General features: G+C 45.4%; 67 protein-coding genes (1 of these 67 cut by a window edge). 15 read left to right on the top strand and 52 right to left on the bottom strand.

What is annotated here, in order from left to right:
* The 6 genes from AM506_RS06525 to AM506_RS06505 form a co-directional block, all read right to left on the bottom strand.
* Positions 1-968, bottom strand: the 5' portion of a protein-coding gene (locus AM506_RS06525) for an ATP-binding protein (RefSeq protein WP_060671687.1). It extends 763 nt beyond the left edge of the window; 968 of the gene's 1731 nt are visible here — the first part of the coding sequence; its start codon is at positions 966-968; the stop codon falls past the left edge of the window.
* A 527-nt stretch (positions 969-1495) separates the two neighbouring features.
* On the bottom strand, positions 1496-1774 hold the full coding sequence (locus tag AM506_RS06520; RefSeq protein WP_060671686.1) for a YesK family protein: 279 nt from the start codon (positions 1772-1774) through the stop codon (positions 1496-1498).
* A 14-nt stretch (positions 1775-1788) separates the two neighbouring features.
* Positions 1789-1953, bottom strand: a complete 165-nt coding sequence (locus tag AM506_RS22695; protein WP_160316853.1) for a hypothetical protein — start codon at positions 1951-1953, stop codon at positions 1789-1791.
* A complete protein-coding gene (locus AM506_RS06515; RefSeq protein WP_060671685.1) occupies positions 1954-2214 on the bottom strand; it encodes a SunI/YnzG family protein in 261 nt (86 codons plus the stop codon).
* A gap of 67 nt (positions 2215-2281) precedes the next feature.
* Positions 2282-2698 carry an HIT family protein gene (locus AM506_RS06510; protein ID WP_060671684.1) on the bottom strand — a complete coding sequence of 139 codons (417 nt, stop codon included), beginning with the start codon at positions 2696-2698 and terminating at the stop codon, positions 2282-2284.
* 28 nt (positions 2699-2726) lie between these two features.
* On the bottom strand, positions 2727-3056 hold the full coding sequence (locus AM506_RS06505) for an HIT domain-containing protein (protein WP_060671852.1): 330 nt from the start codon (positions 3054-3056) through the stop codon (positions 2727-2729).
* 244 nt (positions 3057-3300) lie between these two features.
* On the opposite strand from AM506_RS06505, the gene AM506_RS06500 reads away from it, so the two are divergent.
* Genes AM506_RS06500 through AM506_RS06490 form a run of 3 tightly spaced genes read left to right on the top strand, consistent with a single transcriptional unit; the run spans position 3301 to position 7084 of the window.
* Positions 3301-5400: a BglG family transcription antiterminator gene (locus tag AM506_RS06500; RefSeq protein ID WP_060671683.1), complete on the top strand. Its 2100-nt coding sequence runs from the start codon at positions 3301-3303 to the stop codon at positions 5398-5400.
* 19 nt (positions 5401-5419) lie between these two features.
* Positions 5420-5686, top strand: a complete 267-nt coding sequence (locus AM506_RS06495; protein WP_060671682.1) for a PTS sugar transporter subunit IIB — start codon at positions 5420-5422, stop codon at positions 5684-5686.
* 30 nt (positions 5687-5716) lie between these two features.
* The gene (locus AM506_RS06490; protein ID WP_060671681.1) at positions 5717-7084 is read left to right on the top strand and encodes a PTS ascorbate transporter subunit IIC; all 1368 of its coding nucleotides are present in this window, start codon (positions 5717-5719) and stop codon (positions 7082-7084) included.
* Between the two features lie 73 nt (positions 7085-7157).
* Here AM506_RS06490 and AM506_RS06485 read toward each other — a convergent pair whose 3' ends face one another.
* Together AM506_RS06485 and AM506_RS06480 are read right to left on the bottom strand one after the other, a co-directional pair.
* Positions 7158-8156, bottom strand: coding sequence for an ABC transporter permease (locus tag AM506_RS06485; RefSeq protein WP_060671680.1), 999 nt, complete (start codon positions 8154-8156; stop codon positions 7158-7160).
* A complete protein-coding gene (locus tag AM506_RS06480) occupies positions 8149-9075 on the bottom strand; it encodes an ABC transporter ATP-binding protein (protein ID WP_440480344.1) in 927 nt (308 codons plus the stop codon). Before AM506_RS06480 ends, AM506_RS06485 begins: the two co-directional genes overlap by 8 nt.
* A 106-nt stretch (positions 9076-9181) precedes the next feature.
* On the opposite strand from AM506_RS06480, the gene AM506_RS06475 reads away from it, so the two are divergent.
* Complete coding sequence (locus AM506_RS06475) at positions 9182-9952, top strand: SGNH/GDSL hydrolase family protein (RefSeq protein ID WP_060671679.1); 771 nt, start codon at positions 9182-9184, stop codon at positions 9950-9952.
* Between the two features lie 142 nt (positions 9953-10094).
* Here the strand turns inward: AM506_RS06475 and AM506_RS06470 are convergent, their stop codons facing one another.
* The 9 genes from AM506_RS06470 to AM506_RS06435 all read right to left on the bottom strand — a co-directional run bounded on the left by AM506_RS06470 (position 10095) and on the right by AM506_RS06435 (position 14695).
* The gene (locus tag AM506_RS06470; RefSeq protein WP_060671678.1) at positions 10095-10835 is read right to left on the bottom strand and encodes a phosphotransferase family protein; all 741 of its coding nucleotides are present in this window, start codon (positions 10833-10835) and stop codon (positions 10095-10097) included.
* Between the two features lie 104 nt (positions 10836-10939).
* The gene (locus tag AM506_RS06465) at positions 10940-11191 is read right to left on the bottom strand and encodes a hypothetical protein (protein ID WP_060671677.1); all 252 of its coding nucleotides are present in this window, start codon (positions 11189-11191) and stop codon (positions 10940-10942) included.
* A gap of 85 nt (positions 11192-11276) precedes the next feature.
* Entirely contained in the window at positions 11277-11549 is a 273-nt protein-coding gene (locus tag AM506_RS06460; protein ID WP_060671676.1) for a YesK family protein, read from the bottom strand.
* A 34-nt stretch (positions 11550-11583) separates the two neighbouring features.
* Positions 11584-11709 (bottom strand): hypothetical protein, encoded by a 126-nt coding sequence (locus AM506_RS23285; protein ID WP_268788379.1) that lies wholly within the window; start codon positions 11707-11709, stop codon positions 11584-11586.
* Positions 11706-11891 (bottom strand): hypothetical protein, encoded by a 186-nt coding sequence (locus AM506_RS06455; protein WP_060671675.1) that lies wholly within the window; start codon positions 11889-11891, stop codon positions 11706-11708. Before AM506_RS06455 ends, AM506_RS23285 begins: the two co-directional genes overlap by 4 nt.
* A 218-nt stretch (positions 11892-12109) precedes the next feature.
* Positions 12110-12394 (bottom strand): type II toxin-antitoxin system RelE/ParE family toxin, encoded by a 285-nt coding sequence (locus AM506_RS06450; RefSeq protein ID WP_060671674.1) that lies wholly within the window; start codon positions 12392-12394, stop codon positions 12110-12112.
* A complete protein-coding gene (locus tag AM506_RS06445; RefSeq protein ID WP_060671673.1) occupies positions 12391-12657 on the bottom strand; it encodes a hypothetical protein in 267 nt (88 codons plus the stop codon). Before AM506_RS06445 ends, AM506_RS06450 begins: the two co-directional genes overlap by 4 nt.
* A gap of 288 nt (positions 12658-12945) precedes the next feature.
* Positions 12946-13389: a GyrI-like domain-containing protein gene (locus AM506_RS06440; RefSeq protein WP_060671672.1), complete on the bottom strand. Its 444-nt coding sequence runs from the start codon at positions 13387-13389 to the stop codon at positions 12946-12948.
* A 103-nt stretch (positions 13390-13492) separates the two neighbouring features.
* Positions 13493-14695, bottom strand: coding sequence for an MFS transporter (locus tag AM506_RS06435; protein WP_235576055.1), 1203 nt, complete (start codon positions 14693-14695; stop codon positions 13493-13495).
* A 401-nt stretch (positions 14696-15096) separates the two neighbouring features.
* Between AM506_RS06435 and AM506_RS22960 the strand changes: the two genes are divergently transcribed.
* Entirely contained in the window at positions 15097-15237 is a 141-nt protein-coding gene (locus AM506_RS22960; RefSeq protein ID WP_200908422.1) for a hypothetical protein, read from the top strand.
* A gap of 113 nt (positions 15238-15350) precedes the next feature.
* The gene (locus AM506_RS06430) at positions 15351-15716 is read left to right on the top strand and encodes a hypothetical protein (protein WP_060671671.1); all 366 of its coding nucleotides are present in this window, start codon (positions 15351-15353) and stop codon (positions 15714-15716) included.
* A 186-nt stretch (positions 15717-15902) separates the two neighbouring features.
* Here AM506_RS06430 and AM506_RS06425 read toward each other — a convergent pair whose 3' ends face one another.
* The 4 genes from AM506_RS06425 to AM506_RS06415 all read right to left on the bottom strand — a co-directional run bounded on the left by AM506_RS06425 (position 15903) and on the right by AM506_RS06415 (position 19516).
* Positions 15903-16274, bottom strand: a complete 372-nt coding sequence (locus AM506_RS06425) for a hypothetical protein (protein ID WP_060671670.1) — start codon at positions 16272-16274, stop codon at positions 15903-15905.
* Positions 16271-16402, bottom strand: coding sequence for a hypothetical protein (locus AM506_RS23280; protein ID WP_268788378.1), 132 nt, complete (start codon positions 16400-16402; stop codon positions 16271-16273). Before AM506_RS23280 ends, AM506_RS06425 begins: the two co-directional genes overlap by 4 nt.
* A 161-nt stretch (positions 16403-16563) precedes the next feature.
* The gene (locus tag AM506_RS06420) at positions 16564-18636 is read right to left on the bottom strand and encodes a hypothetical protein (protein ID WP_060671669.1); all 2073 of its coding nucleotides are present in this window, start codon (positions 18634-18636) and stop codon (positions 16564-16566) included.
* Between the two features lie 226 nt (positions 18637-18862).
* A complete protein-coding gene (locus AM506_RS06415) occupies positions 18863-19516 on the bottom strand; it encodes a hypothetical protein (protein WP_060671668.1) in 654 nt (217 codons plus the stop codon).
* 391 nt (positions 19517-19907) lie between these two features.
* On the opposite strand from AM506_RS06415, the gene AM506_RS06410 reads away from it, so the two are divergent.
* Complete coding sequence (locus tag AM506_RS06410; RefSeq protein WP_060671667.1) at positions 19908-20096, top strand: hypothetical protein; 189 nt, start codon at positions 19908-19910, stop codon at positions 20094-20096.
* A gap of 42 nt (positions 20097-20138) precedes the next feature.
* Here AM506_RS06410 and AM506_RS06405 read toward each other — a convergent pair whose 3' ends face one another.
* The 8 genes from AM506_RS06405 to AM506_RS06365 form a co-directional block, all read right to left on the bottom strand.
* Positions 20139-20777: a hypothetical protein gene (locus AM506_RS06405; protein ID WP_060671666.1), complete on the bottom strand. Its 639-nt coding sequence runs from the start codon at positions 20775-20777 to the stop codon at positions 20139-20141.
* On the bottom strand, positions 20770-21309 hold the full coding sequence (locus tag AM506_RS06400) for a sigma-70 family RNA polymerase sigma factor (protein ID WP_060671665.1): 540 nt from the start codon (positions 21307-21309) through the stop codon (positions 20770-20772). Before AM506_RS06400 ends, AM506_RS06405 begins: the two co-directional genes overlap by 8 nt.
* A 282-nt stretch (positions 21310-21591) precedes the next feature.
* A complete protein-coding gene (locus AM506_RS06395) occupies positions 21592-22362 on the bottom strand; it encodes an HAAS domain-containing protein (protein ID WP_060671664.1) in 771 nt (256 codons plus the stop codon).
* 2 nt (positions 22363-22364) lie between these two features.
* A complete protein-coding gene (locus AM506_RS06390) occupies positions 22365-22688 on the bottom strand; it encodes a PadR family transcriptional regulator (RefSeq protein WP_060671663.1) in 324 nt (107 codons plus the stop codon).
* 477 nt (positions 22689-23165) lie between these two features.
* Complete coding sequence (locus AM506_RS06380) at positions 23166-23573, bottom strand: YbaN family protein (RefSeq protein ID WP_235576054.1); 408 nt, start codon at positions 23571-23573, stop codon at positions 23166-23168.
* A 121-nt stretch (positions 23574-23694) separates the two neighbouring features.
* Positions 23695-24630, bottom strand: a complete 936-nt coding sequence (locus tag AM506_RS06375; RefSeq protein ID WP_060671661.1) for an alpha/beta hydrolase family protein — start codon at positions 24628-24630, stop codon at positions 23695-23697.
* Between the two features lie 49 nt (positions 24631-24679).
* On the bottom strand, positions 24680-25690 hold the full coding sequence (locus AM506_RS06370) for an ABC transporter permease (RefSeq protein ID WP_060671660.1): 1011 nt from the start codon (positions 25688-25690) through the stop codon (positions 24680-24682).
* Positions 25687-26553: an ABC transporter permease subunit gene (locus AM506_RS06365; protein ID WP_060671659.1), complete on the bottom strand. Its 867-nt coding sequence runs from the start codon at positions 26551-26553 to the stop codon at positions 25687-25689. Before AM506_RS06365 ends, AM506_RS06370 begins: the two co-directional genes overlap by 4 nt.
* Positions 26554-26942: 389 nt before the next feature.
* Between AM506_RS06365 and AM506_RS06360 the strand changes: the two genes are divergently transcribed.
* Positions 26943-28115: a YhgE/Pip domain-containing protein gene (locus AM506_RS06360; RefSeq protein WP_060671848.1), complete on the top strand. Its 1173-nt coding sequence runs from the start codon at positions 26943-26945 to the stop codon at positions 28113-28115.
* Between the two features lie 53 nt (positions 28116-28168).
* On the opposite strand, the gene AM506_RS06355 is transcribed toward AM506_RS06360, so the two are convergent.
* The 3 genes from AM506_RS06355 to AM506_RS06345 are packed head-to-tail and all read right to left on the bottom strand — an operon-like array spanning position 28169 to position 29253.
* A complete protein-coding gene (locus AM506_RS06355) occupies positions 28169-28738 on the bottom strand; it encodes a manganese catalase family protein (protein WP_060671658.1) in 570 nt (189 codons plus the stop codon).
* Between the two features lie 27 nt (positions 28739-28765).
* Positions 28766-29026: a spore coat protein CotJB gene (locus AM506_RS06350; protein ID WP_060671657.1), complete on the bottom strand. Its 261-nt coding sequence runs from the start codon at positions 29024-29026 to the stop codon at positions 28766-28768.
* On the bottom strand, positions 29026-29253 hold the full coding sequence (locus AM506_RS06345) for a spore coat associated protein CotJA (RefSeq protein ID WP_060671656.1): 228 nt from the start codon (positions 29251-29253) through the stop codon (positions 29026-29028). The genes AM506_RS06350 and AM506_RS06345 overlap by 1 nt, the downstream gene beginning before the upstream one ends.
* 142 nt (positions 29254-29395) lie before the next feature.
* Between AM506_RS06345 and AM506_RS06340 the strand changes: the two genes are divergently transcribed.
* Positions 29396-30100, top strand: coding sequence for a YetF domain-containing protein (locus tag AM506_RS06340; RefSeq protein ID WP_060671655.1), 705 nt, complete (start codon positions 29396-29398; stop codon positions 30098-30100).
* A gap of 154 nt (positions 30101-30254) precedes the next feature.
* The gene (locus tag AM506_RS06335; RefSeq protein ID WP_060671847.1) at positions 30255-30770 is read left to right on the top strand and encodes a DUF3231 family protein; all 516 of its coding nucleotides are present in this window, start codon (positions 30255-30257) and stop codon (positions 30768-30770) included.
* A 91-nt stretch (positions 30771-30861) separates the two neighbouring features.
* On the opposite strand, the gene AM506_RS06330 is transcribed toward AM506_RS06335, so the two are convergent.
* The 8 genes from AM506_RS06330 to AM506_RS06300 form a co-directional block, all read right to left on the bottom strand.
* Positions 30862-31995: a zinc-dependent alcohol dehydrogenase gene (locus tag AM506_RS06330; RefSeq protein WP_060671654.1), complete on the bottom strand. Its 1134-nt coding sequence runs from the start codon at positions 31993-31995 to the stop codon at positions 30862-30864.
* A gap of 12 nt (positions 31996-32007) precedes the next feature.
* Positions 32008-32631 carry a DUF421 domain-containing protein gene (locus AM506_RS06325; protein ID WP_060671846.1) on the bottom strand — a complete coding sequence of 208 codons (624 nt, stop codon included), beginning with the start codon at positions 32629-32631 and terminating at the stop codon, positions 32008-32010.
* A 102-nt stretch (positions 32632-32733) separates the two neighbouring features.
* Positions 32734-33573: an MBL fold metallo-hydrolase gene (locus AM506_RS06320; RefSeq protein WP_060671653.1), complete on the bottom strand. Its 840-nt coding sequence runs from the start codon at positions 33571-33573 to the stop codon at positions 32734-32736.
* On the bottom strand, positions 33570-34763 hold the full coding sequence (locus AM506_RS06315) for an MFS transporter (RefSeq protein WP_060671652.1): 1194 nt from the start codon (positions 34761-34763) through the stop codon (positions 33570-33572). The genes AM506_RS06320 and AM506_RS06315 overlap by 4 nt, the downstream gene beginning before the upstream one ends.
* A gap of 231 nt (positions 34764-34994) precedes the next feature.
* Complete coding sequence (locus tag AM506_RS06310; RefSeq protein ID WP_060671651.1) at positions 34995-35384, bottom strand: VOC family protein; 390 nt, start codon at positions 35382-35384, stop codon at positions 34995-34997.
* Between the two features lie 373 nt (positions 35385-35757).
* Positions 35758-35922 carry a hypothetical protein gene (locus AM506_RS22690; RefSeq protein WP_160316852.1) on the bottom strand — a complete coding sequence of 55 codons (165 nt, stop codon included), beginning with the start codon at positions 35920-35922 and terminating at the stop codon, positions 35758-35760.
* 54 nt (positions 35923-35976) lie between these two features.
* Entirely contained in the window at positions 35977-36189 is a 213-nt protein-coding gene (locus tag AM506_RS06305; RefSeq protein ID WP_152968539.1) for a hypothetical protein, read from the bottom strand.
* Positions 36190-36373: 184 nt separating this feature from the next.
* Positions 36374-37693, bottom strand: coding sequence for a sensor histidine kinase (locus tag AM506_RS06300; protein WP_060671649.1), 1320 nt, complete (start codon positions 37691-37693; stop codon positions 36374-36376).
* A 173-nt stretch (positions 37694-37866) separates the two neighbouring features.
* Here AM506_RS06300 and AM506_RS06295 point away from each other — a divergent pair, with 173 nt between their 5' ends.
* Positions 37867-38574, top strand: a complete 708-nt coding sequence (locus AM506_RS06295) for a DUF421 domain-containing protein (protein ID WP_060671648.1) — start codon at positions 37867-37869, stop codon at positions 38572-38574.
* A 54-nt stretch (positions 38575-38628) separates the two neighbouring features.
* Positions 38629-38829, top strand: a complete 201-nt coding sequence (locus tag AM506_RS06290; protein WP_060671647.1) for a hypothetical protein — start codon at positions 38629-38631, stop codon at positions 38827-38829.
* Positions 38830-38893: 64 nt separating this feature from the next.
* Here the strand turns inward: AM506_RS06290 and AM506_RS06285 are convergent, their stop codons facing one another.
* From AM506_RS06285 to AM506_RS06265, 5 genes are all read right to left on the bottom strand, one after another.
* Positions 38894-40297: a HAMP domain-containing sensor histidine kinase gene (locus tag AM506_RS06285; protein WP_060671646.1), complete on the bottom strand. Its 1404-nt coding sequence runs from the start codon at positions 40295-40297 to the stop codon at positions 38894-38896.
* Complete coding sequence (locus AM506_RS06280) at positions 40287-40994, bottom strand: response regulator transcription factor (RefSeq protein ID WP_060671645.1); 708 nt, start codon at positions 40992-40994, stop codon at positions 40287-40289. The genes AM506_RS06285 and AM506_RS06280 overlap by 11 nt, the downstream gene beginning before the upstream one ends.
* A 150-nt stretch (positions 40995-41144) precedes the next feature.
* The gene (locus AM506_RS06275; RefSeq protein WP_060671644.1) at positions 41145-41999 is read right to left on the bottom strand and encodes a hypothetical protein; all 855 of its coding nucleotides are present in this window, start codon (positions 41997-41999) and stop codon (positions 41145-41147) included.
* A 96-nt stretch (positions 42000-42095) separates the two neighbouring features.
* A complete protein-coding gene (locus AM506_RS06270; protein ID WP_060671643.1) occupies positions 42096-42983 on the bottom strand; it encodes a peptidylprolyl isomerase in 888 nt (295 codons plus the stop codon).
* 246 nt (positions 42984-43229) lie between these two features.
* Positions 43230-44501: a S1C family serine protease gene (locus tag AM506_RS06265; protein ID WP_082386259.1), complete on the bottom strand. Its 1272-nt coding sequence runs from the start codon at positions 44499-44501 to the stop codon at positions 43230-43232.
* Positions 44502-44722: 221 nt separating this feature from the next.
* On the opposite strand from AM506_RS06265, the gene AM506_RS06260 reads away from it, so the two are divergent.
* A complete protein-coding gene (locus AM506_RS06260) occupies positions 44723-46822 on the top strand; it encodes a peptidoglycan D,D-transpeptidase FtsI family protein (RefSeq protein WP_060671642.1) in 2100 nt (699 codons plus the stop codon).
* A gap of 87 nt (positions 46823-46909) precedes the next feature.
* Here AM506_RS06260 and AM506_RS23385 read toward each other — a convergent pair whose 3' ends face one another.
* Positions 46910-48622 carry a phosphotransferase gene (locus AM506_RS23385; RefSeq protein WP_082386258.1) on the bottom strand — a complete coding sequence of 571 codons (1713 nt, stop codon included), beginning with the start codon at positions 48620-48622 and terminating at the stop codon, positions 46910-46912.
* A gap of 242 nt (positions 48623-48864) precedes the next feature.
* Here AM506_RS23385 and AM506_RS06250 point away from each other — a divergent pair, with 242 nt between their 5' ends.
* Both AM506_RS06250 and AM506_RS06245 read left to right on the top strand, forming a co-directional pair.
* Positions 48865-49485 (top strand): lysozyme inhibitor LprI family protein, encoded by a 621-nt coding sequence (locus tag AM506_RS06250; protein WP_060671641.1) that lies wholly within the window; start codon positions 48865-48867, stop codon positions 49483-49485.
* A complete protein-coding gene (locus AM506_RS06245) occupies positions 49482-49700 on the top strand; it encodes a hypothetical protein (protein ID WP_060671640.1) in 219 nt (72 codons plus the stop codon). The genes AM506_RS06250 and AM506_RS06245 overlap by 4 nt, the downstream gene beginning before the upstream one ends.
* 129 nt (positions 49701-49829) lie before the next feature.
* Here the strand turns inward: AM506_RS06245 and AM506_RS23090 are convergent, their stop codons facing one another.
* From AM506_RS23090 to AM506_RS06220, 6 genes are all read right to left on the bottom strand, one after another.
* Positions 49830-49952: a DUF421 domain-containing protein gene (locus AM506_RS23090; protein ID WP_235576053.1), complete on the bottom strand. Its 123-nt coding sequence runs from the start codon at positions 49950-49952 to the stop codon at positions 49830-49832.
* 70 nt (positions 49953-50022) lie between these two features.
* Complete coding sequence (locus tag AM506_RS06240; RefSeq protein WP_060671639.1) at positions 50023-51150, bottom strand: Ger(x)C family spore germination protein; 1128 nt, start codon at positions 51148-51150, stop codon at positions 50023-50025.
* On the bottom strand, positions 51147-52259 hold the full coding sequence (locus AM506_RS06235; protein WP_060671638.1) for a GerAB/ArcD/ProY family transporter: 1113 nt from the start codon (positions 52257-52259) through the stop codon (positions 51147-51149). The genes AM506_RS06240 and AM506_RS06235 overlap by 4 nt, the downstream gene beginning before the upstream one ends.
* Positions 52260-52279: 20 nt before the next feature.
* Complete coding sequence (locus AM506_RS06230; RefSeq protein WP_060671637.1) at positions 52280-53785, bottom strand: spore germination protein; 1506 nt, start codon at positions 53783-53785, stop codon at positions 52280-52282.
* 599 nt (positions 53786-54384) lie between these two features.
* Positions 54385-55626 (bottom strand): ATP-binding protein, encoded by a 1242-nt coding sequence (locus AM506_RS06225; protein ID WP_060671636.1) that lies wholly within the window; start codon positions 55624-55626, stop codon positions 54385-54387.
* Between the two features lie 147 nt (positions 55627-55773).
* The gene (locus AM506_RS06220) at positions 55774-56439 is read right to left on the bottom strand and encodes an STAS domain-containing protein (protein ID WP_082386256.1); all 666 of its coding nucleotides are present in this window, start codon (positions 56437-56439) and stop codon (positions 55774-55776) included.
* Between the last annotated feature and the right edge of the window lie 184 nt (positions 56440-56623).

Here is a 56623-nt window from a genome sequence, read left to right as displayed (position 1 = left end):
GTCGTGGTGCCCCATTGGATATAATGGACTTCCCCGTTGATGCGAGTCAGTTTCTGCAATTCACCTCGAGTGATTTTCAGCTGATATGTCTTGAGGAAAGTGGAAAATTTCATGCCCATCATCTGTTCACCGGAGATCAACAATAGAGCGCAGATCGAATGATTGATCTTCACGATCCGATTCTCTTTATCCAACACAACCAAGTAGTTCGGATTGATATTCATGATCTCTTCCAGCAGATTGCTTTGTTTCACAAGATTGTCATTCGCCACATTCAGCAGTTCCGATTGCATTTGGAAGAAGCCGAGAAACAGGAGAATGGCGACAAGGATGGAATTGAAGCTTGAGAAATATAAAGGCAGCACACCAAAACCGCTGATGACCCCATTTAAGAACACGAAGAATGAACCAAACACAAGCTTTGAATAAAAAAGACGGAAAAAGGCGTCATGCAGCTTTAATGTAAGTCCAAGAAGGAAAAACGTATGAACAAACACTAATATTACATTGATGATAAAAGTAGAATTAAGCATCCCGTACACGGGAATGAAATGAGAAGGGGCAAACGTTGTTTCAGGGACGACTGTATACGAGGTGACTCCGATCGTGGTGAAATTAATCCCATATACAATGAGACTGAATCCACCGAGGAACATGAGAGCACCTTTATTAAAGAACACATGATATTTTCTAAGTTCATCATGTCTTTCAACAAGATAGTACGCGAAATAATACATGACCGGCATGATCAGAATCGGTCCGATCCGGAAAATCCTGAACGCATGATCGATCAATTCTGGAGAAAAATAGTCATTGGCATATAAAAAAGCAATATCAATCTGCCATAAACATAATAGGAATAAAAATAAGGATAACGCTTTGCTTAAGGTGGATTTTGAATAGAATAATAGTGATCCTGAAATGATGACAGGAATGAATGAAATGGCGACTAACAGAACAAACTCCATTAACCTCTCCCCTTTTGCGATGATCATACAGCTGTTGAATCCCTTGTGAGGTGATCACGTTATGCTTCTCCAGACGTTTTTTGCCGCGGAAGATGCCAAGGGATGCTTTCTTATCTATATCGGATTCCGAAGGATCTTTTGAAGCGTCCCTAAAATTCCTTTTGCTTCAATACCGCCGGAAGAAGGCGCTTCCATTATTCACACGCAGGTATATTGAACCCGCATCTTCTATTTTACTGAAAAACGAAAGAAAACTATATATATTTACCTAGTTAATAAACGTTATTTTATGGAAAATTAGGTTTAACTTTGGTAAATTCATATAAAAATCCCGCTTCCTTGTAGAGAAGCGGGATCGTTTGGACGTGGTCGAGATTTTTCTTCAAACGGCTTATATTATAGGACTCGGAATGATAACTCTCGTAATCGGGATTTCCTTTGGTCAATTCGGACTCATTTCTTCCTGTCTCTCAGAAACGATGCAGCAACGGCCGCGATAACATCACCAATCACCGTCAATAGTGCAATCATCTACCCCACCCTTGTCTTTTTTTAATGAACGGGCTGATCGCGGTTCCGATCGATAGACCAAGAAACGCAGCAATGGCATAGAAACCGATTGCCATCCCGTCCCAGCCGCCGACTTTGAATATACTGAATAGAATGGTTCCGAGACAGACACAGCCCAATAGTGCAGACAAACTGAATACGATGTGATTACGGGTATACCTGGCCAACACCACAATAATGCAAGCTGAAATGAAAAAAAGCACGATGATTGGCAGCCACCCCTCTAACATTAACATGTTTACACCCCCTATTAAGCCACTCTGTTAAACCACCAAAAGAAAAAGAGAATCACGGCCACGATAAACCCAAGTAGGGCAACCACATGTTTTCTTTCCGTTTTTTTCTTACCGGAGTGAGCAGCAGCGATACCGCCGACCAAGGGTAAGGAAATGGCGAGCCACATCCAGAAACCCATCTAACTCGCTTCCATGAATGAGAGGATCTTGTCTTTCAATCCACCATTGCTTGTAAAAAGAATATACGCTTCAGAACGGGTCTTGATGACGATTCTGTCTGTGTGCCCATAAGGAAATCCGATTCGGATGGCCTTATGATCTTCACCACCACATGTATCATCCATCGTTACATCTTTGATTTCTGAAAGAGGGATATCTATTTGACTTAACTGCCATTTGATTCGCAGGTTCTCATTGTTCCTTGATACCTTTACTTCCATTCTGATCACTCCTATCTATATCAATATCTACGGGATAAGAATACAGAAAGTTTCAAATTTCTTCCTATTAGGAATTTGACGTCTCTTTCTTCCTTTTGTTTTCAGGTTGCTTTAACCAGTAACGAACTCCTTTTCCAGCCAGCGGTTCATCATTGTATCTGGGAATGACGTGCAGGTGGGCATGGAAAATGAACTGATTGGACACCTCTCCGACATTCCATCCAAGGGTATAGCCGTCTGGTGAATACATTTCATCTATGCATGCCTTTGCCTTTTGCAACAGTTCGTATGTATCGTTCCACTCTTTCTCCGTCAACTCGAATGCATTTGCGTGATGACTTTTCGGTACAATCACACCGGATCCTTCCAGTACGTCCTGGTGCTTGTTATGCTGCAGGAAATAGCAGGATTCGTTTTCAAATATGATGTTTTGGTCTTTGTCCTTTGCAGGATGGCAGAATGGACAGGTTTTTTGATCCGTCATGAGTATTCTCCTTTCTTACTATCGGTAATTATCGCAACGCCTTACCCGAGACAATATGCCAGTGCAGATGCTTGGAATCCTGGTAGTCTCCCATATTTGTGACGACTTTACACGCCCCATGCTCACTTGTAACCATTCGTGCTACCTTTTTAATGACGCCTAATAGTTCAATCAATAATGCGTCATCTTCTTCTTCAAGTGTAAGGAGTGAAGAAATATGTTTTTTAGGAATCGCTACGATATGGACAGGATAAAAGGGCCTCGTGTGATGGTAGGCGAGGACATTGTCTGTTTCAAGTACCTTATTCACTTCTGTTTTTCCACTTAATACCTCGTCGCAATAAAAATCATTCGTCATGGTTTTACCTCCCGGATACATTTTCTCTTCCAATTATTTCAAACCTCCCTCCCTTTGACAATCTAAAATCCCCATAAGGATGCCCCGTTGACCCAACTGTTCATTTTTGCAAAAACACCCCATACAAACTCTACACAGTGAAACCCCTTTCATTATTGATTAAATGCCCCTATACTAGACTCATAAGATGATCATCTAATAAACAAGAATATAAATATGCAAAATTAATTAGAGGAGGATCCTCATGGTATTGGATAAAAGACGTGCACACTTATTATCCATCATTCAACATTCGCCCGACCCGGTCCCGACGAAGGAACTTGTTGCCAGGATGAACTTGTCCCAACGGACGATTTATTACGATCTTGATCAGATCAACAGCTGGCTGAGGACGGAAGGGTTGGAACCGATTGAAAGTCAGCATGGGAAGGGGTTGTTTTTGCCCCCTGATTCGAAATCGAAGTTGATGGTTTCCAAGGATCAGAGTTTCGAAGATTGGCAGTATCAGTTATCGAAAGAAGAGCGCGAAGTCCTCATTAAAGCATCCATCCTGTTGGAAGAACAAGATGCCTCGATGCAGCGGTTCATGGATTTGACGAGCATGAGCCGGGGGACGATCGCGAAGGTGATTAAAGATATCAAGCAGGAATTTCACGAAGCAGGTTTGCACTTGTACTATAAAAAAGGATCTGGCTACAGGTTGAAAGGCCCCGAGGAGGCAAAGCGAACGATGCTTTCCACGATCCTCGCCACGATCTTCTCGCACCACGATTGGCAGAATGTCCGGAATGAGGTTCACAAGATGATTCAGCCTGAAGCCGATACGTGGTCCCAGGAAACCGAGCAAAGACGTCTGGTGAGGGAAATTCTTTATGAAGCGGAAAAGGAATTGGGATTGACGCTGACAGATGAAATGGTCGAGATTCTGTCCCTTCAGATCTTGATGATCATGAAGCGGATTGAACTGCACAGGTACATTTCAGTGCCTGACGCGGAAAAAGAAGTCTTGAAGCAGACAGAAGCCTACAGGGCAGCCCTTCATATCACCAATAAGCTTGACGTCACGTTCCCGGATGATGAGGTTTGCTTCATTACGATGAACCTGCTCGGATCGAAAGTTCAGCAGGATGATTTCACCCGCTATACGGAACAGGAAATGTCAGGGCTTAAGGAAGTCGTTCAACGGATGATCCATGATTTTCAGGCTTACTCCTGCATCGTATTCGATGACAAACAGGGTCTGGAGGAAAACCTGATTTCCCATATTAAACCTACGTATTACCGGCTCAAGTACGGGATCTCGATTGCGAATGACCTGTCTGACAGCATTCAAACGACGTATCCGGATATCTTTCATCTGACGAAGCGGGTCATGAAGCACCTGGAACTGTACGTCGGAAAATCGGTACCCGATGAAGAAGCAGCCTATATCACCCTGCATTTCGGTGGGTGGTTGACGAAAGAGCAGAAGAAGGTCGAGACGAAGTTCAAAGCCCTCATCGTATGTGAAAACGGGATCGGGACTTCGAACATGCTCAGGACACAGCTCGAGAATCTGATTGCCGGGCTCAATGTCATCACCACTCTTTCCATGCGGGAGTATCGAACAAACGAGTACGAAGCGGATATTATCTTTTCCACGAATTATATAAAAGAAAAAGACATTCCCGTCATCCATGTGCCCGCCATACTGACGAATTCAGAAAAGGAACGGGTCATGCAGCGGATGAATGAGCTTTTCGATTCGAAGCCGACTGAAAAGAACCGGACTGATCTTCTGATGGATGTGATCAAGCGCCACGCAACTGTCCATGAAGAAGACGTTTTGAAAAAAGAACTGGTCCAGCTTTTAGAACAAACTACTCCCACGTTAAAGGAGCTCAGAAAGCCTATGCTTAATGAATTACTGACAAAACAGACAATACAGCTGAAAGATCGTGTCACGAGCTGGGAGGAAGCCATCAAGGTGGCGAGTGAGCCCCTCGTCGACCAGCAATTGATTCGACCGGACTATGTGGAAGCGATGATCACGAACGTGAAGGAACTCGGTCCTTACATCGTCATCGCCCCGAATATCGCCATCCCCCACGCACGACCGGAGACTGGCGTCGAACAGCTGGGGATGAGCTTCCTGGGACTCAAAGAACCGGTTTATTTTTCCGAAAAAGAAAAGCATCGCGCCCAGCTCATCATCGTGCTCGCGGCGATCGATAATCAAACGCACTTGAAAGCACTCGCACAGCTTACCGAATTATTATCAAATGAAGGCAATGTAGAAAAGTTGATCGCAGCAAAGGATCAAGAAACCGTCATTGAATTAATCAACCAAACAGTAGAAGTATAAATTTGAGGAGGAAATGAAAATGAAAAAAGTATTAGTGGTATGTGGAAACGGATTAGGAAGCAGCATGATCGTAGAGATGAACGTAAAAGCGGCACTGAAGGATATGGGGAAAGAAGCAGAGGTTTCTCACACAGATCTGACAACAGCCAAGACAGAACAAGCGGACCTTTTCCTGGGCTCTGAAGATATCGTCGAAAGTCTGGAAGACGGCCGTAAGAATGTTGTGAAGTTAAGAAACCTGATGGATAAGAACGAACTGCGTGCTGCATTGGAACAAAATATCTAGACCATTTTTAAAAAAGAAGGAGCGATATAAATGATAGATATCATAATGAAGGATATACTCGGTACACCAGCGATCCTTGTCGGTCTATTCGCCTTAATCGGGCTCCTCATCCAGCGCAAGAATTCAGGGGATGTCGTGTCCGGAACACTGAAAACGGTCATGGGCTTCGTCATCCTCGGAGCGGGTGCGAATGTACTCGTCCAGTCCCTTGGGCAATTCAGCAGCATGTTCAATCACGCCTTCGAAGTCGACGGCGTGATCCCGAACAACGAAGCGATCGTAGCTCTTGCACAGGAAAGCTTTGGAACAGAAACAGCGATGATTATGCTGTTCGGTATGGTTGTCAATATTCTTATTGCACGATTCAGTCCTTTTAAATACATCTTCTTAACCGGACATCATACCATGTTCATGGCCTGCATGATCGCGGTCATCCTGACGACCGGCGGATTTACGGGAGTACCGCTGATCGTTCTTGGTTCGATCATCCTTGGAGCGCTGATGGTTTTGTCTCCTGCGATGCTTCAGCCATTCACAAGGAAAGTCACCGGGTCTGATGACTTTGCCGTCGGGCACTTCGGATCGATCGGTTACCTTGTTTCCGCAATGGTCGGGAAAGCAGTAGGAAAAGGTAGCAAATCAACCGAGGAAATCAAAGTGCCGAAATCACTCGGATTCCTTCGCGACACATCCGTTTCCGTTTCACTGACAATGGTTATCCTATTCTTCGTCGTAGCAGGCGCAGCAGGTCCAGCTTTCGTCGAAGGAGAATTAAGCGGCGGGCAGAACTTCCTGGTATTCGCCTTTATGCAAGGGATCACTTTCGCCGTCGGTGTGTACATCATTTTAGCAGGGGTACGCATGCTGCTTGGTGAAATCGTACCTGCCTTCAAAGGGATCGCGGACAAAGTCGTCCCGAATGCCAAACCGGCACTTGATTGCCCGGCCATCTTCCCTTTCGCCGGGAACGCCGTCATCATCGGATTTCTATTCAGCTTCATCGCCGGACTTGTGAGCATGCTCTTCCTTCCTTTACTCGGATTGAAGGTCATCGTTCCGGGACTCGTCCCTCACTTCTTCACCGGGGCAGCAGCCGGAGTATTCGGAAATGCAACCGGCGGACGCCGCGGTGCCGTCATCGGTTCCATGGCGAACGGGGTCATGATCAGCTTCCTGCCGGCCCTCTTGTTACCGGTGTTAAGCTCACTCGGATTCCAGGGCACAACCTTTGGTGATGCAGACTTCGGTTTAGTCGGCATCGTGCTTGGTAACCTTGTCAAACTGATCGAATCCAATATGATGGTATTTGTTTCGATCATTGTAATTCTAGCCATCCTGTTCTTCATCAGCTTTAAGTCGAAAGGGACTGGGGAGAAGGAAGAAACGGAAGTAGCATAAGATGAAAGTAGCCACCCTCTATGTTTGTTGGGGGTGGCTACTTTTTTTGTTTGATCTTCCATTACAAACATACTTAATACATATCCTTCTGAGTAAAATTCCAAAACGCAATGATAAGGCAAGCGACTGTCCATACTCCAAGTACGGTTAATGAAAACGGCAGTGACATCCCTTCGATTGGTGGAGCTTGACCTTCTAAGTAATTGATCAAGTCAAAATTCAAGTTCACCAAATACTTAGAGCTCGTCCAGCTTGAACCGACAGTAGATAAGAGGGTGCCTGCAATCAACACCGCCATCATCGCCCCGATACCAGTTGCTGTATTTTTCACTAGCACTGAAATCATCAGGCTTATGGTTGCAACAGTCGCTGTAACGACCCATGCAAGACCCGATGACATCAGTAAATATTCCCACATCGGGAGGGTATGGATATAGGTCGTCGAAAATTCACCTGATGGAGAAGCTTGAAAGCCCGTCAGAATTGGTGCCGTCCAGCCGTCATATCCGAGGACAATGCCTGAAATCCCATAGCAGACAATCACCGTAGCCGCAATCAGCATCGATGTATACAGCAAAACCGTCAGCCATTTGGCCATCAGGATCTTCCAACGTTTTATCGGTCGGGATAATAATGTCTTGATGGTCCCATCATTGTATTCCCCACTCACAACATCAGCCATAATGATAATGATGAGTAAAGGCAGGACCAGTGTGAGTCCCTCCGAGAAAAAAATGCGGATGAAGGTAGGTGCTCCAGGATAGTTCGGATTGATATTGTTGTCCAAGTAGTATTGCTTTTGCTTCAAATCCAATTCAAGGAATTGTCTGGCCTCATCCTGGATCCCACTGGATGCGAGCCGATTTTGCCGATCGACTATCTCCTGTTGCAGCTCCACCCGCCAGTCCAGCGTACCCTGCTTTTCAATCTTCTCTTGTATCTCCCGGTATTGTGCATATGTAAACATAGAGACTAAAATGATTAATATAGCGATGACAACCGCAAAGCGTTTTTTAGAAGCAATCTTCATGACTTCATTATGAATCAGACCAATCATATTTGGATTAGACAATATGATCGCCCCCTGTCAAACGAATAAATAAGTCCTCCAATGTCTGGACCTTCCTTTCAATTGTCCATACCTCAATTCCCGCCTTTAGTAAAGATTCATTCAGGATCGACGTTTTGCTTTCATCCATAAGAGTATGGATCGTATGATCATCGTACAGTTCTGCAGATTGGACATAGGGAGATGCTTTAAAGAGATCAAGTGCATGAAAAGCATCATTGACTCTCCAGTCCACACCCGATGACAATGCATCCACTAAATCACTTACCTTGCCTACCTTCACGATTCTCCCACGGCTCATAATAGCCACTCGATTGGCAAGCATTTCAATTTCACTCAATATATGACTGGATACGAGAACGGAAAGACCCGTTTCATCGACCAGCTTCCTGATAAATGTACGAAGATCCTTTATTCCCATTGGATCCAACCCGTTCGTAGGTTCATCCAAGATAAGCACATCCGGCCGGCCTAACAATGCTTGTGCAATCCCTAGCCTCTGACGCATCCCAAGTGAATAGGTCTGTACCTGGTCATCAATTCGTGCAGTCAAATCAACGAGATCAATGACCTCTTGTATTCGTTCTCTATTTACCTCAGGCAGCATCCGTGCAAATAGTTGCAAATTTTCCCGACCGCTCAAATACTTATATAACTCTGGATTTTCTACGATGGAACCCAGGCGCTGCATCGCTTGTACAAATTGCTTTCTCACATCAAAATCACAGATTTTAATGACTCCTGATGTCGGCTTGATCAGGCCGACGAGCATCCGAATCGTAGTCGTTTTCCCAGCACCATTGGGACCAAGGAATCCAAATACTTCTCCTGGATATATTTCAAATGATATATTATCAATAATCGTCTTTTTCCCTATTACTTTCGTTACATTTTTCAATTGAACTGTTGGCTTTATGCTCATATCATCACCCTACATCTATTCTAACCAACTTTTTTCTCAATTGCTCTTTTAAATACTCAGCATGAGTAAAAGTTGGTACAATCATAATAGAAGGAGAGAATAAAGAATGAAAAAATGGATGTGGCAACTATTTATCACCCTTTCCCTTGCGCTGACCGTCCTATTTGGATATGGATTTGTAAGAGCCTATTCGGATATCGCCAACCCTCCCCAAGAGAAGATATCAGCAGAATCAGAAGAAGCTCCCGCTACCCCCGGGGAAACGTATATTGCACTTGGCGACTCATTGACAAGGGGGGTAGGATCTTCAAAAGGAGAAGGTTTTGTCCCGCTGGTTGGAAATTCACTTAAAGAAACCAATACGGTGGAGCGGTACCAAAACTTAGGGATTCGGGGTGCCAGGATTGAAGATTTACTGGCCCAGTTAGAACAAAAGGATGTCAGGCGATCTCTTAAGGACGCCAAAATCATTTCCATCACGATTGGGGGAAATAACCTCTTTAATTCTGGTGAGATTTTAAACAATTATTCAGAAGCTACCGCCCTTGGCATTCTGAAAACCGAAATTCCTAACTTGGAAAAAACCTTTGAAACCATTCGTGACATAAATGAGGATGCCGTCATCCTCTATATGGGACTATATAATCCCTTTAAGGAATTACCGGACGGGGATTCCTTTGATACTGTCATCCAAAAATGGAATGAATCTGCCCGCACATTAGGCTTGAAATACGATGTTCAAGTGGTGGACACCTTCAATTTGGTAACGGATTCCAAACGCGACCTTTCAAGTGACAACTTCCATCCAAATGATGATACTTATCAGCAAATAGCTGATAGCCTATCCCTTGTGATTGAAAAAAACATTATAGAATAATCCAAAAAGAGGTGAATCCATCGTCTACTTGAAGTAGGGTTTAGGAGTCACCTTTTTTTCATTTGCTTGTCTTTCAAACGCTAGTCTATCTAAAAGCCATGGGGACAGGTACCGTGGCTCTTTCCTGACCCTAGGTTCTTTCTCAAATCTGATGCACAATCTCCAAAAGCCGCTTTGGATCTTCGGAAGAAACCTCCTCTGACAATCTGGCCGCAGCAATGATGGGCGCCCATTGAAATACTTCTTCTTTAGACAAACCACTTTTCTCACAATAAAGCCGCATATACATATCAGCCAGTTCCTTTGATACCTGGGAATACAGGAGATAGGTACGATACACGTCAGCCCGTCTATCCCCTGCACTGGAATCAACCCAGTCGATGATGGTGACGTTATTCTCTGACAGAATTAAGTTATATAAATGAAAATCACCGTGACAGAGTCTGTCTTCAAAGGTCATGGAATCCAGGTTCTTCATTAAAACGGACTTTAGTCCATGATCCAATTCGGATGCAGATTCTATTTGGCGACGCAGCTTTTCGGACATGGGTTCAATGGAATGAGCTTTGATTTGATGAATGCCTAGTTGAATGTCCACTGACATAGCCATATAATACTCCGCTCGTTTCATGTTGTCAGTCAGAAAATCCCCGATTGGCTTCCCTTCTATGTGTTCCATGATGATGACCTGTTTTCCATCTATGTTTGTGACATCATAGATTTCGGGGACAGGCAGCCCGCAAGAATGGGCATACTGTTGCTTTTTTGCTTCTTTCATGGACTCACCGTCTGGTAAGGAATCGTTAAAGACTTTGTATATCTTATTTTCATAGAGATAGATGTTGGCTGTGTTTCCGGTTGCTGTTGGGGTTCCCAGGTACATTGACTTTCTTCCTCCTAGTGTTCATTTATTACAACATGGATGCATTTCTATACAACAAAAGAACTTCTCTTCGCAAGAAGTTCTTTACGTTTAGCTTGTGGCCACTAAGGCTTATTCCAAAAAAACGTCGTCACCACAAATGGAAGAAGCAGACCGACCACTAATATGAGGCCATTTCCATACAGACCAATCTTTCTCAGGATTGTTTTTTCTCCGAACAAGCCTGCCACAAAACCTACGACTGCCGTGATGACCGCAGGGAGTAAGAATGTGTCTTTCCCTAAAAGGGCTAAAAAATAGAATACTAGACCGATGAGAAAAATAATAAAAGACCCCGTACTGAATACTTTTTTCAAATGAACCCCTCCTCTTCCTTAACCTACATATGTTAGATCTCTTAAAATCATTCTTGATCCAGCCAAATCATTACATATTGGCTGATTATCCAGACCTCCACACCATATTCAATACAAAAGAACAAACCAACCCTGACACCGCTGCCACCAGTCCGTTCAATCCAATTGCAGTCAAGCCCATACCACCCCATCCTCCAACGGCCAGACTCATGATCCAGCATGCGGCTGATAAAATAGCCAGTGCGAAGAAAAACTTCACATTAAAATAAGCCGGAATCCCACCATACTTCTGCAAAGCCTGTAAAATGCATGCAACAACGGCCCCTAAGACGATCATCGTTAACACGTCAATTGACATGATGAATGCCTCCCCCTTCATTTTCAGTTTTTATTCATCCAACCTCTAGCATAGTCCATCCGACTGCCTCTACCTGTGTCAGAATGACAGAAACCGGAACGCCTATCCTCTTTAAATCTTCTACAATATGTTCTTTAGTGACGAGTCTTCCTTCTTTCATGGCTTTTTCACCCTTTTTCTTGGTTTCACCTGATGCGACACCATGAAATAACTGCTGACGCCAAGTATCATCCCACCACAGACACTTAATAACACACCCAGGCTTGCAATATATGTAGATAAATAGATTCCCAGCATAAAGAGGAGTAACCCTGTTATGAATAAGAAAGTATCTGTTTTCATGATTGGTTCCTCCAAACACCCTTATTAATTCCAATTATTTCAAAAAAGGTGGCATTTCACAATCATTTTTTGCATAATTTTACCTATACTTAAACCACTGTGACGGTTCTGTTGCTACCAACGACGCAAGAGCCCTACTTTTGCTTTGTTTTTATATATATAAAAAGACCCCACTGAATAATGGGATCTGTATATTGCACGTCTCTTATAAAATTCTTCTATTTATTTTCACCTGGAAATAAAACGGCAATAATTAGTACTTCATTGTCTACCTGTTTAAAATAAAATTGAAACTTCTTTATTACAATTCGGGATATCCCTTTATATTTTCCAGCCTCCTCTTTATAACTCTTCCCAAGTACAGGGTTTTTCAATAAATCTTCAGTCTCTAATACGACTTGAGAAATAAAATCAAGTGTTTCAAACGGGGTAAATCTTTCACTTCTAAATGCTTTAAGCTTTTCTCTTACAATGGGCGTCCATACAACATAGCGGGACCTCACATGAAATCCTTCTCTGATAGTGATTTCAAAAGATCTGAAGTTGAAATCCCCAGCCCTTGTTTGTACTGTTCTTCACTCTCTTGAATCATACGTTCCAAATCTGGATTTTTTTTAATATCTTCGGAAATCGATTGTTCACCCTCCTCTTGTAAAACAAGAGTAAACTTCCCCTTGCCCGGGATTGAAAATTGAACAACAGAGTTTTCACTATTCATGTTATCAATACATTTCATAAGGTCTTCTGAAGAATTAATCTTTCCCATACAATCACCCCAGTTTAAACTTTTCTTATATATATATATTACCATATACCTGGTATCCAAAGAAGCTGCTTACCCTCTTAACTAATAGCACAATAGGGGTTTAAGTCCCTTTAATATTGCTAAGGATCCATTCTTGTATATCCTCCCTTTCTGGCTCCATCCCAGCTTCGTTCAACTTTACCTAAGCCTCTTCCTCAATGGGATTTTTAAAATTTACAATGTTCCGTCAAACCTGCCATGAAACTCATCCTATGTCCTATATCAAACTAGTAGCAAAAGAAGCTTTTCTTAAGCTCCTTCAATCGGCAAATAAACCACCACTTCTTCCCCGCCGTCCTCCATGGGATGATACGTTTCCACGATGTATGCTTCCGTTTTCCGTTGGTATCCCTGATCATCCATCCAATTCATTAAATCTTTATGTAGATTCTCGATATCGTGTCCTTTCCCCATTGCATATTCTTCGTTCAATTCAAGATACGTCATCCCGTCAGGAACACTGGTGAGGGGGTCGTTCACTATCACCCCAACATAATAAATTCCTTCAACATGATCTCTATCCCTTTTCGGCTCATAAATGGCGACTTCGGGACCCGTTACCGCTTGGAGTTCATCTATCTTTTCCATGATTCGCTGTGCAAGACTCGGCACTTCCGTACTAAAATCGGCAAAATTACCCTTCCCTTTTAACCCTACAATTCTAAACGTTTCTTCCCTTTTTTCACCAGTCACATCCATCTCCCCCTTTTGTTCTATTAGTCAAATTTTAACACATTTTTCCTTTTTTATAATATGAAAATAAGCTCCCCACTTAAAAAAGTGAGAAGCGTTTCTCTTAGGTCCGTTCCTTCATTTTCACCCTCTGACCAACCAGATATCCACCCGCAAGCGTAAAGAAAATCACGAGCAGCCAGGCGAATCCGTCGGTGAAACCCGTCCTTTCTATGGCATAGCCGAAGAGCGGAAAGCTGATCATGATGACAAAGCTCTCCATCAAGCCGATCAAAGAAAGGAAAGTCGACCGTATATTGCTTTTCAAAAAGCTCTGCACGAACGAGCTGAAGATCGGTTCGAACAGACTCAACAGCTGGGCAAGGATCAAGAATGACAGTAGAATCGCCCAGTCCGTCGCAAAGATGAATAACACGAAAAAGAGTAGAAAAATACCCAATCCATAATAGAGGATATTGAAGAATTTGAATCGTTCCTCCACCTTATACGCAATTTTCGCCATCACGACGCCAAGAAGTCCTTCGATGGTGAACACGGCTCCCACAACAATCGACGAATAGCCCAGTTCCACGAAGTATTCCTGACCGTAGAATACCATGATTACCATGACCGCACTCGCCAGGATGAATAGGACAACCGGTGCGTGAATGACCCCGTTATTTCTCCACACATTGACCCCCAACCTGAATTGATGGACCCACTGATTGTACCAGCGTCCGCTGATTTCTTCGGTCTTCTCCCGCTCTGGTTCTTTCATGAACAGAAGAGGAATGACCGCCAGGACGTGGGTGACGATGGTGGAACCATATACCCATTCCCAGCTCACTTCCGCCATAAATCCCCCGAGGAATTTGGCAAGGCTGAGTGACAACAGGGAAATCGCCGTCATACTTCCGATGACCCGCGTGTAATCCTTTTCCCGCTTCTCATTTTTCAGCGTGTCATAGGCAAAAGCCTGCTCGGCTCCCGAATGAAGGGTGACCATGAGGCCCATGGACAGAAACGCCAGGGTGAACATGGAGAAGTTGCCGCTCAAGAGCATGAACAATCCGTAAAGGAGACTGAACAGATTCCCGATCACCAGGCTGACCTTCCTTCCGTACAAATCGGCAATCATCCCTGTCGGAACCTCGAATAACACGATGGCCAAATGGAGCAGTGCCTCCAACACCCCAATCTCACCCAAGGTCATCCCCTTATCACCAAGATAGATGACCCACAGCGCCCGGTCGAAAAACAGTTGGGCAAAAAAGAGATAAAAGTATAGTAAATAGATATTGTTTTTTGTTTTTAATATTTTCATCATTTTGATTCGTCCTCTCATTAAAAAGCGCAGGCGGCCTCCAGCTGCTGAATACTTAGTCACTGACCTCGATCCGCTAACCGTCATCGCTAAATAAAATCAAAAGAGCCACAGGGAATCATTCCCCATGGCTCTCGCTATACTAGGAAATCATACACAGGTTCACTATGAAAATCAGCTAAAAAAGGACAGACGTGTCCCGAGGACGGCTGAAATTCCAATAATAGACATCATTAATAAACGATATTTTTTGATGTCTACAGTGAATGTATGCATGATATTCCCTCCTTTATATATAAGATTCTACTTTATTATAGCTCTCTCCCTTTTTCTGTACAAGGAAACATTTTTCATATCCCGAGATAGCACCGCTCATACTAATAGCTAAGGGAGGTGATCTGTTTATGAAAAAGCCAAATCAAAGGAATATGAAATCCACGATATCAGGGACGGACCCACAACAGGTGAAAAAGCAAATTCAAAAAGACGTAGCTGCAGGGCAAGGTGCCATGACTTCCCGGGAAGCGGGAGCTATGCGAGATTAGTGATGCAAAGGGGGGCGGTTCTCATCGTCCCCTTTTTTCCTCCAAAAAGGAAATGATTCAAGGTAGAATGTCCCATTCAGATGTTTTATAATAATGGGAAGGAGGTGAGAAAAATGGAAAAGCAAATACTAGAAATATTGTTGGATTTACGTGGTGAAATGAAAGAAGTGCGCAGTGACATGATGGAATTTCGAAGTGAGCTGATGACGACTCAAGCTGATGTTCGCAGCATCCGTTCTGATTTGAAACAGACTCAAGCGGACGTGAGTGGTATTCGTTCTGATCTGAAACAGACCCAAGTGGACGTGAAAAATATCAAAGCAACCGTTGGCCGGATTGAAGCATCACAAACCGAAGATGTACTTGCTTTATTAAAAGTGACGAAGCAAACCGTAGATTCCGAATTCCACTATGTGAATGCGAAAACGACTGATATCGATAAGCGGGTATTTAACCTTGAGAATCGGGTGGAACGGTAACATGTTGCAGCATGAATTCTCTCATTCACCCAGCCCCTCACATTTTTTCTTCGTCTCTCGTTGCTACTAGGCTCTCCCCGAAACCGTTATCCGATTAAAGATGATCTCTTTTCCACTTATATGACTTTTCTGCCCAATGAAATAGCGATACGAATAAAAATATGAAGAAACAGATGAGTATATTTTCTATCCACCTGATGTGTCCGTTATTGATACTGTATTACTCCGAATCGAATCCGCCTGGTTGGCAAGTCTTCTTGCTTCATCAAGATTTCCACTTTCGGCTGCAGGCACCACGCCATCCAAGAATAAATCATTCATTGCTTTATCCAATTGAATGACCTGTTCAAAAATGGTCATATCCTCTTTTGAATCAATTTTCGACCTGACGTCCTCTTCGAATGTATTAAACTTCTCTCTTCTTTCGGTGTATTCATCCACGTATTGCGACTTTCCTTCTGCTATGTATTGAGTGATGCGAATGCTCTTGGATCTCGTGATCGATCCCATCTCCGTCACATCAATGGCAAGATCACTTCTTCTCTGAAGGTCTTTCACATCATTTCCCACTTTATACAGTAAGCCTGTGACAACGACAGTCGCATCCCAAATAAAAGAAACACAAATGTAAGGGTCAATCCATACTTTTTACCGATCTTCAAATTCCTGAAATTCATTTTTTTCATCTGCTTCTCTCCTCTGACTTCTCCACCATTTGCTAAATGACGACAAATTTCTACATACGAAACTATAATACCGTTACTTAAGAACTAATTGTGGATTCTTTCAAACAAAAAAGCAACGGGAATCATTCCGTTGCTTTTGGTTATATTTTTATCAAAGGTCTTTAACAACCCGTTATAAACGACTGCGGACTTCCGGATGCTGTAAATGGAACAAGTGTCTCGAAAGTGGTAGTTGTGACATCGGTGGCAAAGATTTCAAAGGTGATCTGACCGGTGACATTGTTGAGGGTCGCCCTGATTCTAGCCTCGAATGTCTCAGTAGGACCATTGTTGATCCGGCCGTTGATCATTCCTTCCACGATGGCCACCGTAAAGTTATTCTCGCAGGCAATCATCGTTCTTCTGCCCTGGGTGAATTGGAAGTTATCCCCGTTATTGGCATTGAAGGCGAAGTTAAAGTTATCCACGGCAGGGTTACAAGGTCCTCCTTTAGTGGCACCACATTCGTTGATGGTCACATTCAACGTTCCGGTATAATCTAGAACATGACCGAATTGGGTCACTCTGATTTGGGCACCAGGCTGCGCTCCTCCTTGTGTATCGAGCTTGAATTTACACGGACATGCGGGTGGCGCCGGACAATTGATGCGGACGCTGAACGGTCCTGCACTGATTGGTATACCATCAACCGTCGCTCTCGCTTTCACGGTAACGGTCTCCATAGTCCCCGCAACCCCCATGATCGTCGCCGTATAATGGCCATCCACACCCGTAATAGCCGGGTTGGGATCGATAAAAACGTTGTTATTTGATTGGACGATATCGAAGAAGACCGTCACTTTCGGAATCGGTGTCATTGTATTACAGACCACTCGTCCCATGATGGTCCCCGAACATTCGATGGTAGGAGGTACGATCAGATTCATGGCCGGATTTGGACAGTCGACACATCCTGCACGCAAAAAATGGGTTTTAGAGACAGCGATGCCGTTCACCGTTGCACTTGCCGTATAAGGCACTCCTTCTGTTATCGGGGTCGGGAATGGCACGGTTGCCACACTGGTATATTCTCCGTTGATATTCGTTGTCACGACAGAGGGCTGAAATGTAAGGAGCGGGCTGCTTAAGGTCACTTGCACGCCCGGTATCGGTGCTCCATCACACAGGACACGTCCGGTAATAGTGGCTCTACAGCTGATCGGGCCGGGGTCGTCTAATAGAATGACAGGATTTTGACACGGAGGACAGCTGACTTCGACGGAATTGGTGTCGGAAACAATGATACCGTTTACCTCTGCCCTTGCTGTATATGTGGTCACCTGATCAGAGGTACCGGGTGGAACACTGACTCTGCTTGAAAACTCACCGTTGGCGTTTGTGATGGCTATCGTTGACGCGAAAATAAGGAGCGGACTGCTTAACCTCACTTGCACGCCCGGTACCGGCCTTCCATCACATAGGACGCGACCTGTCACCAAACCGCTACAAACGATTGGCTCCAGGTCATTCAGGATGATGACTGGATTTTGACACGGCAGACACTCAACCGTTACCGACTGTGTCTCTGATGTTACCGGATGTCCGCCGACTATGGCCGATGCCGTCACGGTAATCGTTGAATCGATTCCGAGGAATGGCACCAATGTTGCCGTATAGGTTCCGTCTGCACTAGTAACCGCGGGGTTCGGCGCAATCGTCACTTTAGTTGAATGATTTTCGATCTCAAATGAGATTGGTTCGTCTGGGACAGGCACCCCGTCACAGATCAGTCGTCCTGAAATTTGAGTTCCTTGACATCCCACCGGACCCCGGATCGGATTCAACGTGAGTACAGGATTTTCACATCGAATACACTCAACCCTTACAATAATCGAATCACTTACGGTTTCATCTGATACAGTAGCTGTTGCCGTAATCCGGACGTCAGGTGTAATCGGTGTTCCACGGGGGACCGTCGCTGTAGTTGTAAACTCACCCCGATTGTTGGTGACCGGAGTCGGATCGCTGAACATCAATTCTGGAAAGGTGGAAGATAGGGTTACTTGTACCCCCTCTACTGGGGAATGATCACATAATACTCTTCCCCTAACGGTCGCTTCGCAACTGATGACCCCCAATACCTCCAGCTGGATGACAGGAGTATTACAATTGTGAGGTGGGAATAAATCCGGACATCCTTTTGGGGGAAGCTGGATTTGACACGAAACTGTTTCTTTTTTATTTCTCTTTTTCACTTTCCATGACCTTCCTTCCTATAAGCTATCAGAATAGTTTATGCGCACAAATATAGTTCGTTCGCGTATTATAGGAAGTTGGGGGAAATTGATTGTTTAACCTAGTGGGGTATGAGATGCTGGTCAAATTTTGACTGAAGAAACAATGACTGCCAAAGGTTCAATATAAATCTAGCAAAAGTAGAGAAATCTCCGCTATCAAACTCCCTTGCCATTTCATTTTCCCTTATAAAACCCGTTCCCTCTCCCCATCAGAAATCTTGAAGTGAACATTGGTAGAGCCTCCCCCATCCACATGATAAGGGACATCGGATACGTCGAGTAACTCTTTGAAATCAATCATTTTTTCAGTATTGGCTTCCACCGTGATTCTATAAGGACCGCCCTCATTCATCAGGGATGTCCTGCGGTGATCCTCATACGGAATATATGAATCCAGAAATTCGATGTCGAATGTCACCGGATCACCACTATGGTTGGTAATTTGCAGATGACATTCCCCGTTTAATTCGTCCTCACTGTCACTCTCGAAATCACACGTCCCCTCACCATCATACGAAATGGCTGAAATGCCACTCGCTAGCGTTTCCTGGTAAACGGAAACAAGACCAAGAGGCAATAGTGAATAGGCGATTAACACGAGAATCACCGTTCGAAAATGGTATTTAGAAATTCCCTTTACGAGTAAAATCATCGCAAAGATAAAAAAGATTGAACCAACGATTGCGAGCATATTGTATCCGTCCTGGTCGCTGATTGGAAAGGACATGAACGTACTGCGCTCAAAAATCATTTTATTGTTGGGATACGGAAAATAGAGAGACCTACAGATCATGAGGATCACGCCTGAGGCAATGAGGAATTTTTTATTTCTTATCATGGATTCAACTTCCTTTTGTAAAAAATCTCTTTATGACACTGCCAATTATTTCAAAGAAAGGAGTTTTATACAATCCTTTCCTTCATTCCTATTCGTGCGGAATTCACTCCCTTTCTAGCGGAATTAGGAATAATCATGCCGGTTTCAGATTTATCGTGCGGGAACGGTACTAATAGAATCGAGCAGGATTATCACTATTCATGCCAGCTTGTCGAATATTCTTTATTTAATATTAAAATATTTATATATCGACCGGATTACACAAGCTATCCCGATCTTTACCAGTGATTTCCCCATCCCATACCTTTATAAAAAGAAAATCCACTTAGACGTTTTATAGTATGATAGTCATAGATTAATGGTATTCACTAACAAAAGGAGTTGGTCTAAGATGAATGACGGAACGAAAGTCATTGAAGACGGCGGTGGCCAAGGTGGCGTCACCTGGAAAGAAGCTTCCCGGAGTACTTCGGGCAGTTACACAATTGTCTTATATATAAGCGCGAATGGCGGGAGTCAGTGGAAAAGGGTCACATATGACAGCAGCGGAAAAATCGTGAAAGTGGTCTACGGTAACTAACAGTAAAAGGATGATGGCGCAGGCAACCATCATCCTTTTTCCTTAACGGAAAGACTCCGCCATCTGTATCATGTCGTGTTTAGTGAGAGTGATACCGGACCGTGCGGGCATGTATTTCATTTCATATATCGCCTCGCCTTCCGTCCATATCAGCGTACTTATCTTTAAAGGACCATCTGTTTCAGAATAGCTTCCTTTAGAAGAACCGACTTTTACCGGTTCCTCTGACAAGGTCAGATCGGTCCCCGGTTCAAGGAGTTGAAAAGACATCCTGATCGTCTGCTTTTCCGGACCCATGAGAGTGACGATTTGTGCATTTCCGTAAGGGCCTTCCTTCGCTTCCGTGATGACATTTTCCACTTTGAATGGAACTTTAGTGATGAATTTGAACTCTTTTCCCAGAAATTCTGGACGGTCGCTTGCTTCATATAATGGAGCGCTCGCATTGTTCCCGATGATGCCAAGCTGTGTTCCGCCGAAGTACACAAAGATCGAGAGGCATGCAGCGAAAAATAGGAATGACAGGACAGGGGCAATAACCGGCTTTTTCAAGATGGAAAACGACTTGGATGGCTTAGAATGGACTTCATTCAGGATATTCTCTCTCATCTTTTCGGTAAAACCCCGCCCTTTGAACGTTTCTTCTTTCATCAATCCACGTAAAGATTTCAGTTCATCCATTCTTAAACACCTCGCTTCGTTTGATCGTGGAACCGAGCAGGGCCTTACCTCTTGTCAGCCGGGTTTTCACTGTATTCGTGTTGATGTCGAGACTCTCACCGATTTCGGCAAGCTTCATTTCTTCAAAATAATAGAGGAAAATAACTTCCCGATATTTTACGGGAAGGTCCAGGACGTTTTGAATCAGCTCAGAATTCTGCTCATTTTTGATCACGGTCTGTTCCGGCGCTCCCATCTTTCCCTTCACCATATCGTTGATCTTATTGGAAATACTGATCATTCGCGTATCCCATCTTCTTAAAAAATCCTTGCAATGGTTGATGGCGACAGAGATGATCCATGTCTTGAGGGAAGAATCTTCCCTGAACGTATCCATTTTTTGATAAAACTTGATGAATATCTCCTGCGTGAGATCTTCTGCTTGGCTATGTTCTTTTACATAGGAAAAGACCACATAATAGACGTCATTTCCGTATTTCGTCATCGCTTCCTCAAGTAGTCGGTCTTTCTCGTATTTCGTCAGCTGTTCCATAATTCACCTGCTTTGTATGTACATTAATGAGACGCATCTCAAATAGAAAAAGTTTTATTTTTACAGTTTTATCCATAAACAAAGCCTGTCGGATCTCCTCCGACAGGCTTTCATCAGGCAGTTCTCGCTTTCATTATGACAAAACATGTCAGATCAGACAATCCTTTCTTTTATTTGCCGACTTAGTCAATCATCAAACTGGAGAAAAGTACGGAGAGCCGACTATTCTTTATTCTGAACATCAAAAAAGGACGCTGCCAGAGGAACGTCCCAACTACTTTATTACATCACTGGCCGTGACTGCTTTTCCTTCTTTTTCTCCTTCAATATAAGAAGGACAACGTAACCTCCCACAAAAACGGGAAGAGAAACGCCGGTTAGTATCAGCTTTGTTTCTTCCGAAAAGGAACTTTGTTGAATGAGAAGTTCCGGTCCATTCAGAAGGATCGCAAGGATGATCATTATCCAGGTTTTTGACCATATAGATACACCGATAATGACCGCGATGGCAAGAATCAGTGCACATATCCTCCCAATTCCCCCTATTAGTATGGTAGGTGCCTCAACGGTCTGGCCTAGAAATAACAGCCCCGTAAAAAACAAGATGGGAATTCCTCCAAGGATGGAAAATAACGCCCACTCTCTTGCTTTTGACACCGGATGGCTTGAAACATATTTAAAAATCGCTGCGGTACAGAATAAAAAACCAATCATGACGAGCGGATAACCGATCAATACAAATAACGAATAGGTCAGGTCGCCGCTTAAGGCATCTCCCAATACGATAAAGGAGAAAGCGCCCATTAATACCATTACGATATACTTGAAGATACTTCTGTAGTCGATGGGCATTTCTGCGGAAATTTGATTCATGTACTGCCGGGGTGTCAAACCGGTTACCTCTGCTACGCTCTTTCCCCTTTTCTCCGTTTCAACCAAGTGGTCCTCCAGTTCCCCCACAATCTCATCGACTTCTTGTTCATTCTTCCCGCTTGAAATCAAATAGATTCTCAGATTCCCCAGAAAGTCTTCGCTCTCTTTCGATAATGACATGCTCACTCCTCCTCCAGTAATTGATTCACACTCACAGAGACTTCTCTCCACCTTTGTTTAAATTCCTCCAACTCTTTTTTTCCTTTTGGAGTGATATAGTAATATTTCCGTTTCGGCCCGCCGGAAGGCATTTCTTTCTGACAGGCTGTCACGAGCCCTTCTTTTTTCATTCGGAGGAGCAACGGATAAATGCTACCTTCTTTGACCATTTTGAAACCTTTGGCCGCAAGCTTCTCCATCATTTCATATCCATACACTTCACCTTTTGAAATGATCGAAAGCAGGCACCCCTCCAGGATCCCCTTCAATAACTGACTGGATGACACCCTAGTTCCCCCTCTCCAACAACCCAACTACATTGCAAAGCAATATAGTACACTAAAAAAATACATATCTAGACTATATTGCAATACAATATAGATATATCTTAGCAGATACTGGAAACCAGTTCAACCCCTATTTGAGGGACGGACCTTCCCCTTCAGCGTTCCTTTTTTCTGATAGACATGTATATTACTTCATGCAATATATATCTTACATCATGCCTGATTTTCGATTAATCTATATTTCGCAACAAAAAAAGACTCGTCTCATCGACGGGCCTTTATGGCATCCTGATAAAATACTTCTCCATTTCTCTTTCAGAAATGATCATTCTCCTTGAGAAATCCTGCGTTCGTACCACATATTCCTTGATGCCGATATATTCGGATTCAACGACCAAATAGAAACAGGAGCCCTTTTTGACTCCTCTGAAATCACGTTTTAATTGATATCTTTTCATTTTGACTAAAGCCTGTAGATTACTGGCTTTCCTCCACCTGATACGACTCCGGCTGGAGCGTCTTGATTTTTTTTATAAAGTAATAGTGTTTATAGAATGCGAGTCCGATAAGCATGATCCGGACAGCAAGGATGTCGACATACAGGACGGAAAGCAGGATAAAGAAGTCTGCCGTCAGATTGATCCTGATTTTTTCTTTCAGGGTCATGCCCTTTTTTTCGAGAAAGGAGACGACGTATTTTTTGTATATATACGTGTTTTTAAACCAGGCGTCAACCCGTTTTGAGCTCTTGGAAAAGAAGTAAACCGCCAGCAGATAAAACGGGCCACCCGGCAGAACAGGCAGGACTGTGCCGGCAATCCCGCACACCAAGGCAATGAACCCGAGCAGCATGAACAGGATGCTCTTCATCTTTTTCAATGTCATGATCCATCTCCCCTACCCTCAACCGTTTTCCTTCATTGTACTATAAATATAGCAGAAAGGTGGGTGTGGCGGGTTAGGAGATTATTGTTAATCCACTCATCCGCTGCCATTCACCTCTCCATCAAAACTGCTCATCAAACCATGCCGAATTGATCTTAATCAACTCTTCCTGCTTATTCATGAGAGCGTGGTCCCCATCCGGAATGAGTTCAAATGTCGTATTGTCATTCTCTTTTTTTAATCCATCATAGAAACTCTTGACCGGATGCCAATCGATATGACGATCCGCGTCCCCTTGTACGATCAGGACCGGCACATTTATCTTTTTCACATCAATGGATTCTTCTTTCGTTTGTTTTAAGCTCTTGTCATAGTCCCCATATGCGTCTTGAAACATTTCCAGAAAACCGATGTCTTTATCCGGATTCTCCAACAGCCAAGGGTAGACCGGATCCAGGCCGACATACGGGCTTACGGCCACCACATCGGCAACATCATCCCGGATCGTGGCCAGTTTCAGTCCGACTCCCCCACCTAGTGATGTCCCCATTACAAACACCTTCCCCATACTTTTTCGCTTCTCGTTCTTCTCGAGATACGCCATTAAGGCATCGATTGCATGACTCGTGTCAAGTGTCGCTCCATTTAAACCGGGAACGGTCCCACCGCTTTCCCCGTATCCTCTGTATAATGGCACGAGGCTGATCAAACCCGGGGATGCAGAGTAGAGAAGCATGCTCTCATCGAAGCTCACCCCCATTATATCTGATACATGGGACAAATCTTTTGATGCTGGAAAACCGCCGTGCAGAACAAGATTTATATTAAACGAGCCTGATTTCTTCGGTAAGGACACATATGCTACGGCTTCTTCCCCTTCGCTCTTGTAGGTCATCTTATAGGACTCCAAGGTTGGATTCAGACCCTCCACTTGTATCGAATCAAATGCTACGACTTCATTCGTATTATCTTTTACAACCGTATTCTCCTTTTCAGCTGAACAAGAGGTCAAAATAAGACATAGGATTAGCGGGATTAGAGCGTTCGTCCTCTTCATTTCATTCCCCCTGGTGCGGTAAATTTGTTTGATGTATTATATGAATCATTCACATCTCCCGATCGACCAATCTAAAGTCACTCTCCATCAAAGCACCGTTCTCCTTACGTTCAGACTTATCCTTTTTAACCGAACCACCCTTCACCTCATCCTCCTCCAGCAATCCCTCCAGTCCCCTCGCAATCCCCGTCAAGGACAGGATCGTCAGGGCGAAGAAAAACATTGGAATCATGAAGATCCACCAGGCGTTGGTCAATTCGACAAAGCTCATGGACATGATGCTTGCCCATTCCTGAACGAATGGTTGCGGCGGCGGGCACATGGGGCCGTAGCACACATCGGTTCCACCGAAGTACAGATCGAAGAATCCGAGGTGGGCTATGATGAGAAGCACCTGGATCATGATCTTCGGGAAAATGATAAAGAGCCGGGGCTTCAAGTGTGGAAGCACATGTTTTTTGAACAAGAAAGTCTTACTTCCGCCAAGGACCCGGGCGCACGTCACGAACTCTTTGTCGAGAATCTGCCGGGTCTCATTGGAGAGGAGAATCGCCGTTGTCGGGGCCGTGATCACGGCCAGGGCAATGGACTGCCAAATGACCCGCTCGGTGAAACTCGTCTCAAATCCTTGCATGGGTTCCCATAGTAGGGGATAGAGCATATTGTAGGCGATAATCGATTGCGGGATGAAATAAAAGGACGTGAAAATCGATTGTGTCCACTTTTTCCCACGGGATTTCGTAAATCCTCCCAGTACCCCGATGACGAATGAAAGGATGAAACTGAGGAGGGAGATTCCGATCGCTGCCCCAATGGTATACTGGGCACCCTCCAATACTTTGTAAAACAGGTGGTCCCCTTCCCGGTCCGTCCCGAACGGAAAGTCGGCTGAAGGGGGAAACGGCGCATCCCCGATGATATTGGCCTCATCATCATAGAGGATATATGTATTGGGGATTTTGGCATCGGTCAGATTAAAGACCATACTCCATCCGACGAGCACGACGATGAACACTAAACAGATGCTAATCATGACATGATGCCGATTCCACTTTCTCATAGACTCATCTCCCTGCCTATTTTTTTCGAGATCACGAACTGCATGAATTTCAACAGAAGATAGAGCGGAACGAATAGCATGATCGACGTAATCGCGAAAATCGCAGGCGTGTTATAAGAAAATAGAAACGACGTGACCCCGAACACATTGAAAAGATATTCCAAGATTAATAGATTCGAGAGCATCATCCAGATGATCTGCTTGCCGTGATAGGTTAAACTGACGAGCACATTCCGCATCATATGGATAAACATGATCCGGAATCTGCCGAGTCCCTTTCCCTTCGCAAGTTCCACATAAGGGAGTCCCTCTTCTTCCTTTAAAAAAGAGACCATCGATCCCAGAAAGAAGAACGTCGGCAGGATCGAGAGCGTAACCGCCGGGAACAGGATGACCTGATTTTCCCCAAGTGATGCGATGTCGACCACGAGAATCCCGGTCTGTTTAAAAAACCAGATCACGAGAATCTGCAGGCTCCCGATGACAAAAATATCAGGAAGCGATGCGAGATAAAACGAGACAGCTTCCACCCCTCTCTGAATCCTTTTCCCGACTGAAAAATAGAGAATCATCAATAAGACTGAACAAGTCAACGCCAACCCAAGCGCAAGGAAAAAGATGCGTGCACTGCTCATGAAAGCCTTCAGGATAATGGGAAAGAGAGGACGTTCGATGTGCGAGACTGGGTTTGTATAGACGAGATGGTGAGGCTCGACTAATTCCCTGCATACCGCCATTAATTCTTGTCCATATGTCACGAGGGAAAGTGCCTGAGTTTTGAACAGGCCGGATGTGGCACTGACGAGAATGATTCCGATGATAATGAGAACGGCTTCCAAGCCGGTTTGTTTGATTTGTTTCATCTTGTACCTCCAGTAATGACTACTGCTAATCATTACCAATATACCAGATTTGAAAATTCTGTCAATTAAAACTAAATAAACCTATACCCCTGAAAATTTTTCAATGGAAATGGACCTTACCAGTCCTCAAATATCATGCCTTCCATGAATCGTGCATGTTTTGACTACCATCGTGCCGGATTATAAATATTCAAGCTGGGTTAAGAATAATCGAGCGGGAGTACTGATAATCATGCGGAAATTCCAATAATCATTCCTCAATGTCGAATTTCCTCTATAAATATAAAAAAAGTGAGTACTCACTTTTTTATTGACATTCAGTAAAAACTGAGTGATATTATTTGTGAGTGATTACTCACTTTTCAAACAAGGAGGTTTATAAAATGAACATTTTCAAAAACAAACTGGTACTCGCATCCCCACTTATCGCATTGGCTATCATCTTTATTTTCTCCCTGACTTTGTTCCCATCTGTTCAGCCTCAGCCAAAGAATCTGCCGATTGCGATTGTGAATGAAGACGAGGGTGTACAGTTACCGGAACAACCAAAGATGAACATGGGCGAAGTCATCGTTGAAAAGATGCAGATGACTTCTGGTGATGAAGCCCCTGCCGTGAAATGGGTGAATGTGAAAAGCAAAGAAGCTGTGCAAAGTGGCCTGGATCATCAGGAATACTATGCAGCCCTCGTCATCCCGAATGATTTCAGTGCGAAGCAGGCTTCACTGCGGACACCGGACCCCGCTTCCCCTGAAGTGGAAATCTACATCAATCAAGGTATGAACACAATGGCTGCCACGGCTGCCGGCCAAATCTTGAATGGTGTCGTGGACAACTTAAACAATACGGTCCGCGAGCAACTGCTCGATGGATTCGGGAAACAGAGCGCAACGCTGACTCCGCAACAAGTTTCAAAGCTTGTGAACCCCATCACCAAATCGGTGACGAACGTCAATGAAATCGGAACACATAGTGCTAACGGAAACTCCCCCGTGTCATTGTTCCAGCCCCTCTGGATGGCAAGCATGGCAAGTGCCGCGGTCATTTATCTCGCTGTCAGCAAACGAACGGCTTCAAGCCGACGAGAAGAGCTTGTGACGAGATTCATGCAGATTCTGACCGGAGCGGTTGTGGCTCTTGTCATCGGATTTGGCTTGACCTGGATCGCCGACGGACTCATAGGATTCCATATTCCCGATTTGTCCGATACCGCCTTGTTCCTGAGTATCACGTCATTCAGCTTTTTCCTGATGATTTCAGCGATCCTTTCTCTGATCGGTCTTAGAGGCATGCCTCTCTTTGTATTAATGTTGTTCTTCGGGGCTCCGCTTCTTGCCATGGCCCCTGAAATGATGTCATCGTTTTACCGTGATTGGTTCTATTCATGGCTGCCGATGAAGTTCATGGTAGAAGGCTTACGTGAATTGTTCTTCTTTGGAAAAGGATTGACGTGGAGTTCTTCCGTATCAACGCTTGTCTGGATTGGCCTTGGGAGTATGCTCGTCATATTGGCAACTGCGTTAAAACCCCATTCTGCGGTCGAAAAGACTGTAGAAGGATAATAAAAAAATGGTCAGGGCTTTTAGCTGCTGACCATTTTTTCATTCAGTCCAAATTAAAAAATCACCTTCCGATCCCGCTCGTCTTTCAATATTTCCACCGCTTCCCGGAAACGTTGGGAATGGATGATTTCCCGTTCCCTTAAGAAACGGAGTCCATCATTCAGGTCAGGGTCATCGCTCATATTGATGATCCACTGATAGGTGGCTCTCGCTTTTTCTTCGGCGGCAATGTCTTCATAGAGGTCTGCGATCGGGTCACCTTTTGCCTGGATGTAGGAAGCGGTGAAGGGGACACCGGCCGCATTTTGGTAAAAGATCGCGCCGTCATGATTCACGTAATGTGGATCGAGACCTGCGTCTTTCATTTGCTGCGGTGTGGCGTCTTTCACGAGTTTATACACCATGGTGGCGATCATTTCTAAATGGGCGAATTCCTCAGTACCGATGTCGGTCAGTAAGCCGATGACCTTATCGGGAATCGTATAACGCTGATTCAAGTATCTCAGTGCTGCCGCGAGCTCTCCGTCGGCGCCGCCGTACTGTTCGATCAGAAATTTGGCCAGCTTCGGATTACACGTACTGACCCGTACAGGATATTGAAGTTTTTTTTCATAAACCCACATAGTGTCTATCCTCTCCTTTATTCCGTTTTAGACCTGCCATGGCCAAGGCGCGTCTTTCCAGTCCCACGGATAGTTTGAATAGCTGTATCCGAACCCGGTCAAGGGACCGAATTCCTTTTCGAATTTCTTTTTGACTTTTTTCCTCATCCGTACATATTCGTTGTACTGCTTGATGGCCTCGTAATCATCAGGGTGTGTATCTAAGTACAAGGTAAGCTCGACGATGACGAAATCAACGGTCTGAAGTTCCTCCATCACCTCGTAATAATGAGCAGGAAGCTGTTTCATCACGAGTCACCGTCCGCATTCAGTTCATAAGGGCTGTAGTATGGATCATAGAACGCTTTCCAGAGCGTCCCTTTCCTCAATGCTTCCCGAGGTGTGAATTGCTCGAGATTGGCAGGCTGAAATCCCATATAGAGATTGGGCGGTGTCGAGTACACCTTCTTCGTGATCGGTGGACAAGGGTCAAAAGGACTGACGTATGGATAATACACTTTATAGTTTGTATGCACGGTATTCCCTCCTGATTTGGCAATATCTTTCTATTGTTATGCAGAAGAGGCTTCACCCATGACTTATGCCATCCGATTTAAATAAATCGTTGGAGATTGCGCATCATACTAAAGAAGCAAAACAATGAAGAGGTGAAGAACATTGACCATTATCGAGCTTTCATTCAGACTCATCCTTTCCTTCGTCCTGCTGCTTGCCCTTACCCGCATTATGGGAAGAAAAGAGATTTCCCAGATGACCTTCTTCAACTTTGTATCAGCCATTGCCATCGGGACATTGGGAGCATCCCTTGCCATAGATTCATCCATAAGTGTACGGAATGGAGTGATTGCGTTGGCGGGGTGGACCATTTTCACGATTGTAATGGGGCTTATCGACCTTAAATCGAAAGCATTCAGGAAAGCGGTTGAGGGTGTGCCCCGGGTTGTCGTCCGAAAAGGGGAAGTGATGGATGCAGAGCTGAGCAAAGTACGACTGGACCTTGATGCTTTGAACGTCCTGTTGAGAAAGAAAAATGTGTTTTCCATCAAAGAAGTGGACTACGCCATCTTTGAAACCGATGGAACCCTGTCTGTCATGAAAAAGGAGAAGCATCAACCTCTCACAAAGGGAGACCAACAGACTTTCACGAGCCTCAGTCCCACCCATCAGGTGGCAATGCCCACCGCTTTGATAGAAGACGGACAAGTAGTGATGAACAGTCTGCGCGAGCTTCAGCTGGATGAAAGTTGGCTGAAGGAACAATTAACCTCACAAGGAATCACTGACATGTCAGATGTGTTCTATGCGGAAATTCAAAAAGACGGAACGCTTGCGGTAGATCGATACAATGATGTCCTGAACTGACTGACAAGATGCCGGACCGATACCAGAAAAAAACGAATCAAATCAATCACCAACTGATTACATACTTTCCTGACTTTTTGAGAAAAATATTCATTGTGCTCGTACAATCGTTTTCGAAAGGTGGCACACTAATATGACGATCAGGAGGATGATGATGGGTATTTTAAGTGGAAATCCACAAGAAGAACCATTGCATTATGGTGAAGTATTTGGAACGTGGAACTATTTATTGACGGCGAAAGCCACCGTGGCTGGGTATCAGATGCAGCTTAATCACGCCGGGGATGATGATCTGAAGAAATTACTGAAAGATAGCATCGAAGGCGGTCAGGAAGAAATCAAGCAAGTCGAGAAACTGTTAAAGGAAAATGGGATCGGACTTCCTCCCACTCCACCAGAGCCTCCACATGCGTGCCTGGATGATATCCCGACTGGTGCCCGGATGCCGGATCCGTCCATTGCAGCAGGAATGTCTGCGAATATCGCCGCAGGATTAGTGGCCTGCAGCGCCATCATGGGTCAAAGCATCCGTGAAGACGTTGCAATGATGTTCGGCCAATTTCATATGCAAAAAGCACAATTGGGTGCGAAAGTCTTAAAAATGAACAAAGAAAAGGGATGGCTGATTCCTCCCCCGCTTCATAAAAACAAAAACGAACATTGTGAGTAATCCATGAAATAGAAAGATTCTCAGGTTGTGACTGTTTTCCAGTCGACCTGAGAATCTTTTTTTATTGGGGGGGGACCAGAGAAATCCCCAATTATGGCTTCAAAATCACCTTGATGCAATCGTCTTCTTTCTCATTAAAGAGATGATACCCTTTTGCTGCCTCTTCAAGCTTAAGTTTATGCGTAATGATGGATGTCGAGTCGATTTCGCCTTTGACGATTTGATCGTAAAGTGGTGCCATATAGGCTCTCGCCGGGGCCTGACCCATTTTCAACGTAATATTCCGGGAGAAGAATGCCCCGAGTGGGAACATATTATAAAGTCCGCCATATACCCCGGTCAGTTGAACCGTTCCACACTTTCTGACTGCTTTGGTCGCAATCTGGATCGGCCCGAGCGTTCCTCCCTGGAGCTTCAACTTCTGTTCCATGAATTCAATGGGAGACTTCTTCCCATCCATCCCGACGCAGTCAATGACCACGTCCGCTCCGCCTTTCGTCAACTCTTTTAATGTTTCTCCCATATCATCGTACTGAGTGAAATCATAGGTTTCTGTATGGTTCATCCTTTTGGAGTGACGCAGGCGGTAATCGAAATAATCCACGGCGATGACCCTCTCTGCCCCTTTTTTCCAGGCAAACTGCTGGGCCATCAATCCGACAGGACCGCATCCGAGGACAATGACCGTATCCCCCTTTTTCACTCCGGCATTCTCCACACTCCAATAGGCAGTCGGAAGTACATCGGATAATAAGAGGAGTTCTTCATCTTCCAGTTCACACCTCTCCGGTACTAAAAACGGGGTGTAGTTCCCGTATGGAACTCGGAGATATTCCGCCTGTCCCCCGGGGTAATTACCGAATTTCTCCGAATACCCAAGCAATCCTCCAGAGTCATAATGAGGGTTCGAATGATCGCATTGACTTTCCAAATGCTGCTCACAATACGGACATGCCCCGCACGCCACGGTGAACGGGATGATCACACGGTCTCCCTTTTTGACCTTCGTCACATCTTTCCCGACTTCCTCCACGATCCCCATCGGTTCATGTCCAATGACATATCCGATCGGGAGCGGGAAATTCCCTTTGTAAAGATGTAAGTCGGATCCACAGATGGCGGTGGATGTAATGCTGACGATGATATCCTCCGAGTCCTGGATCCGCGGGTCCTCCACCTTCTTGACGGCAACAGAATTCTTTCCTTGATACGTGACGGCTTTCATGGTGTTCCTCCTTTATTGAAGATGTTTTGGGGGAGAATTGACGGAAGAATGCTGCTTGATTTCTTGAAAGATATCTTCGCCTCCCCTTTTTTCACTGACCGGTCTTGCGACAGTGGGTGGAACCTGAAGCATATTGATCAGTCTCTGTAACTCTGACTGGAGCTGTGCAAACTCTTTCATCGTGACCGGCTTCGCACTTGGCATCAACTCCACGCCCACTTGTCCATTCGGCTCAAGGGTCGCCCATTTGACATCCGACAGTTGACTGACTCCCTGCTGCCGCAGTTTCATTTCAAGCTGATCCACCGTCATCCGTAACTTTTTAAAGTTCTTCTCGTCGATGACGCCATTTTCCATCAGAATCTTTGACTTTCCAGTGATGAACTGTTCGACTCGATCTGATTTCACCTGAAGGTATTCGATGACGATGAGGGTGAGGACAAGAGTCAACCCGACGCCCATCGTAGTCCAAATATTTTTACCGGCCACAGGCTGAATGAGTAGTGAGCCGATTCCGATCATAATCACCGTCTGAGCAAGCGTCATCTGGGAGATCGACTTTCTCCCGGCGACCCTTAGCAATAAGGTTCCTGCCAGAACAATGAGAATGGCTTTCCAAATCCAATCCAAATCCATTTCAATCCCTTCCTTCGTTAAAAATCCCTCTTCAATTGAAGAGGGAAAAGGTATGTGTCTGTTATTTTTCCCCACTGCTGCAAAATTATCCTGACAATTGAGTCAATGGGGGTTGCGGTTAGCAGGAAGAGCTTCTTCGTCAAAATGGTCAAGCAAGTACCGCAAAGATTCCTCCAGCTCTTTCCCCTCCATCATTTCTCCATGACCTGTGACCGCTATCTTTGGATTCAGATTGGATAAGGTCGTCACCGATTCTCTAGCCGCTCTCCAATCCATCGTGAAATACTTCGGCGGCCCACTGATTTGTTTCTTTTGAAGCATTACCCTGTACAGGGACTCCTGTTTCACTGTCACAAAAGCGTCCCCTGCAATCAATGTCCCATCCGACTCCCGGTACAGAGATACGTGTCCCGGCGTATGTCCCGGTGTATGGATCCATTTCCAACCTTCCATAAAGGGGACCGCGCCATTTGCCGGGAGGACGTGAAGTTTGTCAGAAACATCAATGCCGTGATGTGGATACAATGGGGACAACTCGCTCACCAATCCCCCATCTACCGTCGGGTCCCCTTTTGGATAATCCATTTTTCCATTAAGATACGGAATTTCCAGTTCATGTGCATACACAGGTACATCCCATTCCTCCAACAGTGGCTCAAGCGACCCGACATGATCGAAATGACCATGGGTCAACACAATCGCCATTGGTTTACCGGAATGACCGAACCGTTCTTCTGCCGCCTCCATAATCTTTTCCTTTGAATGAGGCATCCCACAATCAATCATCACCCACTCCCTGCTTCCCGGGACCCCGTAGAAACAGACATTTACGATCTGGTTTGTCCAATAATATAGATCATTTCGTACTTCCTCCCCCTTCCCACTGTTTACACTGTAGAAAGGCAGATGCGAATCGGAAAAATCGCTATCCAAATGCTTCATTTTTTACCTCCTTTTGCAGTTGCACCGGATTTTTCAGGTTTGATAAAAATCAACACAAGCAGAAACATCAATAGACCAAGCACACCCGCTCCAATCAGGCTTACATTCAGGAGGGATTTCATTAATACCGCCATCAACGGCGGACCGGCTGCCACCCCGATGAACCGGGATGAACTATAGAACGAGGAGATCGTTCCCCTCTGTTCTTTCTCGATGTTTTCGGTGATCAACGCGTCCATCGTCGGCAGGAGTGCACCGATCGAGAGACCGAGGAAGCTTGAGACAACCAGGAGAAGAACCAGACGCTGATCCACAAACCCTATTAAGGCGACACTGATGCTCATCAGAATCAAACTCACCGTCATGATCACCTTCATGACCTTCAGCTCACCCTTGATCTTCCTGCCTGTAATAAAGGATGAAATGCACAGAGCAAGTAGCGGGATGGCGAGAACAAAACCTTTTTTCACCCCGTACAGTCCATGGGTTTTCTCCAATGAATCAGATAGGAAAAACAGGACGGCAAACAGGACGAGCATAATGTAGATCCCGACAAGAAAGACAGTAAAGATCCATTTCCCCTCCTGCTTGAAGATCTTTTTCGTACTCTGGATGAAGGCGGAAAGGGCCACGGGTTCTTCCTTCTTCTTAGGAACTTTAATAAAAAAGAGAACAAGAACAATCGAAATGAGACTGAAAACAGAAATAGAGAAGAACGGAAGATACCATAAATACGCAGCAAACAAAGCCCCCAATATGGGACTCAGCACCTTGCCGAATGTATTGGACGTCTCGATCAATCCAAGACAGGAACTCGTCTTTTCATCATCATCCTTATACAGATCACCCACCAGGGGCAAGATGATCGGAGCCGCCCCGGCAGCACCGATCCCCTGAAGGACACGTCCGATAATGATCCAGGTAAAGGGATCGTCCATTTTCCAAGAGGCATAGCCTGCGACCAACCCGCCAATTAAAGCAATCAGCAAGCTCGGCAGAATGACCACCTTCCTGCCGAAGCGATCCGATAAATAGCCAGCCACTGGAATCAGAAAGATCGACGCAATCGAGTAACTTGTAATAATCATACTGGTCTGAAAAGAAGTGATCCCCACTTCTTTTTCAAAAATAGGGAGTACAGGAATCAGCATGGAGTTTCCCAAGGTCATCACCAAAGGAATCGATGCCATGCTCACCACACACCAATTGCTAATCTTCGTTGTGCTTTTGCATTGTTCTTTCAACTAAACCACCCTTTTGGATTGATCTGCTATTTATTCAGTATTTGAATAAGGAGGAAAGAACATTCGCTGAAAAGACTGGCAAATTTGAGATGGAGGGAAAGGAGGAAAATCATCAAGCAAAAAAAGAACCAACAAGAGCTTCCTTTCAGGTAAAGGAAAATGCTCCTGTTGATTCATTTACAACTCTTTTTGATCCACATTCAATTCAATCAGATTCCCATCCGGGTCCGCACAGAAAATCTGGGCAAAGCCGCTTTTGGAATCGGGTTTCTCTAAAATTTCAACATCTTTCTCCTTTAACCATCGAAGCGTCTCATGGTAGTTCTCCACTCTGAGGGCAAAATGTCCTTCGCGGCTGGATAGATGCTTGTCTTTCCGGATCGTCTGAGAAGACGCGTCCGCGATCAAATGAAGCTGCTGACCCTCTATGTCATACCAGGTTCCCGGAAAACCGAAATCCGGACGCGGGATTTCCTTTAAACACAGAACGTCCCCGTAAAACACTTTCGCCCTCTCAAGATCCGTCACATTCAAACTCACATGATGAAGACAACTGTACTTAATCAATTGGCTCACTTCCTTCCACTCGGCTTTCTATTCATTTTACAGAAGAAACGGCAGTTTGGCGAGAGGGACGGACCTCTGTTGATGCAACCAAAAGCCCTATTTCAATGGGTTTCCTCCACAAAAGGATATGAAAAAGGAGGTCCGTCCCTCAACGTACAGACCCTGTTCAGGCTTTTTTAACATCGACTTCTGGGAATCATGCGAGTTTTGTATGTCATCATGCAGGAATTGAAAAAATTATGCTGGATTCAAATTTTTCATGCGGGATATGAGATTATCATGCCACTTTATCCATAATCATGCCGCCGTGTCGAATTTTCTTTATATATCTCCAATTAAAAAATGGTCAGGGCATATAGCCGCTGACCATTCATTAAGACCCTCCTGAATTTTTGTTCACATTGTTATTTTTATCCGCTTCATCCATCTTCATGGCGTGCTCTGTAAGATCAGGAGGCGTCATACCTGACTTTTTCTCAAAATAAATCGCGATGCCTGAGACCAGAACGATCGGGAACAGGATGAATAACCAGATCATGTGTGAGCTCTCCTTTCTATTTCCCATGGCTCATTTCAATAAACTCAACGCTATCTAAAACGCCTCATAACATTCCCTGCAATGCTGCCCATTCATCTGTCGCTCATTCTTCGCTCCGCAATTCGGGCAAGTGACGATCACTGACTGCTGATCAATCCCTTTGCGGTTGTGCATGTATTGACCGAGTGCTTTATTGGCAAGAAAGACCGTCCCCACAACGGCACAACCGATAGCCGCTACGATGATAATCAGGAAAATACCATCCAACACCATTCAACCCTTTCTGAATATCTCTTACTTATCTATACGGTCGGACAAGTAAAAAGTTTCAAGATGAGAGGGACGGACCTCTGAAATTCCTATCAAAACGCCTATACTAATGGGATTCACCTCAAAAATGAGCTGAAAACAGAGGTCCGTCCCTCGCCCTTCAAAAAAACAAGGTCCGTCCCTATCGCAGTGAGGGGCGGACCTTTGTGTGGGCCGGGTTGGGAAGGGTTCCTTCTCCTTCTTCTTTGTAGATGGGGAAGGATAGGATGACGGAGGTTCCTTTGCCGGGTTTGCTTTGGACGTTGATGGTGCCTTTCATGCCTTCTGTGAGTTGGTAGGCGGTCATCATGCCGAGGCCTGTCCCGTTTTTGCCTTTCATGGAGAAGTATGGTTCGCCGAGGCGCATGAGTTGTTCTTTGGTCATGCCGATTCCCGTATCGTTGATGACGATGAACACCCTTTCATTTTCCTGATAGCTGAAAATCCGGAGCGTCCCACCCGTTTCCATTGCTTCGAGACCATTTTTCATGATGTTGATGAGAATCTGCTGGAGCTTGTTGGGATCCCCCTTGATGGAGTGATGATGTAAAATGTTCACCTTCAGGATGATTCCTTTTTTCACCGCCAGAGGCATGATGATTTCCTTGGAACGGTTCATTTCATCCCGGATTTCCACTTCTACCTCAAGTTCAGGGTGCGGACGGGCAAAGTCCAAGTATTGATTGATCACTTCTGTCGCACGGTCGATTTCCCTGACGGCGACCTTCGACAGCTCACTATTCGTGCTGACGTTGGTTGGATCCTCATTAATCAGCTGAAGGAACCCCTTCACCGTGGTGAGCGGATTCCGCACTTCATGACTCATGCTTGCCGCCAGGTGACTGACCACCTGCATCTTCTCGTATTTGATAGCTTCCAGTTGAAGAATATAGATGGTCCGGATAATTTCACACAGATAAAAGACGAAGAACGTCGATCCGCTGAGGACAGCCGAATAAATCAAGAACGTGTGATCATACGTGAAGTGAAAAATAATGGACGGGATCCATAATGAAAGGACCGAGTATCCAAACGCAAAGAGCGTGTACCAGTACACCCTCGTCTTCCACGTTTTCCCCTCCCATCTCGGACGCATATACAGGATCAACAGCGTGAAGAGAACCGCCATGACCAAGGTCACCCATAATCCAGGACCCATCATCGGGGCACGAACCGCGATCATTGTTAGAGCGAGCCATGGCAGGACCCGGTTCCCTCCATAGATTCCCCCGAGGAGAAACGGGATAAAACGCAAGTCATATACAAATCCATCTTCCAAGCGGACACTCAAAGCAAGACTGAATAAGATAAGCAGCGAACTGGCCAAGTAAATCGACAAGGGCTTAATGTGAAGCTTATGTACTTTATTTCGGGAAAGATAATGAAAGCTTATCAGTAAAATGATGATCAATATGGCAAGGAGATTAAGAAGTAGACCGGTCAATAAATCAGAATGATTCATCGGTATGGCTTCCCTACTTTCAGTAATTTTAAAAGATTGAAAAAAATCATACGTTACATTCTATTATAACTGAAATGATCGAAGAGTGTTTTATTTTTATTAAAGGGATCTCCGACTTCTTTCTCCATCCCTTGTCCATAATAGGAAGAAATGCTTTGATAAGGAGATACCCTATGGATGGAGTTTTAATACCAATAGGAAGAACGGTGATCAGTTTTCTATTGCTGGTCATTGTCACATTAGCCATCGGCAAACATATCAACTCACACAAAAATCATTACAGCTTCGCCCTGTCCATCACAGTGGGTTCCTGCATTGCCAATATGGGCTTTGATACGGAGCTTGATTTTTCCCATATCCTCATTTCTTTTTTAGTACTGGTTCTATTATTTTATCTATTGTTGATCCTTTCCTCGAAAAACCGGCTTTTAAGAAAATGGTTATCAGGGCGTCCCACGATTCTGATGGAAGAGGGGAAAATTTTGGAGGAGAATATGAAGAAATTAAAGTTCACGATGGATGACTTGAAGCAGCATCTCCGGGAACTCGGTGTGTTTGACATAAACGAAGTGGAATATGCCCTGTTAGAAGTGAGCGGGGTTCTGTCCATCAAAAAGAAAAACCTTTTTCTTCCACTCACAAAGGCAGACATGAAGATGGACCCTTCCCCCTCTGCTTCCATTCCCATCGAATTAATAATGGAAGGAAAGCAGATTGCAAACAATCTGACCACTCCCTATACGTTACAATGGCTGGAGTCTGAAGTGAACAGGAGAGGGATCACATTGAATGACATTTATTATGCTGTGATCAACAGCAATGGCATCCTGTTCATCGACTCTTTTAACGACCATATCCCCAGTGAACGAACGGACAGATAAAAGCATATAGTATCCAGACGCCCAATACTACCAATTAAATGGGAGAGTGACTGTATGGTCCATTACCGAACACCCGGGAATTTCTTTGTCTATCTACCTGACCCCAAGTACTATCCCCATCACAGACAATATACAGGAGGGTATGATACCCACGTGCACATGATCGAAACACAGTATTCCCAGTTGAATCGAAAAGTGCAGCGCCTGCTCGAAAGGGTCGAGCACATTGAAAGATACCTTGGGATCAAGCCGTAGTCAGCAGATGAAAAACAGGGGACAGTTGCCTCGTCTCAGGTACCTGTCCCCGTGTTTTTTTCCCTTAAAGGGGCAGCCGGATCACAAACTTCGTCCCCTCGCCCTTCTCACTGAACACATCAATCGACCCATCATGCATAAGGACCAATTGCTTCACAATGGAGAGTCCGATGCCGAATTCACCGTATGGATTATTCGTCCGGGACAGGTCCGCTTTATAAAAACGGCGCCAAATGGACTTGATTTCCTCAGGATCCATGCCGATTCCGTTGTCTTCGATTTCAATGACCGTTTCGTTGCCGGAAGAGGATCCCCTTAACGTGATCGTGCCGCCAGTGGTGAACTGGATGCTGTTTTTTGTAATGTTGATCAGGATTTGGACGAGGCGGTCGTAGTCGGCATGAACCTCTGCCTCCCCGCTCGCAACAACCGTGATGGTATTCCCTTTTTCTTCTGCCTGCAGATCGAGCTGGTCCTTGATCACTTCGAAAATATCGAGTAACGCCAGGGTCACTTTCGAAAGGACGACCTGATTGGAACGGATTTTTTCATAATCAAGGTTCTCGTTCACGAGGCGGATCAGCCTCATCGTTTCCTGGCTGACAAGACCGAAGCTTTTCTCTTTCTGTTCTTCCGGGATCATGTCATTCCGGATTCCTTCAATGACGCCGCGAATCGTCGTCAGGGGGGTCCTCAGTTCGTGGGACACATCGGCCATGAACTGCCGTCTCCGGTTTTCCAGGGCGTCGATTTCCTCTTTCGATGCCCGGAGTTTCGTCACCATTTCATTAAAATCTTCGGCAAGATCCCCAATTTCATCGAAGTTGGAGCTTGGGACATGTACATCATAATCTCCTGATGATACCTGTGACGTGGCATCCCTCATCCGCTGGATCCGTTTCACATGAAGCTTCGACAGAAACCAGCTGACCAAAACGGAAATGGCCAATGCCAGAAGTGCGATATACAAAAGATAGTGATTGATTTCACTCAACATTTCCCTCGAACCGCTGATCGGGGAAATCAGGATCAGTCCGCCCGTCAGCTGTTCATTGACCACCCGGGGCATGATGACGAGTGATACCGCCTGATCAAATCGGCCGAAATCTTTTTTCAAAGGAACGGTTTCACCGCTCTCGATTTGTTCCCATTCTTCTTTCGAGAGCTCGATACGAGGATAGACCCCTCCACTTGAAAAAGATACTTCCCCCTGACGATTGAATGTAATTACATCAATATTCCGGGCGTGAAGCAAGTTACTGTATTCATCCAGATAAAGAGGCCGTCTCGGACTGGGCCTTTCAAGATCGGATAAAATCTTATCTCCATACGTCCGGAGCTCCGTCACCTTATTTTCATACACCAGGTTTTCGACATAATGGGAAAACAGGAGGCCGAGGATCACAAAGGCGATGATGAGGACGCTTGTGTGACTGAGAAGCAGCTGATACAGATATCTAAACTTCATCCCCGGCCGCCGCCTCATCGAATTTATATCCTACGCCCCACACCGTGTGGAGGTAAGGCTTGTCCTTGCTTCCGATCTTATTGCGCAAACGCTTGATATGCACATCCACCGTCCGCTCGTCTCCGTAGAAATCATAGCCCCATACCCGTTCGAGAAGCTGCTCCCTTGAGAACACCTGACGCGGATGCTGGGAAAGATAATACAGAAGTTCAAACTCTTTCGGCGTCAGATTCGTAAGGGGAACCCCTTTCAGGAAAACTTCACGGGTTTCCTTGCTGATCCGGAAGTCGGACGCGGCAACATCCTGCGTTCCAGTACTGTTCTTCTCACCTTGACCCTGGTAGCGACGCGTCACCGCCCGGATCCTTGCCATCAGGGCCAGTGGCGAAAAGGGCTTCGTCACATAATCATCGGCACCGAGTTCAAGACCGAGCACTTGATCGGACTCACTGTCCTTCGCCGTCAGCATGATCACCGGCACCTGGGACCCTTCCTCCCTGATCTTCCTGCAGATCGTCACGCCGTCCATCCCGGGAAGCATCCAGTCGAGGATGACAAGATCCCACTCACCTTCCCGATAGCGACGGTACCCTTCCGCTCCGTCATGGACAAACTCACCCTTTATATCTTCTTTTAAAAAAAACATCTCAAGCATGCTTGTGACGCTTTGATTGTCTTCTACGACCAACACGTTCATAACCATCGCTCCTTTCCGAGCCACGGGGACAGGCACCCCTGCTTCCCTTCCCGATTTCTCTCTATCTAAATTATAGTCGTTTTGACCAATTCCTTCTATTAATATCCTGCAATCGAAAAACCCCCGCTCTTATGGCGGGGATTTTCGTTCCTATAATGATTCACTTTGAGATTCGTCCATCGGTTCACTCTCTCCAGCTTCATGAGATCCTTTTCCGTGCCCGGGGCCGTGATGCCCCTTACCACCCATATGGAAAAACAATCCCTCTTCCTTATTGAATGGGAAGAAATCCAGTTTCTTCGCTTCATCCGCATGATCCTTCATGATTTCGGCCATCAGTTCCCTCGAGTTTTTGTCTTTCGTTTCGATGCCAAGGTCCTTCGCAGCTTTCAAGATCGACGCGTCGAATACTTCCTGCTGTAATTCATGATGATCTTTTCCTTCTGTCTCTATGCCAAGGTCCTTCGCCTGTTTCGTAAGGGCTGCTTGTCTGACTTGATCAGCGAGTGTGTTCAAATCCTTGCCCTCGGTCTCCACTCCAAGTTCTTTGGCCCGTTGTTTCACCAGGGCTTCCCTTACTTTTTGAGCCAATTCGTCCTGGCCTTTTCCATCCGTTGCGATACCGAGTTCCTTCGCTTTCTTGTTCAGCTCTGCCTGTCGGATTTCATCCATGACGGCATGATGATCTTTTCCGTCGGTGTTGATCCCCAATGCTTCCGCTCTTTTCTCAAGTTCGGCAACCATGATTTCCTTGGCGAGTTCACGTGCGTCCTTATCGGTGGTGTCGATCCCAAGTTCATCGGCTTTTTCCTTCAGCTGATCTTCATTCAGCTTAAACTTCCCTGGTCCTCCGTGATGACCGCCAAATACACCCTCGGACTTTTCGCTGACAGCCGCCGAGTCACTTGTCTTTCCGGCATCCTCTTCAGCGGCGAATGCCGGCAGTGCCCCCGCGATCCCGATTGCTAATACACCTGCAAGTGCCAATGCTCTCTTATTGTTCATCTGATTTCCTCCTTTTTATATGGCAGCCACTTCATCCTGCTGCTCCATCATTATTTCCAGAAGATATGACCAAATCATGAACAAACCATGACCGGTTTATGAATCTTTTAATGTATTTTCAATCTTATACTCTTTTTTCTTCTCACTAAGCCACGTGCCATACTCCGTCTGAAGCGCCTGATCAAAGAGGATGTCTTTGATTTCATCTTTATGGTCGGCAAGAACCGCCTCTTTCGCTTCTTTCTTGCCCGTCACCTTGATGATATGGTAGCCGAATTCCGTCTTGACCGGGTCACTGATTTCACCCTCCTTCATCGAAAACGCCTTATCATCAAACTCCGACACCATTTCACCTTTGCCAAAATAACCAAGCTCTCCGCCTGACTCGGCATTCGAGGTGTCAGTGGAATATTCCTTCGCAAGCTCGGCAAAATCTCCACCTTCATCGAGTTTTTTCTTCACTTCCTGTGCTGTTTTTTCATCGTCCACGAGAATATGACTGGCCTCAACCTGCTCTTTTTGTGCAAACGTATCCTTATTCGCTTCAAAGTATTCTTTCACCTGATCATCCGTAATCTTGATCCGGTCCTTCAGCAATTTCTCCGTCAACAAGTACGTCTTGATATTTTCTTTGACACTATCGAGATCCGACCCGCTTGAAGCGAGGGCTTCATTGAATGCCTCTTCACTGTCATACTGCCCTTTGATCTTCTCCAATTCTTTCTTGATCTCACTATCCTTCACCGTGAGATCTTTCTTCTCACTCTCAAGCTTCACAATCTTCTCGGCAATCAACGTGTCCAGGGCGCCATCCCCGTACTGATCCACTAGCGTCGTATACAAATCGTCTTTACTGATGGACTCACTGCCCACTTTGGCGACCACATCTTCTTTGGAAAAACCAAACACCGCAAGCAGCGATCCGATGAGGACAACCCCTCCAATGATGCTCCATAATGTGATCGATCGTTTTTTCTTCGTCACTAACCCGTACTCCTTTTATGTTTATTTGTTTGGTTGGTGTTTTGGTGTTTTGGTGTTTTGGTGTTTTGGTGCCAGGTACATTTCGGTATATTTGGTGCCTGGTACATTTCGTACTGTTTGTACCTGGTACATCCTGCTGAAATTGTACCAGGTACAACTCACCCGGTTTGTGCCTGGTACATTCCATTCATTTGGTGCCTGGTACTTTTCACTCACTTTGTACCAGGCACCAATTCCATCTAACCCTTACCCATTCATCATCGCATTACTAGTAAGCTTCAGGCTCACCGTCATTTTTTTACCGTCACGGTAGACTGTCAGGTCGATTTTATCCCCGACTTTCAGGTCACCGTACAGCTGCCTTCTGAGGTCGGCGACACTTCCGACAGACTTGCCGTTCATCTCGGTGATCACATCGCCTTCTTTAATGCCGGCGTCCGCCGCTGCGGATGTCGGGTCGATGTTGGCGACGACCACTCCGGATTCAACGGATTGAGGCAGATTCGGTAAGTACGAACGTGGGATGTCGGACAGGTTCTTCATCCCGATTCCGATATAAGGGCGCTCAACCTTCCCTGTTTTGATGATTTCGCTGACGATCGGCATGAAATCCTTGCTTGGGATCGCAAACCCGAGTCCTTCGACACCGGAGTTCGAAATCTTCGCGCTGTTGATCCCGATCAGTTCACCTTTGGAATTCAGAAGCGCCCCACCGCTGTTACCTGGGTTGATGGCGGCGTCGGTCTGGATGACGTTGAGTTCAGATTCCCCTTCAGATGTCTGCACTGGAATCGTCCGGTCGACGGCACTGACAATTCCCTGCGTCACCGTCCGAGACAGGTCGAGTCCAAGGGGGTTCCCGATGGCGATTACCTGTTCACCGGCGCGCAGGGCACTGGAGTCACCGACTTCCAACAGATTGTCTGCGTATTTACCGTCAACTTTCACCACGGCAAGATCTGTCAGCGGGTCGGCACCGATCAGCTCACCCTCCGTCTTTTCCCCATCGTAGAGAGAGACCTCAATCTTCGACGCACCTTCAATCACATGGTTGTTCGTGATGATGAAAGCACTGTCCCCTTCTTTTTTAAAAAGAACGCCGGAACCTGTTCCTGCAGGAGTTGCCTGTGCGGACCCCATGTTATTTTGATTCTGATAATTGACGATTCCGACGATGGATTGGGAGGCATCCTCCACAATATTCGCTACATCTCCGCCCGCACCGGTTGAAACCGATGTAGGAGTGATTCCTGAGTTCGATGATGTGTCTGCCTGTCCGTTGTCGGCAGATTGCTCGACACTGGGCTGTGCGATGTTCTGATAGTAGTCCGTTTGAGGCAGCACCGTCAGCGTCAGGACCGAACCGATGATCCCGGCGCCCACCGTATTCAGGAACCCTCTCCCTTTAAACGGCTTCTTCTGCTTCGGAGTCCGCTGCATCTCTTCTTTTGGCGTGACGTCTGTATCGTTTGTTTCCGTATGATTCATTTCTTCATTTTGATTGTTATGTTCAAACATGTTTTTTCCTCCTCGATTGATTTTGCCTGTTGAACTTTGCTGTTGATTTCATCTTAGAAGGTAAATGTTACGAAACTATTAACAATCTGTGTACAGGATGGGAAGTTTTTTGGAATAAGGGTTGAATGAAACGATTTCGTGAACGATTCTCTTAACTCTTGGGTTTTTGTCATGTCTCTGTTTTAATTGTAATAAAGTCAAATCTATAAAATGGTGATGATATGAAGGAAAAAAACAGAACAGAGCGAACCAGAAAAGTAGTCTTGCCTAAGCGCATGAAGATTCTCTTTGTCACAGTGTTTCTCTTATTCAGCACGCTGATTGTCAGGCTTGGGATGGTTCAGATTGCGAACGGACAGTCTTATGAGAAGGCGGTGGAGAAGAAAGAAAGCCTGACGGTGGATTCACCCGTGCCGCGGGGAAGCATATACGACCGGAACGGGAAGCTGATTGTCGATAATAAATCACAGAGGGCCATCACTTACACCCGAACGTCGGATTCGACTCAGAAGGAATTGATGAAGGTGTCGGAGAAGCTCGCAGATATGATTGACGTCGAGACCGATTCACTCACCACACGGGATAAAAAGGATTTCTGGATCCTCATGAATCCCTCCAAGGCAGAGAAGAAGGTCTCCGCGTCAGAAATCAAACGCATTCAGGGAGAGAAGGGTCTCTCAACAAAGGAAGCCGATAAAAAAATTTACCAACTGAAGCTTGAACGCATAAGTGAAAAGGAATGGTCCTCTTTTTCAGAAGAAGACTATGAAGTTCTCGCCATCTATCAAACTATTTCTAAAGGGTACGCCCTTTCCCCTCAGATCGTGAAGAATAAAGGGGTGACCATCACGGAGTATGCACAGGTGAGCGCACATCTCGATCAACTGCCCGGGGTGAACGTGACCACGGATTGGACCAGGTCTTATCCCCTTGACCACACTCTCCGTTCCGTGCTTGGAGACGTGTCGTCGACCAGGGAAGGGATCCCGAAAGATCTGCTTCAGGAATATCTGGCAGAAGGATATAACCGGAATGACCGTGTGGGGACAAGCTACCTGGAATTAAAGTATGAAGACCTGTTGAACGGTCAGAAAAAGAAGGTAAAAAACATCATAAAAGACGGACAGGTCGTCGGAACAAAGGTCATCCAGAAGGGTCAGAGCGGAAAAGATCTCGTACTCGGCATCGATGTCGACCTACAAAAAGCGATCGAAAAGATCGTCCAGGAAGAATTGTCGAAACACATCGGTACAAAAGGGTCTCCTTATCTGGACCGTGCCTTTGTCGTCATGATGGACCCTCACACAGGGGAAGTCGAAGCGATGGTCGGTCAGAAAGTGAAGGAAATCCACCCGAACGGTGAAATCGAATTCGAAGATTATTCGTTGGGAGCATACACCACTTCCTATGAAGCGGGTTCCGTTGTCAAAGGTGCCACCCTCCTGACCGGTTATATGACGGATCATATCGAACCGGGGGAAAAGATTGTGGATGAACCTCTTTATATTAAAGGAACGCCGAAGAAAACGTCCTGGTTCAATGTATGGGGACAGCAAACGGGTCAGATCAGTGACCTCTATGCCTTGGAGAAATCCTCTAACGCGTATATGTGGAAAGTGGCTCTCCGGATTGCCGGGAACCGCTACGTCCCTCACGCACCTATCGAGCTGAAAGGTGACGCATTCCGTACGTTCAGGGAGCACTTCGCCCAGATGGGACTGGGTGTGCCGACAGGAATAGACCTACCGGGGGAATCTCCGGGATATCAAGGAACCGCTGAACATCCGGGACTGCTCCTTGACTTTGCGATTGGACAGTACGACACGTACACCCCCATGCAGCTGGCTCAATACGTATCGGCGATCGCAAACGGAGGGGAACGCGTTAAGCCCCACCTGTTAAAAGAAGTACGTGAACCTTCCAATCAGCCACATCGGTTAGGCAGTGTCGTGTACAAGCAGGAACCTGAGGTACTGAACCGAATCGATGCATCAACGGCAGAAATCGAACACGTTCAGAAAGGATTCTATCGGGTCTTTCACGGCGCAGAAGGAACGGCCAATCTGTTTAAAGATGCACCGTACAATGCAGCCGGGAAATCAGGTACAGCGGAGGCATTCTACAAAGGGCCGGACATGGAGAGTGCAGAGCCAACCTACAACACGACCCTTATCGGATACGCACCATTCAACAATCCGGAAATCGCCTTCTCGACCGTCGTACCATGGTCCCATCAGGATCATGATCCTTACATCAATAAAGTCATTTCCAAACGGGTGATGGATAAATATTTTGAATTAAAGAAGGAAGAGAGCGAATAAATCAAAGAGGGGCCCTAAGCAGAATTGCTGCTTGGGGCCCTTTTTTTTGTGTGAAAAGCCACGGGGTCAGGTCCCGTGGCTCATCCATCATATCTTTGAATCCCACTCTCTCTTAAACTCCACCAGCGATCCATGACGCCTGTCCCGCTCATCACTCACTGCTCTAAGCGCCACTTCATACAATGCTTCGCTCAATCGCCATTTTTCCAACGACCGGTCTTTCTCCCCGCCAAACAACGCAAAGGCGGTTGCCCCCATCCCATACACATTCGTGATTTCATCGATCTCGGCACCACGTTCGAATTCCTCCGGCGCCATGAAGCGTGAGGACCCCCACATCCTGCCCATCGTATTAAGATAGGGGCGTTTAGCATAGAGATCGATATCGCAGATCAACGTCTCTTTCTTTGAAAAATCATAAAGAATACTTCCGTCATAGAAATCGATGGCCACATAGCCCTGCTCCGCTATATGGATGTGAAAGTTGAGGATATCACGGAACACGTCGACCCTTGCACTGTCAGGCAGCTGCATGAATTTTTCCCGGGACAAAGGATACATCTTCCCCATGCACTCCCCGTCGGTCCATTCAAAGACGGCGGCAAACCCTCCGCCGATTTCTTCCCAAAGAATCAATTTTACTAAATGGGGATGAGCCAGATCTTCATATATTTTCACTGCAGCCTTCAATCCGGCGACGGCCTCTTCCGGTTCCCCTTTATATCGCGCAGTCGGGGCACCGGCAAATTTGATGAACATCTTCTCTTCACCATTCCTGACCCCGAAACAAATATTCCCTGAGTCCTGATCGTCATAAATCTTGAAAACCTCTCCGTACTTTTTTAAAAAAGAAAAATCGAACGGAAACTTCAATTTATACGGAATCCCATCGATGTACTGAACATAAAAGTCCTCCACATACCACGTCGGCACCGGATTCTTCATCCCGTCGAACCAACCGAGCACTTCCTTTGCCTGCTTCTTCATGACGGCGATTTCCTCTTCCCCGAACTTCATCGCCCACGGGATGGACGACAGCATATTACTGCTGATGTAAAAGGCCAAGAGTTTGAAGAAATCCTCCGGAGGCCTTCCGTTGAAATAGCCGTTCAGCTGTCCCGTGGCAAAATGGGGACTCGCCGCCGCACTGAAGGCGATGCGGTTGAACTCTTCCCATGGATCCCCGAAGTCATGGCGGTTGAAGTCGATGACAGAAAGCTCCCCTTCATTAGAAATGACCATATTCCCTACGTGATAGTCACCGTGATGGAACGTTTGCGGGCGTCCACGAAGGAGATGCCTGTTTGCTTCTATGTATTCTAAGATAAGGTCGCCTGCTTCGATCTTAATCGGACAATCTTGATACTGCTGAATCTTCTTGTCCACCTTGCGATTGAACTTCGTTTCCCACTTCTCTTCATCGGGCAGTGCAGGAGTGGAATGAATTTCCCGGAGATAACGTCCCGACTTCAAGCCGAGCACATATTGTTCCGTCTCCGTCAGCTTAGGGAGCACGTCAGCAGCGTCTTCCCCCTCACACCACGTAAAGAGCGTATACACACTGGTGCCGTCTTCACTCATCCCGAACTCAAGGGGCTTAGACATCGGAATCCCCGTGTCTGCCAATCGCTTCATCGCCTCAAACTCACTCTTCTTACTACCATATTCAGAACGATCCGCCGTCCGGAGCAAGAGCCTTTCCCCCGTCTCTGTTTCCACAAAATATTTCTTATCACTCGACCAGCCTTTCGTGATTAGGTCGACCTTTTTAAACTTGTAATCCGTTTTAATATCAAGCATGTGGCACCTCCAGTGAGCCATGGGGACAGGTCCCTTGGCACGCCTATCGTCTACTAGATTTGTAAACCTTATTTTACCAGTTTGTTATAGAGAAAGATAGAGAGAACCCCCACTAAGAGGGGCGCGGCTACTGCAAGTCAATCTCCTGTTTCGTTTAAGAAGGTGGCGCATTAGAAGGATATATTTAGTTATGTTAAAATAATCCAAGTGAACGATTTTTGTAAAAGATTGGAGTTGTCATAATGAAGAAAAAGAATTGGTTGATCATCACGACTTTATCCGCTGCGATATTCTTGGGATTATCCGCCTGTAGTACAGATTCGGACGAGGATGCCGCTAAAAAGCCTGAATCAGAGGCGACTGCAGCAAGTACAAATACAGATGATTCACAGGTGGAAGACACGAAGGCATCCGACGAAACCGAGAAGGCTCAGTCAGATGAGACAACCGTTGAAGAGAGTAGTCCTGTACAGGATCCTCCCGTCACAAAAGTGGAAGGAAAGCAGTCATACATAGAAAAGCTGGACAACATCCAAAAAGAACTCGATGCTATGCCGGAAAAGAAGGATTCAGATAAAGGCGTCACCAACGCCATGAAAAGCTACTACGGAGTATCTTACGAAAAATATGACGATGCCTTGAATGAGATTTATGCCCTTTTGAAAAAAGAGCTGTCTCCAGATGTGATGGCTGAATTAAAGACTGAACAGGTGAAATGGATCGAGAAAAAAGAAGCGAAAGCAGAGAAAGAACGACTCAAATATGAAGGCGGCACGTTTGAATATGTGGCGTGGTATATCTCTTTGTACGAGTCGACGAAGGATCGGTGTTATGAGTTGGTGGAGGAGTATATGACAGATTGAACGGAAAACACAAGAACGGTTCTTGTGCTTATCCTCATCTAACGTCAGGCAACCGAGGAGATATCCGGAATGGGAAGATCGTTACCTATAACTCCAAGCGTGCCAGATATCTGAACGAACAGTACATCAGGTATTTCTCCATCCCCTTTAAAAAACAGCTGCCCCACGAAGTGGATGCAGCTGTTAATCCACTTATCATTCTAATTCTTTCTTGATGGCGTCAGATGTTTGTTCTGACACTATCAGTTTATAACTAAACCGATAAGCTGACAATAAAAAACAACCTGCTTTATATGGCGTGGATTAAGGAGTCTTTCATACGCAAGATCAGAGGAAATCAATAGTTAAGAAGCACAAGAACCGTCCCTGTGCTTCTCGGGAAATAGATTCAGGTCAGACGGTTGTACGGGTCTAGCGTATGATTTCGGGATGACGCTGATCTTCCCCATGTTTTCCATCGTTGCCATTGTAGTGTTCCTCAACCATTTATAAAAACGAGGTCCGTCCCTCAAGACACGGCCCGGCTATCCCCGAATATTATTCAACTACTCCTGTTCGAATGATCACAAAATCTGTCTTCACTTTCACTTTGATGTCTTTGTACATATCATGCCACTCATCATCGGTGAGGTTGGAATGGGCGGCTTTCGTTCGATATTCTTCCCCAAAGCCAAATACATCTGAAGACTTCGATTGGCAGTAGGCAATGAGGTCTTCCACTTCTTTCGTTATTTTTTTGTTCAGTTTTTTTTCAATTAACTCCAGGTTTTCATTGCTCTTTAAGTCAATGTCCCGGTTGATTTCCTGCAGGCGGGCATTGATATGGATATTCAGATCGAATGTCAGGGAGTTCGGATCCTTTAGCTCAATCTTGCTTTTACTTTGGATTGTATCCAGCGCAATCGCGATATCCGTTGATGGAGACATGGAAGGCATGAGCGCTTCTTCCTCCCCGTTCTTAAAGGTGATTTCGAAGTTCCCCGTTTTAAACCGGTCACTCACCAATTTCACATAAAAGCTGTCGGATGGGGATATCCTCCCCACCATCTTACCTCCCTTGAGTAGCGCCATGCCCGTGATATTGATCATCTCATCCTCTAACTTTAATAAGGGTAATATGGGGTCTACTCCAATTGAATAATAATCATGAAGCGTTTCATGGAGGGTGGGAGAAGGAATGACCTCCCCTTTTATATTTTGCTCTATTTCCTTATACACATATTGCCCGGCATCAGAGAACTGGGGATATTTATGCTTCAGGAGATCACCTGCGCTTCCCTCCACCACAGCCAGAAAGGTTAAATCACTGATGGAAGGATCCCGGGAAAGGGTATCGGCGAGATTGATCAAGCCGGATTTTGCCAGTTCCTCCCCATATAGGGCCACACGCAGCTGCCCTGATTCCAGCTTTTTCGGAGATTTCAAATTACTTTCAATCCTCGCTCCTTTGCTTGTAAGCGCACGGCTTGAAATCACATTCGTACTGTCCGTGGACTGTGGATCTGTTTCAAGAATCAATGTCGTCGTCTTGATAGCATCCTCATCTCCTTTATCATATCCCACTGTCGTAATCATCCCGATCTTCTCAAGCGTACTGGATTCCGCACAAGAGGAAAGGATGAGAAGTAAAACGAGGAATGGAATCACAAGGAAGAATCGTTTCATGACTTCACCTCTTTCCGAAAGATTTTTTTCTTCATCCATACCAAGAGGAACAGCAAGAGAGGATAACAATAGACAACAATAAAGGCTATTTGGGCAAAATAATTATTCAGCAGATTAATTTGCTGCCTTGTTATAAGTAATTGTATACACCCAAAAAGAAGAAGAGATAACACCCAAATAATGCCCTTTTCTCTTTTTTTCCCGAAGATGCGGGCAAGCCCCCTGGATGCTGACCATAAGTACAGCATCAGGTTGGGCAGGATAATGAGTAACCAGAAGGTGATGGCGACATACTCGAATCGTTCGATAAATGGCACTCGGACGATTTTAAACAGGGAGAGTGACCCCCAAATGGTCCGTTCCAATTGGCCGCCGCTGAAATAGCTGAGTGAAATCAGCATAACCGCCACATATAGAAGAGTCGTGTACAACAATCCAATTAACATATATCTGTGAACTTTCCTTTTCTCTTTAATGAAAGGATAAAAGGAATAAATGAGTTCAAACCCTATGACGGTGAACGTCATGGAATAGGCCCCTTTCAAGATTTCGGTTGCATTTGCTTCCAGAATGGGCAGGAGGTTCGACCAATGACTGAATTGGATGGGATATCCCAGTAAGCTCAATAACCAAAATGACAGGAAGACGCTGAAGAATGATACACCCGCGATGATGCGGAATCCTCCCAGCACTCCGTATAGCACCAGCATCATAATCGTCAAACTAATGAACCAGGTAGGAACTTCCGGGAACACCCATGCCTGCAGCACTTCGATGTAATTCCGGATGATCACTATAAGGGCACCCATGCAATACAAGACGTAAAGAACGTTCATACATGTGCCTAACCATTTTCCATACACATCCCGTTGAATGCCGTATAGATCCGAGCTTTCATAGTAGTTGAGGGTTTTCACCATGACAAAGCCGATCAAACAGGTCACAATACCGGAAAGAATAACGGATATCCAGGCATCATGCCCTGCGTCCATATAAATAATTCGTTGAAACCCCTGTATCCCAACACCCATCTGAACAGAGTGAATGATGAACATCACCATGAACGCATTGAGAAGTGATTGTGGTTGTGGGTGAACATGAATCTTCATCGAATATCCCTCCCTTCTCCTTAGCGGGACTCTTCGTCTACGTTGTATTTATCAGAATCCACTGGTCTCGCTTGATAAGGACGTTTCGATGTATATTTAAGCGGCAGCCTGATGATACTATCCGCCCAATCTTTAATGCGGATGGGATAAAAGGGTGCCAGAAATGGGCTCCCAAGGCTCGTTTGCCTTAAGAGGTGAATCAATAGAAAACAGAAGGCAAACATCGTTCCATAAAATCCCCAAAACCCTGCCAGGATGATGATGGGAAAACGGAGAATCCGAATCACATTCCCCATCATGAAACTCGGTGTGGTAAAGGACGCCAAAGCCCCGAGAGCGACGATGATGATCAGGATGTTACTGGTGAATCCGGCTTGTACGGCAGCCGTCCCAATTACAATACCTCCTACGATACCCATCGTCTGCCCTACTTTCGTCGGAAGCCGTGCCCCCGCTTCCCTCAGCAATTCAATAATGAATTCCAGTAACAGCGCTTCAATGATTGGAGGAAAGGGAACCCTTGAACGGGATTCACTTAAAGGGATCAAAAGGGGCTGGGGAATAATTTCATAATGGAATGTCAGGGAGGCAACATAGATGGCTGTAAAGAATACAGAAAGGATCATCGCGATGAACCGAAGCAGCCTTAAGAAAGATGCCACCTGCCATTTAACATTCTGATCCTCCATACTCTGAAAGAACTCCACGAATGATTGGGGAGCCCCAATCACCAGGGAACTCCCATCGACAAGAATGACGACTTTCCCATTCAAGAGCCAGGAACAAGCGCGATCCGGGCGTTCTGTCAAAATTAATTGAGGAAATATGCTCAAACCATTATCCTCGATTAATTGCATTAAAAGGGAGCTGTCCAACACACCGTCTATCTTGATATTGGAGATTCGTTCCGTGACGGTCTGCACCATTTGCTCCGAAGCAACACCTTCTATGTATAACAGGGAAACGGCCGTACGTGTCTGCTTCCCCAATGTGATGGATTTATTACATAAGTTCGGGTTCACCAAATATCTCCGAATCAGAGAAATATTCGTGGATAAGCTCTCATTGAATCCAAGCTGGGGACCGATGACAATCGATTCATTTTCAGGCTTTGATAAGGACCGGCTGTCCCCTGAACGGATATTGACAGCCAACACGCTTGAATACCCCTCAAGGTGAATCAATACTGCGCCACTGAGAAGAGCACTGACGGACGGATTCACCGTGACATACTGCTCCATATTCCCCACATTGATCTTCTCTTCCAAGAGGTCCGGTGTACACTCGTCGCCGCCCAGCTGACTGATAATGTCTCGGTTCAGCATCGTTTTATCAATTAACATGTCGAAATAAATGAAGGTCACTCCATGCCTTGGACTCACCATGAGCAGGTCGGCACTTTCATGAAAGACGGCTTTGATCTCTTTCGTAAATGTACCCCCATCGTTTGAGATTGGAATGTCTGGCTTTGGTTCTGTTTCCCTGATGGTCTCCCCGGGACTTCCTTGCTTCTTTTGAAAAAACATACGTAGCCCCTCCCATGAAGTAGTACTACCATCATGGTCCTAACGGGATAAAAATATACTATTAGGAAATATCGTCAAAACCATTCGAAATACACTAAAAACCCCCGCCATGAATGAGAGGGGAGGGGGTAAAAGCAGGAAGCATTTCTTCGATAAGAAAATTCCCTATATTTGCAAATGATATTTTTCAAGTTCCACACACACGCTAACAAAAAACCGAATGGAGCGATTAGAATTGAAACCCAATAGTCCCCTTGTACTTTGGCTGCTCATCATCAGTACGGTATTGTCATCTTTATTCAGTACGGTGATGATCACTAAATTGAACGATATTTACAGAAAACTAAAGTAAGATGGATCAGAGGGGAGTCGTGGAAGCTCCCCTCTGATCCACCTTCATGTCCCCTCAACGAAGAAAATCCTGAATGTCGTTCCTCCGCCAACTTCACTCAATTCCTAAAGCCAACCGGAGACATTCCTATGTGAGGGGAATGTTTTTTTCATGCAGGAAGCACAAGAACCGTCCCCATGCTTCCTGGAATTCTTCGATAAGAAGCGAAGGGACGGACATTGCTAAGAAAAAGCAAGGTCCGTCCCTCTTATGTATTGCCTGGCAAAAATATCTTGAATGTCGTTCCGACACCAGGCTCGCTTTCCACCTTGATCTCACCTTTCATCCGCTTCACAATCTGATAACTCACCGTTAGTCCGAGTCCCGTCCCTTTTTCCTTCGTGGAATAGTAGGGCCTCCCGAGTACTTTGAGTTGTTCCGGAGGCATGCCGGTTCCATTGTCCTGAATCTTGATCAGTATACGGCCGTCAGGATGGCGACACGCAGCTGCCGTGATTTCCCCATTTCCCTTTACCGCCTCGATGGCATTTTTCAGGAGATTGAGGAGGACCTGTTTCACCTCTAACTTCATCCCCCTGATCATCAGGTCTTCTTCGATGTTTTTATTGATTTTTATACTGTTCATCACCGCATACGTAGACATGACGTCAACGGATTCAATCATCGTTTCGGTCAGACTGAACACCTCGTATTCTTCCGTATGGGGCTTTGCCAGGGAAAGATATTGATTGATGACGCCTTGGGCGTGATCAAGTTCCTGAATGGATATGTCAATAAAGCTTTTTTGCTGAGCCGTTAACGTTTCCTTCTGCAGGAGCTGCATGAATCCCCTGACAGTCGTCATCGGATTCCGGATTTCGTGGGCGACAGATGCCGCCAACTCGCTGACGACGTTAAACTTTTCCGCTTTGATAAGCTCTTTTTTGACCCTGACCTGCTCAAGCCGACTTTCAATCAGATAAATCGACAGAATCAAGGTGATCCAGATGATGAAAGTGGAGCTTGCCATAAACAAAAGCTGCTCCGTTTCACGATGCGTGAGTAAATAAAAGGACCGCGTAACCGGGATGAACAAATAAAAACCTGAAATCAGGAGCATTTTTTGCTTCCAGGATAATCTTCTATACAACGTGGATAATGGCATCAGCAGCAAACTGTAAATCGCATAATTCACCACCAAAAACGTCCATACATGATCTGTAAACCATCCGATGACGAGCATGGCGAAGAACGTACTGAAACCAACCCTTTTTCCTCCATAGAGAAAGGCAAGAATCACAGGAATCACTTTAAAATCGTACACATATCCGCTTGAGTAAACCTCCGGGAACGCCATAGTAAACACTAAAACAAGTAGATTCATTAGAAAAAATGTAAAAGTAAACCCTCTAGTATCGCTATCCGATTCACTCGTGAACATTTGAAAAAGAAGAATCGTAAACAGAATAAATACCACATGTAAAATTAAATGATGGACAGTCTCTACCATACAGAATCTCCTTCAGGAAAAAATATCTACTCTAAATTCTTCGACACTTTCCCGGGAAATCCTCTCTGTAACGAGAAGGTTCGACAAGAAACAGAGGGACGGTCCCTGTGCTTTCCCTTTGGAAGCACGAGGTCCGTCCCTCTGTTTTTACAAATGCTCTTTCAGCGTTTGTTGTAATGTACCCTTTATGTCTACCAGACTGTCAAATTCGACTCCTGATTCGACTATATTTCTGACAAGTTCTACGCGCAGCCCAGTGAGGACCGCTTTGCATCCCATCATATTGATTCCGTATAGAATCTTTTTAAATTGAAAAATGACATCAAGTTCCATTTCGGCAATACCGGATAAATCGATAATAAGGGTTTGAACCTTCAGTGAACTGATTTCCATCAACACTTTTTCTTCCAATGCATTGACGCGGTATGAATCGATCATTCCAATCAATGGCAATACAGCAATGGTGCTATTAACCGGGATGATCGGTACCGAAAGATTCTCCACCAGTTTTTTGTGCGACCTCAGCTGCTCATCTTTGTAATCCGAGTAACTGATAAAGAAGTTATTCAGGAATTGATCAACGTTGTCATTAATGCTTTTTTCCAAATGGAAAAATTTCTCCCGAGATGTGTCCCCATCCCCATGTTCCTCTTCAAATTGATAAAGAAAATACCATAACGTTCTTCTTATGGCATGGACCCATTCCAGTTTGAATGCAAGTGTAAGAGAGTGCTGTGCCCAGGCAACCCCCTCCACTTTCGCAAAGTCAATCAGCTCTTCTTCTTTGTTTTCAACGATATAGTGAGCGACCATTTCCGCATTCTTTAACAGATCAATGTTCCCTTTACAAACACCTTCCCCATACTTTTTCGCTTCTCGTTCTTCTCGAGATACGCCATTAAGGCATCGATTGCATGACTCGTGTCAAGTGTCGCTCCATTTAAACCGGGAACGGTCCCACCGCTTTCCCCGTATCCTCTGTATAATGGCACGAGGC

It is taken from the genome of Rossellomorea vietnamensis (assembly GCF_001305855.1).
GTDB lineage: Bacteria > Bacillota > Bacilli > Bacillales > Bacillaceae_B > Rossellomorea > Rossellomorea vietnamensis_A.
Note: the sequence above shows the minus strand (reverse complement) of the source record. Positions and strands in the feature narration are given on the sequence as shown.

Bases quoted from the DNA above. Each gene is read 5' to 3' on its own strand.
- AM506_RS06520 (WP_060671686.1), bottom strand. From the start codon at position 1,774: ATGTTAATGTTAGAGGGGTGGCTGCCAATCATCGTGCTTTTTTTCATT.
- AM506_RS22695 (WP_160316853.1), bottom strand. From the start codon at position 1,953: ATGGGTTTCTGGATGTGGCTCGCCATTTCCTTACCCTTGGTCGGCGGT.
- AM506_RS06515 (WP_060671685.1), bottom strand. From the start codon at position 2,214: ATGGAAGTAAAGGTATCAAGGAACAATGAGAACCTGCGAATCAAATGG.
- AM506_RS06510 (WP_060671684.1), bottom strand. From the start codon at position 2,698: ATGACGGATCAAAAAACCTGTCCATTCTGCCATCCTGCAAAGGACAAA.
- AM506_RS06505 (WP_060671852.1), bottom strand. From the start codon at position 3,056: ATGACGAATGATTTTTATTGCGACGAGGTATTAAGTGGAAAAACAGAA.
- AM506_RS06500 (WP_060671683.1), top strand. From the start codon at position 3,301: ATGGTATTGGATAAAAGACGTGCACACTTATTATCCATCATTCAACAT.
- AM506_RS06495 (WP_060671682.1), top strand. From the start codon at position 5,420: ATGAAAAAAGTATTAGTGGTATGTGGAAACGGATTAGGAAGCAGCATG.
- AM506_RS06490 (WP_060671681.1), top strand. From the start codon at position 5,717: ATGATAGATATCATAATGAAGGATATACTCGGTACACCAGCGATCCTT.
- AM506_RS06480 (WP_440480344.1), bottom strand. From the start codon at position 9,075: ATGAGCATAAAGCCAACAGTTCAATTGAAAAATGTAACGAAAGTAATA.
- AM506_RS06475 (WP_060671679.1), top strand. From the start codon at position 9,182: ATGAAAAAATGGATGTGGCAACTATTTATCACCCTTTCCCTTGCGCTG.
- AM506_RS06470 (WP_060671678.1), bottom strand. From the start codon at position 10,835: ATGTACCTGGGAACCCCAACAGCAACCGGAAACACAGCCAACATCTAT.
- AM506_RS06460 (WP_060671676.1), bottom strand. From the start codon at position 11,549: ATGTCAATTGACGTGTTAACGATGATCGTCTTAGGGGCCGTTGTTGCA.
- AM506_RS23285 (WP_268788379.1), bottom strand. From the start codon at position 11,709: ATGAAAGAAGGAAGACTCGTCACTAAAGAACATATTGTAGAAGATTTA.
- AM506_RS06455 (WP_060671675.1), bottom strand. From the start codon at position 11,891: ATGAAAACAGATACTTTCTTATTCATAACAGGGTTACTCCTCTTTATG.
- AM506_RS06445 (WP_060671673.1), bottom strand. From the start codon at position 12,657: ATGGGAAAGATTAATTCTTCAGAAGACCTTATGAAATGTATTGATAAC.
- AM506_RS06435 (WP_235576055.1), bottom strand. From the start codon at position 14,695: ATGATGAAAATATTAAAAACAAAAAACAATATCTATTTACTATACTTT.
- AM506_RS22960 (WP_200908422.1), top strand. From the start codon at position 15,097: ATGAAAAAGCCAAATCAAAGGAATATGAAATCCACGATATCAGGGACG.
- AM506_RS06430 (WP_060671671.1), top strand. From the start codon at position 15,351: ATGGAAAAGCAAATACTAGAAATATTGTTGGATTTACGTGGTGAAATG.
- AM506_RS23280 (WP_268788378.1), bottom strand. From the start codon at position 16,402: ATGAAAAAAATGAATTTCAGGAATTTGAAGATCGGTAAAAAGTATGGA.
- AM506_RS06415 (WP_060671668.1), bottom strand. From the start codon at position 19,516: ATGATAAGAAATAAAAAATTCCTCATTGCCTCAGGCGTGATCCTCATG.
- AM506_RS06410 (WP_060671667.1), top strand. From the start codon at position 19,908: ATGAATGACGGAACGAAAGTCATTGAAGACGGCGGTGGCCAAGGTGGC.
- AM506_RS06405 (WP_060671666.1), bottom strand. From the start codon at position 20,777: ATGGATGAACTGAAATCTTTACGTGGATTGATGAAAGAAGAAACGTTC.
- AM506_RS06400 (WP_060671665.1), bottom strand. From the start codon at position 21,309: ATGGAACAGCTGACGAAATACGAGAAAGACCGACTACTTGAGGAAGCG.
- AM506_RS06395 (WP_060671664.1), bottom strand. From the start codon at position 22,362: ATGTCATTATCGAAAGAGAGCGAAGACTTTCTGGGGAATCTGAGAATC.
- AM506_RS06380 (WP_235576054.1), bottom strand. From the start codon at position 23,573: ATGACATTGAAAAAGATGAAGAGCATCCTGTTCATGCTGCTCGGGTTC.
- AM506_RS06375 (WP_060671661.1), bottom strand. From the start codon at position 24,630: ATGAAGAGGACGAACGCTCTAATCCCGCTAATCCTATGTCTTATTTTG.
- AM506_RS06370 (WP_060671660.1), bottom strand. From the start codon at position 25,690: ATGAGAAAGTGGAATCGGCATCATGTCATGATTAGCATCTGTTTAGTG.
- AM506_RS06365 (WP_060671659.1), bottom strand. From the start codon at position 26,553: ATGAAACAAATCAAACAAACCGGCTTGGAAGCCGTTCTCATTATCATC.
- AM506_RS06355 (WP_060671658.1), bottom strand. From the start codon at position 28,738: ATGTGGGTTTATGAAAAAAAACTTCAATATCCTGTACGGGTCAGTACG.
- AM506_RS06350 (WP_060671657.1), bottom strand. From the start codon at position 29,026: ATGAAACAGCTTCCTGCTCATTATTACGAGGTGATGGAGGAACTTCAG.
- AM506_RS06335 (WP_060671847.1), top strand. From the start codon at position 30,255: ATGGGTATTTTAAGTGGAAATCCACAAGAAGAACCATTGCATTATGGT.
- AM506_RS06330 (WP_060671654.1), bottom strand. From the start codon at position 31,995: ATGAAAGCCGTCACGTATCAAGGAAAGAATTCTGTTGCCGTCAAGAAG.
- AM506_RS06325 (WP_060671846.1), bottom strand. From the start codon at position 32,631: ATGGATTTGGATTGGATTTGGAAAGCCATTCTCATTGTTCTGGCAGGA.
- AM506_RS06320 (WP_060671653.1), bottom strand. From the start codon at position 33,573: ATGAAGCATTTGGATAGCGATTTTTCCGATTCGCATCTGCCTTTCTAC.
- AM506_RS06315 (WP_060671652.1), bottom strand. From the start codon at position 34,763: ATGGCATCGATTCCTTTGGTGATGACCTTGGGAAACTCCATGCTGATT.
- AM506_RS22690 (WP_160316852.1), bottom strand. From the start codon at position 35,922: ATGATCTGGTTATTCATCCTGTTCCCGATCGTTCTGGTCTCAGGCATC.
- AM506_RS06300 (WP_060671649.1), bottom strand. From the start codon at position 37,693: ATGAATCATTCTGATTTATTGACCGGTCTACTTCTTAATCTCCTTGCC.
- AM506_RS06295 (WP_060671648.1), top strand. From the start codon at position 37,867: ATGGATGGAGTTTTAATACCAATAGGAAGAACGGTGATCAGTTTTCTA.
- AM506_RS06290 (WP_060671647.1), top strand. From the start codon at position 38,629: ATGGTCCATTACCGAACACCCGGGAATTTCTTTGTCTATCTACCTGAC.
- AM506_RS06285 (WP_060671646.1), bottom strand. From the start codon at position 40,297: ATGAAGTTTAGATATCTGTATCAGCTGCTTCTCAGTCACACAAGCGTC.
- AM506_RS06280 (WP_060671645.1), bottom strand. From the start codon at position 40,994: ATGAACGTGTTGGTCGTAGAAGACAATCAAAGCGTCACAAGCATGCTT.
- AM506_RS06275 (WP_060671644.1), bottom strand. From the start codon at position 41,999: ATGAACAATAAGAGAGCATTGGCACTTGCAGGTGTATTAGCAATCGGG.
- AM506_RS06265 (WP_082386259.1), bottom strand. From the start codon at position 44,501: ATGTTTGAACATAACAATCAAAATGAAGAAATGAATCATACGGAAACA.
- AM506_RS06260 (WP_060671642.1), top strand. From the start codon at position 44,723: ATGAAGGAAAAAAACAGAACAGAGCGAACCAGAAAAGTAGTCTTGCCT.
- AM506_RS23385 (WP_082386258.1), bottom strand. From the start codon at position 48,622: ATGCTTGATATTAAAACGGATTACAAGTTTAAAAAGGTCGACCTAATC.
- AM506_RS06250 (WP_060671641.1), top strand. From the start codon at position 48,865: ATGAAGAAAAAGAATTGGTTGATCATCACGACTTTATCCGCTGCGATA.
- AM506_RS23090 (WP_235576053.1), bottom strand. From the start codon at position 49,952: ATGGCAACGATGGAAAACATGGGGAAGATCAGCGTCATCCCGAAATCA.
- AM506_RS06240 (WP_060671639.1), bottom strand. From the start codon at position 51,150: ATGAAACGATTCTTCCTTGTGATTCCATTCCTCGTTTTACTTCTCATC.
- AM506_RS06235 (WP_060671638.1), bottom strand. From the start codon at position 52,259: ATGAAGATTCATGTTCACCCACAACCACAATCACTTCTCAATGCGTTC.
- AM506_RS06230 (WP_060671637.1), bottom strand. From the start codon at position 53,785: ATGTTTTTTCAAAAGAAGCAAGGAAGTCCCGGGGAGACCATCAGGGAA.
- AM506_RS06225 (WP_060671636.1), bottom strand. From the start codon at position 55,626: ATGGTAGAGACTGTCCATCATTTAATTTTACATGTGGTATTTATTCTG.
- AM506_RS06220 (WP_082386256.1), bottom strand. From the start codon at position 56,439: ATGGTCGCTCACTATATCGTTGAAAACAAAGAAGAAGAGCTGATTGAC.